Source organism: Prevotella aurantiaca (genome assembly GCF_015262605.1).
GTDB classification, from domain to species: Bacteria; Bacteroidota; Bacteroidia; order Bacteroidales; family Bacteroidaceae; genus Prevotella; species Prevotella aurantiaca.
Genome location: NZ_JABZSJ010000009.1, coordinates 1 through 57,633 on the forward strand (window position 1 = coordinate 1; position 57,633 = coordinate 57,633).

The following is a 57,633-nucleotide window of genomic DNA, read 5'->3' on the forward strand; positions in this document are numbered from 1 at the left end:
AGCTTGTCAATACAAGCTTTATGCTGAAATATTGTTTTTAAGGGAGGACTAGATAAAAAGTACATATGTTTTATCTAAAAAGTTCCATCATTTTACATAAAAAGTTCCATCATTTTACATAAAAAGTTCTATCTTTTTTCATAAAAAGTTCCATCGTTTTATTAAGAACATAATATCATTTTGTTCAAATTGAATAATAAAATAGCGTGGTTTGAAATGAAGAAAAAATATTTTAAGTTTTAGTTATATCATAAAATAGCATAAACTTCTTATAATCTAGATGAAATTATAGAGATAAAAAGGTTGTTTTAGACTTTTTAAAGAAGATTTTTTCAGTTGTTCTGTTAAATATCTATACCTTTGTCGCTAATAGCTCAGAAACTATTGAATAACAAATATAAAAATAATGAGAAAACTATCTAATTATGTGTGGCTCTTTGCAATAGCATTAAGTGCTGCATTTACAATGACAGCGTGTAGTGAGAAGAACGATGGTCCTACAGTGGACGATGAAAAGGGTAAAGTTGTCATAACACCAGCAAATGTCTTCGTTAATGGAGGGCCTAAATCAATCGGTAGTTATGAAATTAAGAAGAATTCAAAAGGTCAGGTAGTCTTCATTTCGAGCAAAGAAGAAAAAGAAGATATATCATTTGTTTACGAAAATAATGCCTTAGACAGCAAAGGTAATCCTAATATGGTGATGACAGTAAACGATGATGGCGATCAAACACAATATAAGCTATTCTTAAATCAAAACGGATTTGTAAAGCGTTGCGACGAAGTAGAGCACAAAAAGAATAATACTTCTAAAACAAAAGTATGGAACTTCGAATATAACTCTGATGGACAACTAACTACAGCTATACAATCTGAAGGTGGAAACAAAATTACATTTACCATAATTTATAAAGATGGAAATGCAGTAGAAACATCAACCATGTCGCAAAAAGAAGGCAAAGAGATAAAACATTACAAGATATTCTATACTTCGGAAAAAGTAACTTCTCCTATCTACAATAAAGGTTGCTTAACAGCTTATTATGAAGGTATAAACTTAGGCTTAGACGATTTAGATTGGGCATATTATGCCGGAGTCTTAGGAAAAGCCAGCAAGCATCTTCCAATATATAATGTAGATATCAACGAAAATACAACTACTTTTGATTGGACGATTAGTGGCAATGGCTTCCCATCTAGGGTTGTAATTCAGTATGAAGGAGGAAAGAAAGAAGATAAAAAAATAGTTTGGTAAGGAAACCAATATAGATAAAATAAACAAGAGCAACAAAACAAATGTTTTTGTTGCTCTTATTATTTTCTTATTTGTTAGCGACAGATAATCCCTCGTATATCTGTAATCCGAATTCGTTTACATATGCATAAACATGTTCAAGAATATCGGATATTTTATTTTCGAACTCTATGCCGTTTGTTGTGTTTAGGAAGAAAATAATTTCTATTGGAAGTCCATTTTGCGTAGCTTCCAACTGATGGACTAAAAGCGTTGCCGACTTATTTACATCTTCACGTTTCCTTAGGTAGGTTTCTATATAATGGCGGAAAAGTCCGATATTCACCACTTCGCCTTCCATATCTTTTTGCGAAACCATTTTTTTGTTAGTTAGGTTTTGTCTTGTTTCATCGGTAAGAAGTCGGATACTACGCACGTCGAAATATATCTTTTTTACTACTTGGCGCATGCCGCTTTCTTGCATTCCTTTCCAGTTCTTGAATGTACCATTAACTAAAGTAAGTGGCGATATGGTAGTATACGTCTTGTCGAATTGTTGTACCTTTACAGTTGTTAGTGAAATGTCCACTACATTTCCATCAACAGGTGTACCAGGAACGGTAATCCAGTCACCTAAGTGTACCATTTCATTGCTTGTAAGGCGTATACCTGCTACCAATCCTTCTATAGTATCTTTGAATACCAACATCAAAATTGCCGATGTCGCACCTAATCCTGCAAACAAACTCATGGGGTTTTTCTTGAAAAGTATACTTATCACGATAATGACTGCGATGAAGATAAAAATAATTTTCAGTACACCAAGGAACGAACGAATATATTGACTGCTTGAACTTCCTTCTTCTTTGCGAAGAAAACGAAGACGATCTGCGATTTGCAGAACAAGTCGTGTGGAATTAATGACAATATATACAGCTGTAAGACGTAGCAAAATACCTTCTACAAAGGGATATTGGAAGAACACTTTTGGAAGAAATCCCCATAAAACAACGGCTGGAACAATATTGCAAGCTGTATATAATACGGCACGATCGAAGAGGATTTCGTCCCATTCGATGCTTGTTTTTGAAGTCAGTCTAATAACCAAAGGAACTAAAGTCTTTCTGCAAATAAAGCCAGAAAGCCCTGATATAAGGAAGGTTATAATTACCATCAGTGCATGACGCACAACGAAAATGCTTGAGCCTTCGATTCCTATTGAACGAAGAAGGTTATCGATAAAATTGATAATAATTTCCATATTTTTTTCTTGTTTGTTTGAATTAATTTATTGGCTCAATGCCACACATATTTTATTTTGAAGACTTCTCATTGGACCTTGGGTCATTCCACCATTTACAATAATAGCGAAGCAAAGTCGGTGCCCATTCGACGCTGTAAGATAGCCAGCAAGAGAACTTACTCCAAATAATGTTCCTGTTTTTGCGCGTACATTTCCTTCGGCTGGGGTATTACGCATACGTTTTCTTAGTGTACCATCTACTCCTGCAATAGGAAGGGTACCCAAAAGCGTGTTGTAAATATCCGATTTTCCATAAGCATAACGGAGCAGTTGCACTTCAAGTTCAGCGCTGACATAATTGTAGAGTGAAAGCCCTGAACCATCAGCAATATTATAATTGGAGGGTGATAAACCAAGTTGTCGTATTAGTGAGTTCACTTCGTTGCGTGCATGTTTTGCAGAACTCCATTTGTTTCCATTCGCAGCAGCTAACTGATAGAACATTGATTCAGCAAAAAGGTTATCGCTTTTCTTCATCATATCGTGCATTACTTCACCTATGCTGTGAATTCGTGTTGAAATGAGAGTTGCGTTAGTGGGAAGTGAACGTTCGCCAGTAATTCCATTAGATTCGATGCCTTGTTCACGTAGTCGGCGAAGTAGTGTACCAATGAAGTTGTCTCCCTTTCCAAATAAAAGTGAAAGCAATTTTGGATTCTTGTCGTCCCAACACCAACCATCTCCAAATTCATCTTTATCTTTAAACGAAACATCAGCATAGATACTTCCGTTTATTTTACTAATACCTAAATCTTTAATAGCTTGTGCTATTGATGAAATATCGCTGTTAGAAATCATAGGATCCATACCACCGACGCAATAGATATCTCCATTCAACACCTCTGTAGAATCGTCAATGATTCCTGTATAGTAAATGCTTGTGCGATAGTTATAATTGCTACCCAATCGATTGAGTGCTGTTATAGCTGTTACACACTTCATCGTTGAAGCGGGGCGTAGATGTATTCGCTCGTTGAAATTATAAATTTGCTTGTCATCAGATAAGTCCCAAACCATAATACCTATCTGCATAGTGGATGTAATGTCACTTTTAAGAATACCATCTAAACGTGCTTTGATATTCTCTTGCCACGATAAGCTGTTATCATTCTGGAAAGGAAGAATTACTGCTTCACCTTCTTCATCATTTTCGACAGGTCGTTCTTCTTCTGTAGTAGCTTCTTTTAGTGGCTTTCCTTGAAGTATACGTGCTACTTCTGCACTATCTAAAGTTACTTGTGCGTGAACAGGGAAAGCCAATAACGCAGTAAATATTAGGAGTTGTAAATGTCGTAGTTTCATAATAATTTCTGAATTGTAGCAATGAAAGCTTTACTGTTATCGGGCTGAATACTTAGCACCTTACCATTTTTAAGTTCTATCAGCACATAGCTGCCAAGATGAAAGGCTAATGGAAGTTCTCGTGTACTAGCAATTTCTGCTATATCAATACATTTTGATTTTGCTATTCTGCCTTGCTTAAGAATAAGTTTTCCATTAGCAATGGTGTAACTTGAATGCAACGCACGATCTAAAGCAATGGTTGAAAGTATTAAAAATAATGTGCCAAGTACTACCAAAGCTACATTGTCTCTGTGCCAAAAACCATAAAGTGTACCCATTATGAAAAGCACAATGGCACACCCTTCTAATATCATGATACGATGATTGAAAGTTCTGTTCATTACTTTAATAAAAGCATTAGTTGCTATTTTATTAATCCTACTTCCTTTAGCACCATTTCAATAACTTGTGGGAAATGTTCCATTTCCAATATATGCTCCTTAGCGGCAATATCTTCTGGTGTATCTTCTGGTGTAATGGGAGTACGGAATTGTGCAATTATTTTGCCACCATCGCAAATATTGCTTACCCAATGAATAGTCATTCCTGTTTCTGTTTCATTGGCATTACGCACGGCTTCATGTACATGATGTCCATACATACCAATACCGCCAAACTTTGGAAGTAGGGCAGGATGGAGGTTTATCATACGATATTGGTAAGCAGTAATGAACCAATTGGGTATCATAAGTAGGAAACCGGCAAGTACAACAAAGTCAATGTGGTAGTCAGCCATAAGTTTTAAAACTTTTTCTTTGTTGTTGAATTCGACTTTCGGTAATACTAACGAAGGTACATTCAAGTTCTTTGCTCTTTTAAGCGCATACGCATCGGCACGATTACTTATAACTAAAGCAATATTTACTTGCTCGTTGGTTTCGAAATAACGTATAATATTCTCGCAGTTACTACCGCTGCCTGAAACGAAAATTGCTATATTCACCATATTAATAATGTGTTTATTTAGTCTTCCTCATCGTCAAAGTCATCGAAGCCAAAGAGTGTTGGGTCTACAAAAGCATCAAGTTGGCGACGGTCTTTCTTTGTTGGACGACCTGTACCACGTGCTCGGTCTACGAAACCGCTGATTCTACTCATTTCTAATAACTCGTATTGCTTCGCATCAGTAACGTTTTTATAGACTTCGGGTATCAGTTTTGCACCCACACGCTTCTCTATAGTTTGCAAAACTTCGAAAGAATAGGTAATAGGAGGCTTCTTTACGCTTATTATTTCGCCAACCTTTATAGTGTGTGAAGGCTTTACGTTGACACCTTTAATTGTAATACGACCATTTTTGCAAGCATCAGCAGCAATACTCCTTGTTTTGAATATGCGTGCTGCCCAAAGCCATTTATCTATTCTTGCTATATCTGCCATTATTTCTTTCCTAACTTGTTGTATTGGTTCATTGTAATATTGATACCAGCAAGTGCGAAACTTTTAATGATGTCCACAGCAAGGTCGATACTCGGTTGTAGAACTTTCATATCGTCTTCAGTATATTTTCCCAATACCCAATCAACCTGTCCACCCTTTGGATAATCGTTTCCAATACCCATACGAAGGCGTGCATAGTTTTGTCCTATAAGCTGTTGAATATGTCCCAAACCATTATGTCCACCATTGGAACCATTTGCTTTTAAACGGAAAGCACCCAATGGCAACGCTAATTCGTCGGAAATAACAAGCAAACGACTTTCATCTATTTTCTCGATGTTGAGCCAATAGCGTACAGCATTGCCCGATAAATTCATAAACGTAGTAGGTTTAAGCAATATAATTTTTCTTCCTTTAAGAGTGGTTTCTGCTACAAAACCATAACGTTTATCCTCAAAAACAATATTGGACGCCTTAGCAAAGGCGTCCAATACCATAAATCCTGTGTTGTGGCGAGTTCCCTCGTACTCACGCCCGGGGTTTCCCAAACCACATATTAGATATTTGTCCAATATTACTGTCTGTTTTTATCCGTCTTAGAAATATTTTTTATTCTGTTTCGAATAGTTTCTTTTTTTATAGTCGTTCAGACTATCTACAAGCTTATTCAGCTGCGCTATCTTCGTTTTCTTCGTCATCGCTTACTGCAGAAGCAACAGCGTTACGAGTATTCTTGATAGAGCAAACAACAACATCCTTTGATGTTACGAGTTCAAGACCTTCAAAGTTCAAATCGCCAACCTTGATGCTCTTTCCAATACGAAGTTTTGTAACGTCGATGTCAAGAGTTTCTGGAATTTGAGCGTAAGGTGCTCTAACGTTTATCTTACGGATTGATTTATTCATACGACCACCATCGCGAACACCCTGTGCAAGACCTACGTGCTTAACAGGAACACCCATTACGATAGGCTTAGTTTCGTTTACTTCATAGAAGTCAATATGGAGAACAGCGTCAGTTGTTGGGTGGAACTGAATTTCTTTCATAATAGCTGCGTGGTTTACACCATCGATATTCAACTCAACAAGATAAATGTGTGGAGTGTAAATTAACTTGCGAAGCTCTGACATAGGAGCTGTGAAAGAGAAAGCTACTGGCTTTCCGTCTGCTTTAACTTCACCATAGAGGTTACATGGAATTAATCCTTCTTTGCGGAGTTCCTTAGAGGCCTTTTTGCCTGTGTTCTCTCGCTTCTTACCTGAAATAAGAATCTGTTTCATTTTTTGTTTGTGTTACTCTAAATTAATATTTATTTAATTCGCCATCACACACTGATACTGCATCTATGAGAGGTTGATGACCTATCTGTTTGCTGTTCTCAATTTGCAAAAAGCTGTGCAAAGTTACGCCTTTTTACTGGAATGAGCAAATATAATGAGAAAAAACAAGAAAATAATGCTATTCTCTTGCAAGGAACAAGTATTTTTTCTACATTTGCAGAACGTAATAGATTCACACAAAACACAACTTTTTATACGGCAATGATAAATAGAGATTTAATAAGAATAAAGGTCGTCCAGTTAACCTACGCTTACTATCAAAACGGAGAACGTAATATTGATAAGGCTGAAAAAGAACTTCTTTTCAGTTTGTCAAAAGCGTACGGGCTTTACAACTACCTTTTGTCTCTCATTGTTTCTATCACGCAGGAGGAGCGCCGCCGCGTAGAAATATTAACCAATAGAGCGAAACGCGAAGGTACTGACATGCCTTCTGACCGCTTTGCTTATAATAAGTTTGCTGTACAACTTGAGGAAAATAAGCAGTTAAACTTATTTCTTGAAGGGCAACAATATCGTTGGGAAGATGATATGGAGGCTGTAAGAAAACTCTGTGATCAAATAGAAGAGAGTGTGATATACCAAGAGTATATGGCAAGCGATGATGATTCTTACGATGCAGATCGCGAAATGTGGCGAAAAATTTATCGTACACTTATCCAAGAAAACGAAGAATTAGATGCTATTCTTGAAGAAAAGAGCTTGTATTGGAACGATGACAAAGAAATTGTTGATACGTTTGTGATTAAAACTATCAAGCGTTTTGATCCTACGAATAAAGCTGGGCAGGAATTGTTACCTGAGTTCAAAGATGATGAAGATCGTGAGTTCGCAATAAAACTGTTCCGTTCGACCATATTGAATGCCGATACTTATCAGCGATATATGAGCGAAACAAGTAGAAACTGGGATTTCTCTCGCTTGGCTTACATGGATGTTGTTATAATGCAAATAGCTATTGCCGAGTTGCTAACCTTCCCAAATATTCCTATTTCGGTTTCTATCAACGAATATGTAGAACTTGCAAAACTTTATAGTACTCCACGTAGTGGCGGTTATATCAATGGAATGCTTGACGCGATTGCAAGATACCTTGTTGATACAGGCAAGATGTTTAAGCAAATGCCAGAGCGTAGACAACAACGTAATGGAAACGAACGTTGGAACAGAAACAATAATAATTCAAGAAACGAAGCCGTCTTGCAAAATGATAATCTTGAAGGAAACGTACCACAAGGTGAGATCGAAAGAAATACAAACGAAGAATTTTAAATAAATAAAATAAGAAAATGAATACAGCTATTTTACTTGCTGCACAAGCTGCAGGGCAATCTGGTGGCGCAATGCCTATGATTATTATGATGGTTGCTGTCTTTGCAATTATGTGGCTTTTTATGATTCGTCCACAACAAAAGAAGCAAAAACAAATTCGTGCTTTCCAAAATGCGCTTAAAGAAGGTGACTCTGTTGTTACGGGCGGTGGTATCTTTGGCACGGTGAAACGCATTGATATGACTTCTAACAAGATTGAAATTGAAGTAGCACGTGGTGTTGTTATCACTGTTGATAAGGGTTACGTGTTTGCTGATACAGAGGCTATGCGTATGAGCCAGAATAAGTAATCACTTACAAAAGCGTTGAAACTAATTTCATAAATGGTAGGTAGGAGACTGCAAATAATCGATATAATCAGAAACTTCTTGTCGAAACTAATCAACAAGGAGTTTCTGGTTTTTTTATTCTTTCTCCTGTTAAGTGGACTCTTTTGGCTTACAAATGTTCTTGATGATTCGTATGAAAAAGAGTTTGCAGTGCCCATTCGCTTGTCTGGTGTACCCAAAAATGTGATCTTAACAGGCGAAATAGATTCTGTTGTAAAGGTTGTTGTGCGCGACAAAGGATACGTTATAGGAAGCTATATCTTTGATGGTGGTTTTCGTTCGCTATGCTTTGATTTTGAAAATTGTAATCGTTCAGAAAATACTGGAGAGATTTTTATTGCTGATATACAGCGAATGCTTGCCCAACAGATGTATTCAAGTTCGAAAATAGTAAGTGTAAAAGCTAATAATCTTATTTATAGCTACAATCACGGAAGGAATAAAAAAGTTCCAGTGCGTTTACAAGGAAAGATAACTCCTGCTGAAGGTTATTATCTTGCACGGATTCAGTTCATACCTGATAGCGTAACCATCTATGCATCAAAGAAGTTATTGGACAGCATTCAGTATGTTTACACTGAACGAATGGAAGTATCTAACTTCAACGAAATTACGACTCAGAAAGTGCGGATAGCCAAAATAAAGAACGCTAAGGCGTTGCCTAATCAAGTGAAAGTGCAGTTCTATCCTGATATTCTCACTGAGGAAGATGTAGAAGTACCAATCCAAGCTATCAATGTGCCTGCCGATAAAAATATGAGAGTCTTCCCTGGGAAGATGAAAGTAAAGTTTGCTGTGGGTTCACAACGCCTACGTTCGATGCCTAAGAACATAGAAACGAGAGAACTTTTGCCCGATGGTTTTAAGCTAGTTGTAGACTACAAAGAAGTTGCTAATGGTAGTGCAGAGAAGTGTCACGTATATCTTCAGGCAGCACCAAATGGTATACGCAATGCCCATCCTGTTGTAAACGTAGTTGATTATCTTATTGAACAGAAATGAAAGTAGCTATAACGGGCGGTATTGGCAGTGGAAAATCGTTCGTTTGTGAACGATTGCACAAGTTCGGAATTACGGTTTACGATTGCGATGAGGCTGCAAAACGCCTGATGCGCACTTCTGTTGATATTCAAAAGCAACTATCTGATTTAATAGGAACGAACGTTTTCGTTGATGGAAAACTGCAAAAAGCAGCATTGGCAGCCTTTCTCTTGCATAGTAAAGATAATGCGCAAGCTATTAATGATATTGTTCACCCAGCTGTGGCTGCAGATTTTGAGCGTTCAGGTTACGACTATATGGAATGCGCCATACTTTTTGATAGTGGTTTTATCAATCGTGTACATATAGATAAGGTGGTTTGTGTAACGGCTCCTCGCGATGTTCGAGTGCAGCGTATAGTTCTACGTGATGACATAACACCAATAAAAGCACAAGAATGGATAGATCACCAACTATCGCAAAATGAGGTTTTAAAGCATAGTCATTATGAAATAGTGAATGATGGAAAGTGCAATATAGATGTACAAATCCAAAAAATTATAAACGAAATATCAAAAACGAATAAGTAATAAATTAAATAAAGAAACAATGGTACAGACAATTCTTTCTATTGCAGGTAAGCCAGGACTTTACAAATTGGTAAGCCGTGCTAAAATGAACCTAATAGTTGAAACTATCGATGAGAAGAAAAAGCGAATTCCAACATTCGCTACTGATCGTGTAACGAGTCTTTCAGACATCTCAATGTTTACAGAAGGCGACGATGTTCCTTTGTACGAAGTACTTGTAAAGGTTCGTGAGAAGGAAGATGGTAAGGCTACATCTTTAGACTGGCGTAAGGCTTCTCCAAAAGATTTGCAAGATTATTTTGCTGAAATACTACCAGATTTCGACCGCGACCGTGTACACAATAGTGATATAAAGAAGTTGTTGCAATGGTATGATATTTTGATTAAGGCTGGTATTTCGAACTTTGAAGAAGTATTGAAACCTGCAGGTGAGGAAGAAGTAGACGAGAGTCAAGAAAGCAACGAAGAAGAAAAGTAACGGCTAAACCGGGACAAGGTGCTTTTATTATATATCAAATTCCTATAAAAGAGGATTTGTATGTAAAGGAGTTATCGCTTTTTTCGGTATAGTTGATATTCGGACTGGTCAAATAGAAAATAAGAGTAAATTAAAGCCATTGATATATTTACATGGTATAATCGATGGTAAAGTTCTTTACTCTACAGATTACATTGAGTTATAAGAATAAATAAATTCTTTTAGAGTTGGTAGGCAATAACCTCCTACTATAATATGAATAACAACATCGCTTCTACAGGTTTCTTGTAGAAGCGATGTCTTTTAGGTAAAAAGTACAAGTTAGGAGCTAAACAATAACCTATCTTTTGTAATTGTAAAGAAAGTATATCACGAAAGTAAAAGTGGTTGTTTTACTTTGCAATAGTGCCTGTTTTGCAGCGCAAAATAGGCACTATTACTTCGCAAAACAGGCTCTTTTGAAAAGCATTGGTTGTAAGAAAGTTACGAAGTTATTATTCTTTGCGTTAATCTCAATGTTTTTAATGTTTATTTTTAGTTTATAGAATAAGAATATACAGAGTTATTTTTAGATGATTAAGAGATATTTTCTGAGAAGAAAATAATTCCGCTTTTACTAATTCTCGTAGAGTCTTTGCGGTTTTATAAAGTAGAATGCACAAAGGCATAGAATAGATGTAATGTTGTAAATTGAGACAAATTGACATGCACTTATGTCATAATGGCGTGAAATAACTACTGGTATAAGTATTGCAATGTACTTGATGTAAACAAAGAAACAAATAAACTAAATAGGAGGAATAAATTATGATTTACAAGAATTCATGGTTACCAGAAGTGTTCAACGACTTCTTTGACAACAACAATATGCCAAAAGCAAATGCAACTGCACCAGCTATTAATGTATTGGTAAATGATACTGAGTATACAGTAGAACTTGCTGCGCCAGGTTTAAGAAAGGAAGACTTCGACATTAGTCTTAACGCTGAAGGCGACTTAGTTATTAAAATGGAGAAGAAAGCTGAAGTGAAAGATGAGAATACACGTTATTTGCGCAGAGAATTTGCTTACAGCAAGTATGAGCAAACCCTAATTTTGCCAGATGATGTGAATAAAGATGAAGTTGGCGCACGAATGGCTGACGGAGTCTTAAACATTACTCTTCCGAAACTCAACAAGAGCATTCAGAAGGTAGCACGACAGATAGAAGTAGGCTAATTACGCTTTGTTACAGAGTGTAAGTTATTGTTTCATAAATTTAAAGATACGATTGATTGGTTTAGAATTAATAAATAGCTACGATAAAATATTAATTCATGATGTTATAAAGTATGATTGTTAGTAATAATGAAATCCCCGAATGCGTGAGCACTCGGGGATTTTAATTTGTTGTTTCTTCTCCGTTCAATCTTTCTTTTATTGATGGTTAGCAAAGCGAGTTTCAGCCATTTGCTCGTATTTTGTACCCGGTCTACCATAGTTTGCATATGGGTAGATACTGATTCCGCCACGTGGCGTGAAGATACCCGTAACCTCAATATATTTTGGGTCCATTAGTCTTATGAGGTCTTTCATAATCGTATTAACACAGTCTTCATGGAAATCGCCATGATTACGAAAGCTGAAGAGATAAAGTTTTAGACTTTTGCTTTCTACCATACGTACGTCAGGAACATACGAGATACGAATTTCTGCAAAGTCAGGTTGTCCTGTTATTGGACAAAGACTGGTAAATTCGGGGCAGTTGAAACGCACCCAATAATCGTTTTCTTGATGTTTGTTCTCAAACGACTCTAAAACTTCGGGTGCATAATCCATACTGTAAGTAGTTGCTGCCCCCAATTGTGTTAGTCCTTCGTTGTTTCTTTCCATTTCCTTAAATGTTCTTTTAGGGAAAATATAATCCCTTTTCTCATTTTTAATTCAAGCTGAAAATCTTCCAAATACTATAGTTTACGCCATTGTCGTAAACATCTTCTCCTTCGTGTTCCTTTAGTTTCTTTACCACACGAATAGTTATTGGCAGTGCAATAACCTCATAAAGAGTTTTCAGTATCACTTGCCAAATCATCAGTTTCAATAATTCGTTAGAAGGGATAACACCTCCAAGTGCCAATGGGAAGAAAATTACAGAATCGAAACTTTCACCTACAATAGTGCTAACTACAGCGCGGAGTGAAAAGCGTTTGCCACCATCGTGAATTTTCATCTTGCTCATAACGTAGGCATTAGCAAAGGAACCAACGATAAAAGCCATAAACGAAGCTGCAGCAATACGTGGTGCAAGACCGAAAATAGCATCGAATCCTTCCTGATTTGTCCAATAAGGAGCACCTGGAATCCAATTGCAAATTGCACCAACAGCTACGAAAAAGAAATTCATTGAAAAGCCAGTCCAGATGAGAAGTCTTGCTTTCTGAAATCCCCATACCTCACAAACACAATCGTTGATGATGTAAGAGATTGGAAAAACGATTAAACCACCTGTTAAGCTAATACCTAAAACTGAGATTTGCTTTGTCTCGAGAATGTTTGCCGCAATGAGGCAAACACAGAAGAGTATGCTGAATAACATGAACAGCACGCTCACTTGTTGTTTTGTTTTTGTCATTGTCTTGTTTTGTTAAAGGGGGTTTAGCAAGTACCCCTATTTGTAAAAAGTGCGGCAAAGGTACAAAAAAATATTAAAGAATGGTTGATTTATCAATACAATTCTTTACTTTTGCATCTAAATCGGACGAGAGTCCTATTAAATTTAGGTATAAATAGTAAACAATTAAACCGAAAAAATGATATGAAGAAAATGTTTTTAGCAGCATTTATGGCTGCACAGGCATTAACAAGTTTTGCACAATCGCAAGACTTTAAGCCTTATGAAGAAAAGATGAACAAAATCTACGCTGAATTTGCAACTTTGGATAAGGAATACGCAGCATTGCGTCAGAAAGATCCAAAAGCCATTACACCTGCTGATGAGAAACTATTTGAGAATATAATGGCCAAGAGCGATTCACTCTCAGAATTGCATACTGCGCTCACACTTGAGATAGTTAAGAACTTCAAGAATACAAAGTTTCCAGCAAAATATGTAGCTGATGCTTATTCTGGCTTTACCTACGACCAATTGAAAGAGGTTTTAGATCCAACAAGCGGTTATTATAAAGAAGAATCGTTGAAAGCTGCTAAAGAACATCTTGCATCGTTGGAGCTTCGTCGTCCAGGACTTATGTACACCGATTTGGTAATGAAAGACATGAACGACAAGGAAATTAAGTTGAGCCAATATGCTGGTAAGGGCAACTATGTATTTGTTGATTTTTGGGCAAGCTGGTGTGGACCATGTCGTGCTGAAATGCCAAATGTAGTCGAAGCTTACAATAAATACCACGCAAAAGGTTTGGAAATTGTTGGTGTTAGCTTCGACCAAAAGAAAGATGCATGGACTGCAATGGTGAAGAAACTTGGTATGGAATGGCCACAAATGTCAGATTTAAAAGGTTGGCAATGTGCTGCAGGTAAGATTTATGGCATCCGTTCTATTCCATCAAATATCTTGTTAGACCCACAAGGCAAAATTGTAGCAAGCGATTTGCGTGGCGAAGACTTGCAACAGAAATTGGCTGAAATATACAAATAAATTGTTATTAGTGTATAAAAAGAAACCTCATCAAGTAGCAAACTTGGTGAGGTTTCTTTCTTTTATCTAAATTATCTTTTCTTTCCTTATATATATATGTGAACAGAAGTTTAAAGCCCCCTTGCTTTGAAAATCTGTTCTTTTGCATTATTTATCTCTTGGAACTTCTTTTCTGCAGCTTTACGTACATCTTCGCCAAGCGTACCAACACGGTCAGGATGATATTTTAATGCCATCTTTCGATAGGTTGCTTTCACTTCTTCGTTTGTGGCGTTAGGAGATAAACCCAATATGCTGTAAGCTTTTTCAAGATCGTTTGGCGAATTATACGAACCTCCCATATTGAGCATAGAATCTACATCTTGTTCTGAAAGTCCAAGATATGATGCCATCTCTTTGAGAGCTGAAACCTCTTCGGAACTTACTTTGCCATCTGATTTCGATATAATAATAAGGTAATTGAGCAGTTGTAAACGTTGTCCGCTATTCATGTGCATGGAAATCTCAACACAACTCTTTCGTATTAACTCTTTGAACACTGCAGGTCCACGTTGTTTTTGCAGTTCAAAAAGTTTTAATAAGATAGCTTCTCCTTCTGATACCGACTGTTCGCCAAAGTTGTTTCGAAGGAAACTTCGGACACATTCCATTTCAGAATGCATGATTTTTCCATCGGCTTTTATAATGTAAGACGAAAGCACAAGCATTGAAAAGAGGAACGAATTACGCTCTTCTTCGAATGGATTGTGGTTAAATTGTGTATTAAAAGGCCCATTTTGGAATGGTCCTCTATAATTATTAAAATTATTTCCTTCGTTAGAAGCATTAAAACCATCGTCTAACAAAGTTCCAATACAATATCCTGCTATTGCGCCTAAAACGTTGCCGCCTGCTAGAATCCAGCCAAGTGCACCGCCAATCCATTTTCCTATTGCCATCTTTCTGTTCTATTGATTTGTATTTATACGTACTAAAATCGTACCAACTTGCTAAAAACCTATTGAGTTTTTAAGTTCAATGTACTTCTTAAACAGCCATAAATGACTGTCGTAAATAAAGTTTGTGAGTACTGAAAGTAGGTATAACCCAATGAATACAAGCAAGATGAAAGTAAAGCTACCTATGAAGAAAATCAATAAATCGCCATTCTTGTATTTCTCTTGAAATGCTTTTAATCTTGAACTCGATTTTGATATATATTCAGTAGTGGCAGCTGTGGTACTTGCTGCTAATACTGATACCTGTTGAGACTGATTATTCAGTTTTGTTTTTGCAGCTTGCAGCATTTCAGCAGTAGCCATTTTTAGGAATTTTACCTTTGCTGTTGGTCGAGTTTCTTCGGTTTTTGTATCCACTTCTCTAGCTTCTGAGAAGGGAATAACCGATCTGGCCTTTGTTCGGAAAGGCTTATCACCACCCAATTGGCAATTCAGCACACTACCACAATAGGGACAACGCACTTTTTGTAAGCCTTGACGTTCTGTTCTTGCTTTAAAAACATCGCCACATTTATTGCACCTTATTTTATATTCCATGATGGCGCAAAATTATAAAAAAACTTCCATTTGAAAAAGAAATCCTGTCATAAGGTTTGTAATATCTTATCGAATATGTTGCTTTGTTGTCCCTAAACTGATTTCATTTTACTTGTTTTTAATAATTTGAGAGAATGATTTTTTCTGCTTTAAGCCTTTAACTTCTTGTTCATTCGTATGTATTTATAATTGCAAAATGATAGTTTGATTAATTAAACAACTTTCGTTTATCTGCAACTTTTAAATAAATGTGTTCCTTTGGATAATAGGAAGTTATAAAAAGTGAGTGCTTGTAAATTATGGTAAGAGCAAAATAGCTTAGATATAGTTGTTTAATTGTAAGTAAATAAGTACCTTTGCACTCATAAAATAACACTTATGAATTGGTTAAAAGAATTATTTACTAATCAAGAAAGTGTAGCACACATTGTGTTACTCTATTCTTTAGTTATCTCGTTGGGTGTTTATCTTGGAAAAATAAAGATAGGTGGAATTTCCCTCGGTGTAACGTTTATTCTCTTTGTTGGTATTTTAGCAGGACATTTTGGGCTCACAGGACCAATATCAACGCTGACAATTTTGCAAGACTTTGGTCTTATTCTGTTTGTATTCATGATAGGTATGCAGGTAGGTCCAGGCTTTTTCGAAACTTTTGGAAAAGGCGGACTAAAGTTAAATATGCTTGCTTGTCTTACTATTTTGCTGAATATCGGAGTAATGTTTGCTTGTTACTACATCTTCTTCGATACCAGCGATCAGAAAAACCTGCCCATGATGGTAGGAACTATGTATGGAGCCGTAACAAATACTCCTGGTCTTGGTGCGGCTAAAGAAGCTGTACTTAATGTTTTTGCCGATAAACAGAACTTCGATATTGCTTCAGGTTATGCTTGTGCTTATCCGTTGGGAGTTGTGGGAATAATTGGCGCAACGTTGGCTATACGCTTTATTTGCAAAGTTGACATGGATAAAGAAAACGAGCAATTATCTGAAGCAGAAGCTGAAAATCCAAATGCAAAACCACACACAATGTATTTGCGCATTGAGAACTCAATTATCAGTGGACGTACTTTGGAGGAAATAATCAACTTCATAAATCGTGATGTTGTTTGTACGCGTTTAATGCACGAAGGTGTTATATCGCTTCCTTCAAACGATACAGTTTTGAGTCTTGGCGACGAAATAAGTGTTGTTTGTGCAGAGGCTGACGCTGAAGCTATTTCTGCATTTATAGGTCCACAAATTGAGGTAGATTGGCACGAAGAAAAGCAGCCACAACAAATGATCAGCCGTCGTATAATTGTTACAAATAGCTCTATGAGTGGTAAGACTTTGAGTAAGTTGCACTTCCGTTCAGTATATGGTGTAAATGTAACACGTATCAGTCGTCAAGGCATTGAATTGTTTGCAAGTAATAATCACCATTTCCAAGTAGGCGATAGAATTATGGTTGTAGGTTTTGAAGAGAATGTACAGCGTGTTGCAGAGTTAATGGGTAATTCAGAAAAACGTTTGTACGCACCAAATATTGCAACCATCTTTATCGGAATTGTGGTCGGTATCCTTTTCGGAAGTTTGCCAGTTGCAATTCCAGGTATGCCAGTTCCTTTGAAATTAGGATTGGCAGGTGGACCTTTAATTATAGCTATCTTTCTTGGACGTTTTGGTCATCACGTAAAACTTGTAACTTATACCACCACATCGGCTAATATGATGTTGCGCGAAATAGGTTTAGCATTATTCCTTGCATCAGTTGGAATCAAAGCAGGTGCAGGTTTCTGGGAAACTGTAGCAGAGGGCGATGGTTTGAAATACGTGTTAACAGGTTTCTTAATCACCATTATTCCAATCCTTATTGTGGGAACAATTGCACGCATGAAATATAAGTTCAATTATTTCACCATTATGGGTGCAGTCGCAGGTGCATATACCGACCCACCAGCATTAGCTTATGCAAACTCAGTTTGTAATACTGAAGCACCAGCGTTAGGTTATTCTACGGTTTATCCGTTGAGTATGTTCCTAAGAATACTTGCAGCGCAATTGATAATTCTATTCTGCTGCGGAGTTTAGTAAATAATTGCTTTTAAGCTTTATAATACATCTACAAAGGTGTGCCGAATTTCTTTTTCGGCACACCTTTTTTATATTCGAGCATTGAAAATAATAACTAAGTTGTGTTACAAGAAGGCTCTTTTTTATCTAACACATATCTTTACGTTAATAAGAAATAGTTTTTCTTCTTTGAGTTTCTCAAAATAGAAAGATAAGTTTTTAGATAATAAATAAAGGGTAGAAAATTTATAATTAAATTCCATCGAATTTATAATAATAATCCATCAAGTTTATTATTATAATTTTTAATTTTATAATTATAATTTCGATAGAATAAAATTACAATATTTGAATTCAAAATATTTACCGAGCAGCAATAGTTCTTTATGAATGATAATAACCATTGAGCACGATTCAAAAGTATAACAAAATCTATATTTTCTCTCACTATTCCATTGATAAACACTCCCCAAAACTAAATTCTATTCATGAAAGAAAATAAAATAACGTATAAGAAAACAGAAACTATACACAATAAACACTTTTTTTTCTTTCTTAGGGAAATAAAATATCATGTTGATTGCTTTCCTAAAAAATATATATATCTTTGCCTTATCTTTAGAGAAAATAAGTTGCATCATAGTATAAATTAAGCTAGAGTTTTAGATTATATATCAAGATTATAATATTATTAATGGAGTTATTAAAAGATATCTTCATAACACTGAAAGATTAGACAAATTTGATATCAAATAAGATTGTCAATTAAAATTATATATAGATTTTAATAAGTAGGAGGGGTAACTTTTCTCTACTATTAAAAATTAAGAAAGTATGGGTACATTTAATGAAATCTTGAACAACCCTTTCGTTAACAAAGGAACAGCCTTTAGTATGGCTGAGCGTGAGAAATTAAATCTCGTAGGATTACTCCCTCCGGTTGTGCAGACACTTGAGGAACAGATAGAAAGAACATATCTGGAATATCAGAAAAAGGTAAATAATCTAGAGAAACGTGTATATTTGATGACACTTTTCAATACCAACCGCACTCTGTTTTATGCACTTATGGCGCAACACATCGAGGAGTTCATGCCGATTGTTTATGATCCGGTTGTTGCAGATGCTATTCGACAATACGACGAATTATTCATGAAGCCACAGGATGCAGGATTCCTCTCTATTGACCATCCTGAAGATATTGAGAAATCATTGCGCAATGCTTCAGAAGGAAGAGATATAAAACTCATTGTGGTTACTGATGCCGAGGCCATATTAGGTATAGGAGACTGGGGTGTAAATGGTGTTGCTATTGCCATTGGAAAACTAATGGTTTATACTGCAGCGGCTGGTATTAACCCTAATGAGGTATTGCCATTAGTACTTGATGTGGGAACTGATAATAAACAGTTGCTCGACAATCCTCTTTATTTAGGCAATCGTCATGAACGCGTCCGTGGTAAAAAATATCATGAATTTGTAGACAAGTTTGTTGAAACAGCAGAACGTCTCTTTCCGAACTTATACCTTCATTGGGAGGATTTTGGTCGCCCTAATGCAGCTGCCATTCTCGAACGCTACCAAAATAAGATTACAACATTCAATGATGATATACAGGGAACAGGTATAGTTGCTTTGGCGGGTATTCTCGGCGCACTGAATATCTCAAAACAGAAATTTACTAACCAATGTGTGATGGTGTTTGGTGCAGGAACAGCAGGCGCAGGTATTGCACATCAGATTTACGAAGAGTTCATGCAACAAGGACTATCTTCTGATGAGGCAAAGCAACATATTTATTTAGTAGATAAGCAGGGATTACTCACTGATGACATGACTGATTTGACAGAAGGACAGCAGTTCTTTGCACGCTCGACAAGTGATTTACAGGTGCCTCAACCTACTTTACTTGCAGCAGTTCGTGCTATTCGGCCTACCATATTAATAGGAACTTCTACATGTCCAGGAGCATTTACAGAAGAAATTGTGAAGGAAATGGCTGCACATACAGAACGTCCTATTATCTTCCCACTATCAAATCCAACAGAACTTGCAGAAGCAAAGGCTTCTAATTTGATAGAATGGACCGACGGACGTGCGCTTGTCGCTACTGGTATACCAAGCTCACCTGTCAATTATAAAGGAGTAACTTACACTATCGGACAGGCAAATAACGCTCTAATGTATCCTGGCTTAGGACTAGGTGTGATAGCTTCTACTGCAAAATTAGTAGATCAATCACTATTATCAGCTGCAGCGCATGCATTAGGCGGAATTGTGAATGCATCACAACCTGGTGCAGCAGTACTCCCTCCTGTGAACAAAATAACTTCTTTTTCACAACATCTTGCGGAGGTGGTAGCACAATATGCTATTGATCATCAAAATACAAGAGAGAATATTACTGATGCACGTGCTGCTGTTGAGCGTATAAAATGGTATCCTAGTTATGAATAGTCGGGATATACAAGTGATATTATATTGCTAAATATTGCTGTCCGGTAAAACTTAAATTGAATAGAAATCCTTTCGGAATTGCCTTTTTTAGGTAATTCTGCATTTTTTGAAATTCAAGCTCCCCCCTAATTAGTCGTCCCTTGAAAACTATCTCGTTAGGAAATTCATGCTATTTGAATAGTTTTGGCAATAATGATAGTTTTATTTAAGGTGTCTATTTATCTTCTAAATAGTTATCTGATAATAATAAAAGCCCCGAAATATGTTTCGGGGCTTTTATTATATTTTTAAAAAACTATCTTTTTGCGTTAGCAGTCCATATTTTTCCATCCATAGTATAAAGAATGTTCAATGTAGAAGCGTTGATTCTAATAAATGTTACACCTTCTTTAAAATCAATGTTGACTAAAGTGTGATCACCTTCTTTTTTGAATTTAACTCCTTTAAGATTAGGAATTCCATCTGAGAATCTAAAATAGTAACTGCCTCCTGCTTTAACAACAGTTACAGAACCATTATCAGCAGCTTTATGTACGTTTCCATCTAAATAAGTGATTCTACCTTTGTATGTTCCTACAAAAATATCGTTATCTGCTGGGTCATCATTCTTACTACAAGAAACAAAAGAAATAGCTACTATGAATAGAGAAATTATAGTGACTAATTTGAGATTTCTTTTCATACTTTTAAAATTTAAAATGATTGATTAAATGTTTGGCTCTATTACTTTTTAGCCATTTTCTTCAAAGCTTCCAATTTTTTTTCTAATAAATCAATTAGGTCTTCAGATTTATCATCTGACTCTGATAAAAGCTTGTCTACCTTCTCTTCTAAAGAACTTTCAACTTCTAATGATTTATCACGCATATTTTTGGTAAGGTGTTCTAATTGTTCCTTTAATTCATCAACCTTATCGCTTATAGTATCTTTAATTTTTTTACGAGTGTTTTCTCCTTTATCAATGGCAAATAGAACACCTAATCCTATTCCTATTGTTGTTCCTACTGTTAATCCGCATAATGTGTTTGTTAATTTCGACATAATTTTCTGTTTTTATTTGTTTTTACTATATTATTTACAAAGATATAAAATAAAAATGAGAAAAGCAATTTTTTTGTCATTTTTTTTACAAACAAAAACGGAAATATTTTTATAAGATATACATTCAATGCTTTCTTATATCGAACTCTGGTTCTTTATAATATAATATGTTTAAACAGAACTTTTTTCCTACATTTCTTTTATTATTACTTTTTATGTAAAGTGATGTAAAAGGCGTATAGAGCGTTTCAACCATCGTAAATGTGTAATATGTGGGATATTATAAACTATACGACGATAAAAAATCAATCTTGTTCTGTTTGTTTGTTATATTTGATTTTATTATTTTCTGTTACTATAAGTTAGCCAATATTTGCAAAAAAATGGGCTATTATACCGCAGTGTGATATTTTTTTCCTAAATTTGCACACTGTAATGCCTATGCGCATTATGATTTTTTTGAACAAGAAAGAAGAAAGAAAAAGTATAGAAATGGCAAAGAAAATTCAGTTTAGTCTCATTTATAGAGATATGTGGCAGAGTTCTGGTAAGTTTCAGCCACGCAAGGACCAATTGGTTCGCATAGCTCCAGTATTCGTCGAGATGGGTTGTTTTGCTCGTGTAGAAACCAATGGTGGTGCATTCGAGCAAGTTAATCTGCTTGCAGGCGAAAATCCAAATGAGTCTGTTCGCGCATATACGAAAATATTACACGATGCAGGCATACAAACACACATGCTTGATCGTGGTTTGAACGCATTGCGTATGTATCCTGTTCCTGATGATGTACGTGCCTTAATGTATAAAGTAAAGCATGCACAGGGAGTAGATATTCCTCGTATCTTTGATGGTCTGAACGATATTCGTAATATTGCACCTTCTATAAAGTGGGCAAAAGAAGCTGGTATGATTCCACAAGCTGCGCTTTGTATAACTAATTCGCCTGTTCACACTTTGGAATACTATTGTGAACTTGCTGATAAAGAAATAGAAGCTGGTGCTGAAGAAATCTGTTTGAAAGATATGGCAGGTATCGGACAACCTGCCTTCCTTGGTCAACTTACAAAAATGATTAAGGATAAACACCCTGAAATCATTATCGAATACCACGGACATTCTGGTCCAGGTTTGTCAATGGCGTCAATGCTTGAAGTTGCAAAGAATGGTGCAGATATTCTTGATGTTGCGATTGAGCCATTATCATGGGGTATGGTACACCCAGACCTTATCTCTGTTCAGAGTATGCTGAAGAATGCAGGGTTTGATGTGCCTGAAATAAACATGGATGCTTACATGAAGGCACGTGCTATGACACAAGAATTCATCGATGAATGGTTGGGTTACTTCATCAATCCGAAGAACAAAATTAGCAGTTCTTTGCTCCTCGGTTGTGGTCTTCCAGGTGGTATGATGGGCTCTATGATGGCCGACCTCGGTGGTATTCACGCAACTATCAATAATCTTCGTAAGAAGAAAGGCAAAGCAGAACTTTCTTTGGACGATATGTTGGTGAAACTTTTCGACGAAGTTGCTTATGTTTGGCCACGTGTAGGTTATCCTCCATTGGTAACTCCATTCTCTCAATATACTAAGAATATAGCCTTGATGAACCTTCTTACTATCGAACAAGGTAAGGGTCGTTTCGTTATGATGGACGATTCTATGTGGGGTATGATTCTTGGAAAGAGCGGTAAGGTGCCAGGTAAGATTGCTGACGAAATTATTGCACTTGCTAAAGAAAAAGGTCTTGAATTTACAGAAGCAGATCCACATACTTTATTGCCTAATGCATTGGACGATTTCCGTAAGGAAATGGACGAAAATGGTTGGGAGTACGGACAAGACGATGAAGAACTCTTCGAACTTGCTATGCACCCAGAACAATATCGCAACTATAAGAGCGGTCAGGCTAAAAAGAACTTCTTGGCTGATTTACAGAAGGCGAAAGATGCTAAACTTGGTGATAAGGTTAGCATAGAAGAAGCTACAGCATTTAAACATGCAAAGGCTGATGCTATTGTTTCTCCTGTTAAGGGACAAATATTCTGGGAATTCCAAGGAGATGGAGAAGCTGCTCCTGCAGTTGAACCATTCATTGGTAAGGAATATAAAGAAGGAGAAAAGTTCTGCTATATCTTGGCTCCATGGGGCGAATTCGTAGAAATTCCTGCTGCATTGGGTGGTAAGTTAGTAGAAATAAATGCAAAGCAAGGCTCTAAAATCAATAAGGGTGATGTAATTGCATACATTCAACGCGACGAAAAATAAGAGTTTTAGCTGAATAAGATAACTACGATTCATTCACGAATTATAAAGCTTAAAAGCTTTCATGGTCTGTGAATGAATCGTTTTTTCTTTTATATGAGTTGGGAAATAGCATTGTTGACGGGAACAAACAGAGGCTTATAAAGAGCTAAGTTTTCTGCTTTTGTTGTTTTAGAGTATGGATTTACGCAGTCGGTTAGCAAAAAGAATATACAGAGAAGAGGTTAAACAGCTTGCTTCTATGGCTCAGTCTTCTTTCAACGACCGTGAGTTTGACGAGTTCTTTCAACTCTTATACGATGAAGAAACTAGAGTTTCAGAGAATGTTGCATGGATAATGAGTTGTTTTAATAAAGATGGACGGAAACGTTTGATTAATAAAAAGCATCTCATAATTGCAGAAGTAATGAACACTTCAAGTACTACAAAAGCACGTTTGTTACTTACAACTCTTTTAAGACAGCCCTTTTCGAAAGAAGAAATAACCACACCATTTCTGGATTTCTGTCTTGATAACATTACAAATATAGCTCAACCAGTAGCCATTAAGTCGCTTAGCATTTATGTTTCTTACCAGCAATGCAGGTTCTTCCCAGAGCTTTTGCAAGAGTTAGAAGCAATATTGCACACTTACGATGGTATTCCTCTTTCGCCAGGAATGAAATGTGCACGAACAAAAGTATTACAAGCGATAAAGAAAAGTAAGAAAAAATCAATACAACAATGAACTTTCAAGCCATTATAGATAAGTTTTATCCCGAAGAAAACGAACTTAAAAAGATATTGCTCGTACATAGTCGGAGTGTTGCGAATAAGGCTTTGGCAATAATAGACCAGCATTCAGAACTACAATTAGATAGACAATTTGTAGAAGAAGCGGCTATGCTTCACGACATTGGAATATTTCAGTGTAATGCTCAAGGTATTCAATGCTTTGGCAAAGCACCTTATGTTTGTCATGGAAGAATAGGAGCAGATTTATTAAGAGCTGAAGGTTATCCACAACATGCACGTGTTTGTGAACGTCATACTGGTGCTGGACTTACTAAAAAAGAGATAGTAGAACAAGGAATTCCTCTCCCAGAACAAGACTTTTTGCCCGAAACAGAAGAGGAAATACTGATTTGCTATGCAGACAAGTTCTTCTCTAAGACTCATTTAGATGTGGAAAAAACTTTCGAACAAGCTGTAAAGAGTTTGGAAAAATTTGGTAATGAAGGGGTAGAAAGGTTCTCTGCTTGGCACAATCGATTTGTTCCTATAAAACGTTAAAATCAAGAAATAACTCCAATTTATCCCAATATTTGCTTAATTTTGCGAGTTATTAAGGTAATGAAAGTAAAGTTTCTCATATTCGTTTTCTCGTTTGTCATCGCATTTGCAGTGGCAACTCCTTTCGTATCTTCTTTATTTTCACCTTTCATTAGTGTTGTTAGCAATGCTAATACGGCCTACGTACAACGAACAAAGCCTGTAAAAAACCATAAAGATACAGTGAAAACGGAAGTCGATACTACGCAGATGGACTCTTTGCAGCTTGCTATTTACAAGCACAATAAGGCCATCGACGATTCTATTCACATTGATAGTGTTATGAAATCAAGGTCGAATGGAATAGAATCTCCCGTAACTTATTCTGCTGAAGACTCACTTGTCTATGATGCAAAGACTCGTGTTGCTCATCTTTATGGCTCTGCAAAGATGAATTATCAGAACATGAAGCTGAGCAGTGATAAGGTTTACATGAACATAGATAGCAATCTTGTGCGTGCAAATGGAACTACCGACTCAACAGAAGAAAACGGAATTAAAGGTAAACCACAGTTTTCTCTTGGTGGACAAGAATACAGTAGTGACTCGATGGCATTCAATTTCAAATCGAAAAAGGGAATGATTAAGGGCATTTATACCCAACAAGAGGAAGGTTACATAACAGGAGAAAAAGCGAAACGTGATTCTTCGGGCGTTGTTTACTTGCAGCATGGCCGATATACAACTTGCGATAAGGCACATCCTGATTTCTATATTGCATTGTCGCGTGCAAAGGTTCGTCCCGGCAAAGATGTTGTTTTCGGACCTGCTTATCTTGTTGTTGCAGATGTTCCGCTACCATTAGCTATTCCTTATGGCTTCTTCCCATTTTCTAAAAAATATTCCAGCGGACTCATCATGCCAAGTTATGGTGAAGAAAGCGAACGTGGTTTCTATCTTCGAGATGGTGGTTATTACTTTGCCATTAACGATAAATGGGATTTAAAACTATTGGGAGAAATCTATACTCTTGGCTCTTGGGGAGTCAGTGCTGCAAGCAATTACCGCAAGCGTTATAGATATTCGGGTTCATTCCTCTTTAGTTTCCAGAAAACAAAGACGGGCGATAAGGGACTACCTGACTATGTTGCGGAAAAGAGTTTCAAGCTTCAATGGAATCATCAGCAGGACGCTAAGGCCAATCCAAATAGCACTTTGTCGGCCAGTGTAAACTTTGCCAGCTCAAGTTATGAACGCAATAACTTAAACAGTATGTATAATCCGCAGACTCTTACTCAGTCTACGCGTACATCATCTGTAAGCTGGTCAAGACAATTTCCAAGCATAGGACTTTCTATTAGTACAACTGTCAATCTTTCACAGAGTATGCGCGATTCAACTCTCAGTTTGACATTACCCGACCTTAATATTAGTCTTAGCCGTCTGTATCCGTTCAAACGCAAAAAAGCTGCGGGTAAAGAGCGTTGGTATGAGAAGATTTCTATGAGCTATACTGGTCAGTTGTCGAATTCAATTACATCAAATGAGAATCGCATTTTAAAGGCTAACTTTGCAAAAGAGTGGCGACATGGTTTCCAACACAATATTCCAGTGCAGGGTAATTTCACGCTGTTCAACTACATAAACCTTAATCCTTCGTTCAATTTTACAGACCGAATGTACACCAATAAGATTATGCGTAGTTGGGATAACGTTAAGTCTGAGGAACGACGCGATACCTTAACGGGCTTCTATAACATCTATAACTGGTCGCTAAACCTTAGTGCCAGCACGAAATTATATGGATTTTGGGTTCCAAATAAGAAGATATTTGGCAATAAGATACAAGCTATTCGCCACGTAATCACCCCGCAAGTAAACTTTTCTTACTCGCCTAACTTTGGAACAAAACGCTATGGATACTACGATAGTTATCAATATACCGACGCAAATGGCGACGTAAAGCTTGTACCATACTCTCCGTTCCAAGAAGGCATGTATGGTGTGCCTGGCAGTAGTAAGACGCAGATGATAACATGGGACGTTGGTAACAACATCGAAATGAAGATACGAAGCGACAAAGACTCTACGGGATATAAGAAACTCAGTATTATTGATGAGTTGGGAGCATCAATGTCGTACAATGCAGCTGCCGATTTCCACAAATGGAGCGACCTTAGTGTGCGTCTCAGATTGAAATGGTGGAAGAACTATACTTTCTCTATGAATGCACAATTTGCTACATACGCTTATGAATTAGATGCAAACGGAACCCCTTATGTTGGTAATCATACCGAGTGGGGATATGGTCGTTTGCCTCGCTTCCAAGGTATGTCGCAAAACTTCTCGTTCACTCTTACACCAGAAAAGATTAAGAAATGGTTTGGAGGAGGTAAGGAAAAAGAAGATAAAAATACTCAAACTGATGACGAAGGACCAGATCCAAATGTGGAATCGAATATGGACGACACGATGGAACGAGGCAAACACGCAGCTAAAAAGCGTGGAGGTAGTATCGCAGAAACCGACTCTGAAGGTTATATGCGCTTTAATATGCCATGGTCTTTAACCTTCGGTTATGGTATAACAATGCGCGAAAACCAACAAGGACGATTTAATAAGAAGACCATGCGCTATCCTTATAAGTTCTCGCAGACATTAAACGTAAGTGGTAATATCCGCATTAGCGATGGTTGGAATATTAACTTTGCAAGTGGATACGACTTTGATAATCATGCTTTAAGTATGACAACGGCAAGTCTTTCGCGCGATTTGCACTGCTTTAATATGAGTGCTTCTATCGTATTAGCACCTTACACATCGTACAACTTTACTTTCCGTTGTAATGCAGCAACACTTACCGATGCACTGAAATACGACAAACGAAGCGGCATAACGCAGGCTGTTCAGTGGTATTAATCTCTCTTTCCTTAACCCAAAACGTAGTTGTCTTAAAATAGATAATGGGGTAGGAAAGAACAATAAAATCACTCTTCTTTTGTAAAGAAAATATCAACAGAAAACGATAGAATTGCTTTCGTTTTGCAATAGTGCCTGTTTTGCATCGCAAAACAGGCACTATTGCGTTCTCAAACAGGCTCTTTTGCAATGCAAAAGTGCCTGTTTTGTAATGCGTTGAATATGAGGTTGTTATTCGATTGAACTAAGAATAATAAATTTTTACGTTTCTCTCTCCCATTATTAGTACGTTTACTAAGATTTATTGGTTTCTTTTTAAGGTAGCAGTAAAGACTTCTTGGTCTTATTATCGTTTAGTTTTCATTCTCTTTGTTTACTACTATACTTTTATAATAAAAGCCCCTACATCAACGATGCAGAGGCTTCTTATTATTGGTAAACTACTATTATATGCTGTTTACATGTGTCAAATATTCTTACACATTGCTGATAAGATAAGCAATATAGCCTACGTACGTAGCACTAAGAATCAGTCCTTCCCAACGTTGGATAACATATTTGGTGAACGAGAAGAACCAAATCATAATCATAGAGATTACCAACATCGACAAGTCGGTGATGGTAATGCCTTGCAGTTGCATAGGGCAAATAACACCAGTAACACCTAAGATGCCAAGAACATTGAATACATTAGAACCTAAAACGTTACCAATAGCAATACCACTATTGCCTTTTCGGGCTGAAACAACACTTGTAGCAAGTTCAGGAAGCGATGTTCCACCCGCTACAACAGTTAGACCAACGACAGCTTCGGATACTCCTAACGATGTTGCAAACTTTGAAGCGCCTTCAACAAACAGTGTACTGCCACCGATAAGGCATGCTAAACCAACAATAATCCATACCACAGACATGGTAGAACTCATCTTTGGAACAACTTCTAATGCCTTTTCTGCAAGCTCATTCTCCTTTTCTAACTCTTGCTTTTCTAATTTAGCACCTTTCAAAGTCATGTACATGAAGGTGATAAAGAGAAAGGTTAATATAACAGCATCGATGCGGCCAATCTTTCCATCAAAGCACATCATCATCAAAATAACCGATGCTACGAGGGCAAATGGAATATCTTTCATTACAGTAGAGCGCAAAATAGCCATTGGAGCAATGGTTGCGGCAGCACCAACAATCAGTAATGTGTTGAAGATATTCGAACCAACAACGTTTCCGACAGCCAAGTCGGGAGTACCTTTGAGTGCTGAAATCAAGCTAACACAAAACTCTGGCATACTGGTTCCCATAGCTACGATGGTGAGACCAATAACAATTTGTGGAATTTTCATGCGCTCTGCAACTGCTACCGAGCCTTCAGTGAGTCGGTCAGCACCCCATAATACGATGGCAATTCCTAAGATAATGAAAATAAGATTCAATAACATATATGTTTAATATTAATTTTATAATGTTTTAAAAACAATTTTTTGTTCTATTCGTTGGTGGCTTGTATTTGCTTAATATTCTCTTTTTCGCCTACTACCCATAGTATGTCGCCTATGGTTAAAGCATGCGAAGGATTGATGAGCGTAATATGTGTTTGCCCTTCATCTACACCTACTACCATGCAATCGTACTCGTCACGTATGCCACTATCCTTTAACGATTTCCCTATAAACGGACTCTTCTCCGATAAAACAATCTGTCGTAAAATCATTTCGCGCTTCTCTATATCGTTGTCTTCGGGACGAATTTCGCTTCGAATAGCTGCTGAGATAGCTGCCAACTGCTGGTCGTTACCAATGACTTGTATCTTGTCGCCAGGAAAAACAATGGTATTACCACGCGGAATATTCAGTCTTTGAGAGCCACGGAGAATGCTGCTGACGTGCGTACCGAAACGATTGCGAAGCTTTAGTTGGTATAATGTCTTACCAGTCCATTGCGAATCTTCTGGAATATCGAATTCACCGATGTGGATATCTCTATCTAATAGGTGTCCTTCAAACAGCGGTTTTCTGCTTCCGCGTACCTGTGCCGCTATCTCACGGCTACGAAGGTTCTGTATAAAGAGGCGTTCTAAGCGTATGCTACGTTGTTTCATGCCACGAGACATAATCATTAGCGTTAGGATACCAATTGCAATAACTATCATAAGCGCATTTGTGAAGCGTGTGAGATAGTTGCATATGTAGAAAATGAAGGCAAGTGCCACCACCATTCTTACGAGAATGGTAAATACAAGAGGCAGGCGATTCATGCGATTTCGCGTCCAAAGGGTTTTAAACTCTTCAGAATGGTTCTTCTTCATTACGAAAGCGCGTAGGAAAGGAGCTATAAACAAGATAGTAAGGAATCCGCATACCGCATTGCCTGCCCAGTGATTGCCTGTTAATTCTACCGAGAAGTTGCGCATAATAGGCAGAACAAGCGAGAACATAATAGCAATGGTGGCTGCAGAAAGAATTCCGTAGACGACAGTATTAGCCACTATCGCTTTGATAAGTGTGCGCCATAGGTTGTCAGACGATAGGTTTTGCGGCGTACCTACATCTATATGAGATACGCGACGTACCCATTGCTTGGGCATATGGCGTAGTAAAAAGTTGTACGTAGGCTCAGCACCACGTATCATATAGGGGGTAAGGAAGGTTGTTATTACCGAAACGGCAACTACAACAGGGTAGAGAAACTTACTAATAACGCCCAAAGACAATCCTAAAGTGGCGATAATGAAAGCAAATTCGCCCACTTGCGCCATTGAAAAGCCGCATCGAAGAGCATTTTTAAGCGACTGTCCGCCAAACATATAGCCCATTGTGCCAAACACAGCCTGACCTACAAGGATGGTAATAACAAGGATTAGGATTGGCACAGCATAGGTTACAAGAATCTTAGGGTCTACTAACATACCCACAGATACAAAGAATACGGCGCCAAAGAGGTTCTTTATGGGTTCTACAACCTTGATAATCTTCTCTGCTTCGATAGTTTCAGCCAATATACTGCCCATTACAAACGAGCCAAAAGCGGCACTGAAACCAACCTTTGTAGAAATAACTGCCATGAGAAAACAAAGTCCTAACGAAACAATCAAAAGGGTTTCGCTATTGAGTATACCACGTACCTTGCGCAAAAGCGATGGAATAGCAAACAAACCGATAACAAACCACAAGATAAGAAAGAAACCTATCATGAGCACACTCTCTATTAGCTGTCCGCCATCTGGACTGTTTCCGCTGGCAATGGCACTCAACATTACCATCATAACGATGGCGAGAATGTCTTCAAGAATAAGTACGCTCATCACAGTAGAGGCAAATGCCTGCTGAAGAAGGCCCATATCGGCAAATGCTTTATAGATAATTGCAGTTGAACTCATGGCTACCATACCTCCAAGGAATATGCAATCCATTTGTTTCCAGCCGAAAATGTTTCCTACAATAACGCCTAATGCCATCATAGAGAATACAATTGTGCAGGCGGCAATAATGGGGGAGGCTCCCATTTTCAATATTTTCTTGACCGAAAAGTCTAATCCTAATGAGAACAAAAGGAAGATAACACCAATATCTGCCCACGTTTTAATGTCTGTTTCATCAAGGACGCTCATAATGTAAGGCATGTGTGGTGAAACTAAAAAGCCTGCAACAATATAGCCGAGTACGAGCGGTTGTTTGAGTTTCTTAAATAATAAAGTAACGAAACCTGCCACCACAAGAATTAAGGCAAGGTCTTCTACAAGTACGGGGAGTTCTGACATAAGCAGCGTTATAAGTGTTTGAGTAGTTTTATTTTATGTGTTAGCATTAGTTGCAGCTGTGTTAATGTTCTTTTTAGCTACATATTTATATATTCAAAGCTGTCCTGACATGCTTTCGTAAATATGCTGAAACGTTTTTGCATCTATGCTAATATATTTTTATAGCTACGTTAAAATGTTTTCGCAGCTGCACTAATATAATTAAGGTGGAACGCATTCCCACTGTTGAAAATATGAACACCACAAACTGTTCTCTCCGTTTTTCGAGCTAATCGTAGCACCGAAATGTGGTGAGAGCAGACTTTGTAGTGTTCATCTTCGTATTTATGAACCGCCGAAAGTCGACAGACGAACTTCTAATTAGTCGTTATAACCAGCTGTAAGGCGACTTATGTTGATGATAACCTGCATAGCTTTTTCCATCACTTGGATAGATACAAACTCGTAAGGTCCGTGGAAATTCACACCACCAGCAAAGATATTAGGGCATGGAAGTCCTTTAAAGCTGAGCTGCGCACCATCGGTACCACCACGAATAGGCTGTACTAATGGTGTAACTTCGGCTTCTTGCATGGCTTTGACAACGAGGTCAATAACATGAATGTTTGGATCTATCTTCTCTTTCATGTTGTAATATTGGTCGTTCATCTTTATTTCAACCGTGCCTTCACCATACTTTTCGTTCATCGCTTTTACGCAATTCTCCATCACTTTCTTGCGATTTTCGAACTTATCTCGGTCGTGGTCGCGAATAATATAGTTAAGCTTAGCTTCTTCACAACGACTTTCAACACCGATTAAGTGGTAGAATCCTTCGTAACCTTCTGTTGTTTCAGGAGTCTCATTTTTAGGTAACATCGCATTAAACTCCATTGCCAAGAGGCTAGCATTTACCATTCTGTTTTTCGCATAGCCTGGGTGAACGCTCAACCCTTTGATATAAATCTTTGCACCAGCAGCATTAAAGTTCTCGTATTCCAGCTGTCCAATGTCGCCACCGTCCATGGTATACGCCCATTCGCAGCCGAATTTCTCTACGTCGAAGTGGTGAGCGCCTCGTCCAATCTCCTCATCTGGATTGAAACCTACACGGATTTTGCCGTGTTCAATCTCTGGATGGTCGCGCAAATAGCACATCGCCTGTACTATTTCTGCTATACCTGCCTTATCATCGGCACCAAGTAGGGTAGTGCCATCGGTAACAATAAGGTCCTCTCCTTTGTGTTCGAGAAGCTCAGGGAACTGCTTTGGTGATGATACCATATTTTCGTTGAGCTGAATATCGCTGCCATCGTAGTTCTTAACGATGCGCGCTTTGATGTTTGCACCGCTTGCATCGAGTGCAGTATCGTAGTGAGCGATGAATCCAATAGTAGGAACTTCTTTTGTTGTAGTAGCTGGAAGTGTGGCATAAATGTAGCCCTTTTCGTCCATTTCTACTTCTTTTAGTCCCTCGCGCTCAAGTTCTTCCTTTAAATACTTAGCGAAAACGAGTTGTTTCGCAGTACTGGGCACAGTCTCAGATTCGTCTGCTGACTGTGTGTCAAACTTGGTATAGTTAATAAATCTTTCTGCTATTTCCATGTTCTTATTTGTTTTTACTAATCTATTAGATGCAAAGATAGTTAAAAACAGAATGATATCAAAACTTGTAAGGTGGTTTTTTATGATTGTTATGTTTTTTCTATGTTTTGATAAATAAAAGATATTCTCATCATAAAAATGCGTAGAAAATAGTTCCAAATTAGAAAGAATTAAGTCTTGATACATTGTTGTTTAAGTTTAATTTCGTATCTTTGCAGTCTAAAAATTTATGCGTAGCGTGAAAATTAAGGAAGTTATTGATGCCCTTGAGAAGTTTGCGCCTCTGCCCTTACAGGAAAGTTACGATAATGCTGGCCTGCAAGTTGGATTGACAGGGGCGGAAGTGTCAGGGGCTTTATTGTGCCTTGACGTAACTGAAAAGATAGTGGACGAGGCTATAAAACTTGGCTGCAATCTGATAGTAGCGCACCATCCGCTTATCTTTGGTAAGCTTGCCCAAATATCAGACACAAACTATGTGCAACGAACTGTGATAAAAGCGATTAAGAATGATATCGTTGTTGTAGCTATGCATACTAATATAGATGCTGCAACGGGAGGTGTAAACTTCAAGATTGCCGAGCGAATGAGACTTCAAAATGTTCGTTTCTTTGGAAAGTTGCAGTCGGTCAGAACTGATGAAGGGGAAGTTTTTGGAGGTTCGGGAGTGCTTGGTGAGTTTGCAGAACCATTGGCAGCCGATGACTTTGTACTTCTTTTAAAGCGTCAGTTTGAGGTAGTATGTGTGCAAGCCAACCAACTTTTGCGTCGTCCTATAAAGCGAGTGGCACTCTGTGGAGGGGCTGGATCGTTTCTGTTGAAGGATGCAATAGATCAGGGAGCTGATGCTTTCGTTACAGGCGAAATGCACTATCACGACTTTTTCGGGTATGAACAGCAAATACAGATATGCTCAATTGGACACTATCAGAGTGAACAATTTACGACTGAAGTGTTCAAAGAAATTATTGAAAAGCAGTGCTCGGGCGTGAAATGTCACATTGCGCAAACAAATACAAACCCTATTATATATATATAATAAGGTGTAAAAAGAAACAAGAAAGAAAAATAAACGCAAAATAGAAATATAACAATGGCAAAGAAAGACCCTAAAGACTTATCAGTAGAAGACAAGTTGAAGCATCTTTATCAGTTGCAAACAACACTTTCGGCAATCGATGAAAAGCGTGCATTACGTGGCGAATTGCCACTCGAAGTGCGTGATTTGGAAGACGAGATTGCTGGTTTGAACACACGTATCGACAAGATACGATATGAAATTGACGATTTCCATCATGCCATCATACAACGCAAAGGAGATATTGAACGTGCAAAAGCAAGCTTGGAACGCTATAATCAACAGTTAGAACAAGTGGCTAACAACCGCGAATACGACATGTTGACTAAGGAAATAGAGTTCCAAACATTAGAAATAGAGCTTTGCAAGAAGAAGATGGACGAGGCGCAGGCTAAGATTCAGGAACGTCAAGACAATCTTGCTAATACAGAAGCGGTGTTGGATGATCGTCATAAGGCGCTTGAAGAGAAGCGTGCAGAGCTCGATGAAATCATGCAAGAAACACGAGACGAGGAAGATGATTTGAAGGAAAAGGCTGGAGAACTCGAAACAAAGATTGAAACAGGTTTGCTCCGCAGTTTCAAGCGTATTCGCAAAGGTGCGCGCAATGGTCTTGGTATCGTGTATGTACAACGTGATGCGTGTGGTGGTTGCTTTAATAAAATCCCACCTCAGCGTCAGTTAGATATTAAGATACACAAGAAAATCATCGTGTGTGAATATTGTGGACGTATTCTTATCGACCCTGAATTAGCTGGCGTGAAACTACAAGCATTAGAAGAAAAGCCTAAGAAAAAGCGTACAACTCGTAAGAAAAAAGAGGAAACGGCTGAATAAAAGTAGGTACACCTTATCTTATAATAACAAGAAAATAGCTCCATTGGTATTGTTGTTTTTACAATACTAATGGAGTTTTTTTATTCAACTGAATGTTTTGTTGCTTGTAGGTAGCATATTATACGTGTCTTATCTTGAACTATGAGCCTGATTTTAGCACTCACCTAACATTTGATTGATGGTAGTTGTGCATTTGAATAACATAATAAATAGTTCTTCTATGTCGCTGTTATATTATCTGTAAATTATATTTTGTACATGCAATATTTGCTGTATAGGAGCGATTTATTTATGCTTTTATCATGTGTTGAAGATGCAATAAGATGTGAAATATACAATAAGTTATGCTCAAAATTCAGGTATAGATAATGCATAAAAATGCTCTTGATTTATGCAGAAAAGGCTATTGAATAATAATACCTATGCTCTCACTTTGTAATAGTGCCTGTTTTGCATTGCAAAACAGGCACTATTACACGATAAAACAGCCTCTTTTGTAATGTAAAACAATGGGTTTTACAAAATGCTGGTAGTCAGCGTGTTATCTATTTGTCGTGTTGGTATGTTGTACTTGTATATTTTTACTATTTTATGCATATAATTATGTAGTACTAAAAAGGGAAAATACGTCAATTAAGGGGGTAGGTTATAGTTCTTTGTAATTGGGAATTGATGGAATAAAAGTGTATGTTTGGTGTTCATAATCCATCTTGCAGATGTAAGTATCTAAGCCGTTCGACACGATGAGATAATCAACGTGGAGTAGGAGATTATAAACTGATATTTGGTCGAAAACCTTCTGTGTGAGCTGAATATGTGGCGCCTTGTATTCTATTATCATTCGTGGGCGCAGATAGTTGTCATATAAAACGCTGTCTGCACGGATAACTTTGTCGCCAACCGAAAGCGATATCTCATTGGCAAGTAAGCTCATTGGATAATCTTTGTGGTTAATAAGGTAATTAATAAAGTGCTGCCTAACCCACTCTTCGGGTGTTATTACAAGATATTTTCGTCGCAAAATATCAAAGATTTTGCGGCGCCCATTCTCTTCTTTCACCTTTATATTATAGGGTGGGAGGTTTAATTGTAGCATTGTTGTCTGTCTTTTTTCTGATTTGAGAGAACATTTAAAGCCCTGCAATATTTTGTTTTCTCTTTTTTATCAACTAACTTTGCAGGCGAAAGTATATTGCTTCGAAGTTACCTATGGGAACTATTTGAGTGCAAATTCAATACAAATATAGATAAATTTTCTGAGAGTGCGAGCCTAATTATATGGAAATTAGGGGATGAACACAGCAGAAATAACAATAAAGTAATAGATGTCAGCAAAACAAGGAACAACATTTCAGGACATAATGAAAGACCTGAAAGCACGGAAGTTCTCTCCTATTTATATATTGATGGGCGAGGAATCTTATTATATCGACCAAATAACAAATTACATTGCAGAGAATGTGCTGACGCCTGCAGAACAGGATTTTAATCTGAATGTGTGCTTTGGATCAGATGTTTCTGCAGTGCAGGTTACTGATATGGCTAAGCGTTTCCCGATGATGGCAGAATATCAAGTTGTAATTGTAAAGGAAGCGCAAAACATTCGCTCGCTCGATGCATTGGAGAAATATTTAAAAAATCCAGCCAAGACCACGATTCTTGTTTGGTGTCATAAGAACGGAAAGATTGACGCAAGAAAGAAAGTGATAGCTATGGCAGACTCTATTGGAGTGGTATTCGAAAGTAAAAAAATAAGAGAATACCAACTTGCAGGTTTTATGCAAAATTATTTGGCAACGAAAAAAATCATGATTGAGCCAAAAGCAGCCCAGATGATAGCTGACCATATCGGAACTGATCTAAATCGTCTGACATCGGAACTCGATAAGGTCACACTATCATTGCCTGAAAACGATAAAAGAATTACACCGGAAATTGTTGAGAAAGAGGTTGGAGTAAGTAAGGATTTTAACACTTTCGAATTGCGCGATTCTATCGTAAACCGCAATGTTTTTAAGGCGAATCAAATTGTAAATTATTTTGATAAGAATCCGAAGGCTGGTTCGCTCTATTCTTTCTTGCCTTTACTCTTCTCTTATTTTCAGAATCTAATGATAGTTTTCTATTCGCCAAACAATAAAACAGAAAATGATATAGTTCAGGTATTGGAATTAAGAAGCAGCTGGGGAGCGAAAGAATACTATACTGGAATGAGAAATTACACAGCTCGAAAGACGATGGATATCATTGCTAAGATCAGAGAAGTAGATGCTAAAAGCAAAGGATTAGATAACCCAAGCACTGGGGCAGGGGATTTAATGAAAGAACTAATCTTTTTCATTTTGCATTAAAAAGACATATATTTGGTGCTAAAAATAGAACTAAATGCGTCCATTTTAGGGGATATAAGACCTTAAAATGGACGTTTTCAGTAGAAATAATGCCTGAAAATGTCTCTTTTTCATACTTTTTAGAGCTAGAATGAATAACTTATTTTATCTGCTTTTTTCGCGTAATAGCTTGGTAAAACGTTATTTACGTGTTTTTAACTCCTCTGTAGTTGGCTTATTTAAAAACAACCTTAACTTCGCTTCGAAATATGTAAATTACGCTAATTTTGGCCCTTTTTTAAAACCAAAGATTTATAATTAGATTTTATTAACGTTTAGATTGTTGAATAGTATATTTACTTTTAAAAACTAAACACGTATTATTTGTATTTTAATACTGATTGTTTTTAGATATAAAAGTGCACATATTGTTTTACATTTGTAATTATAAAACTAAATCATAGCATTTCATTTTGTAAACGTTTAAATATTCATGGCACAGCAAACGAACTAAAACGACAGATAATCAGTTATTTATAAGATTGCATTAACATAAGTGCGACAAAAAAAGGAGATTTCTATTGCAAATCAAATAATTTTCTGTATAAAAGCAGTAAGGTGACTATAAGGACATGTTAAAAGCCAGTATTATAAGGCAAAATGCTATTTTAAAGCTTAAAGTTTAAGTATTATCGTTTATTTATATTTCTAAATGTAAATTGCTATTGCACGTGCTTTAAGTCTTTTGGTTTGTGTTTTTAAATATCAAAACACGAAATTTAAAAAGCAAAACTCCTTGTTATTTATTTGGTTTTATGAATTATTTGTTTTACCTTTGTAAAATCATTAAAAACTGGTCTAAGAGCCATTAAATAGCACAAACAGGTTATGAAAGATAGAATAAAACGCTTAATGGAGAGTCAACACATGACCCAACAAACATTTGCAGACTTCATCGGAATTTCGTCTGCTTCGCTTAGTAGTATCTTTAATGGGAGAACAAAACCGACATTAAATACAGTTGAAGCTATAAAAGGAAAATTTCCGACTCTTAGTCTCGATTGGATCATGTATGGAGTAGAGCCAATGTTCAAAGAGAAGGTATCTGAATTACAAAATCCAGATGTATCAAACGTATTACCTCCTAATTTAAATCTCTTCGATGAAGTACCATCTGCTCCCCTCACTTTTACGGTAGATGAACGCAGAATTGATGAAAATTCAGCATTAACACCCAAGGATATAGTTAAAACGGAGGTGAAATATATTGACAAACCACAGCGTAATATTACTGAAATTCGTATTTTTTTTGATGACCAAACTTGGGAGACATTTGTCCCTAAAAAATGATTTTTCTCCCAAAAAATTAACATTTTATTTTTGTATAATATAGTAAGATCGATATCCTTTAGTCTCCATGCTGATTTTAAAATCTCTTGGAGACTTCTTTATTTCCATTGTATTAAGATGGTCTTATCACTATATGGTAATTAGCGTAATATGCCTTATCAGTCTATTTCATATCCTCCTCACTTGTGAATAAATATCTATTTTAATACGTATAATAATACAGCAGCACGTGTTTGAACTTCTTTTTCTTTTAACTTATTATATAGTAACAGTTCATTTCCTTTATGCGAATATTCTTCTTTTATTTTGTGAACCTCGTTTCTTATATGTTTTAAAGTAGTTCTTTTTATATGATGGTGGTCCATTTTTCTATCTATGAGTTCTTGTTTTTAAGTAAAATAATTGCGAATCTCAATTTTTAGTTTTGTTTTCTTCCATCTATTCTTTATTTACAGAATTTAATTTGTTTGCTAAAAGCGAGATTGATTGTGCTTCGCTGCAATATTTTTTGTGTATCTTTGCAGTAATATTTTCTATTATATCATCATGAAACAGAAGTTTATACTCGACCTAAAGGTTGTATCTGCAGAACGTTTGAATGCGAAAAATGTGTTGATTAAACTCACTCACGATAATAAACTGCCTGCTATGTTGCCCGGTCAGTTTGTTGAAATTAAGGTTGATGGTTCATCTACAACCTATTTACGTCGCCCTATTTCTATAAACTTTGTTGATAAGGAACGTAATGAATTGTGGTTACTTGTTGCAGAAGTGGGTGATGGTACACGTACTATAGCAGCTGTAAAACCAGGTGATGTGCTTAACTGTGTATTTCCCTTGGGTAATAGCTTCACCTATCCAGCTTCGTCTTCCGATAGTCTTTTGCTTATAGGTGGTGGCGTTGGAGTTGCTCCTTTGCTATATTTTGGTATGCTTTGCAAAGAACGTGGCATTTCAGTAACCTTCTTATTAGGTGCGCGTACAGCTTCCGATTTATTGGAATTAGATGAGTTTAAGAAATATGGTGAAGTCTTTATTACTACCGAAGATGGCTCTATGGGCGAGCAAGGATACGTTACGAATCATTCCATATTGCAAAAATGCCGTTTTGAACAGATTTCTACCTGTGGTCCTAAGCCTATGATGGTGTCAGTTGCAAAGTATGCGCAGGCTGCTAATATTCGCTGCGAGGCTTCTTTAGAGAATCTTATGGCATGCGGATTAGGTGCCTGTCTTTGTTGTGTTGAGAAGACTACAGAAGGTAATCTATGCGTTTGTACTGAGGGACCAGTGTTCGATATTAAACAGTTACTATGGTAATTATTGGTCCTGATGGCATTTGATGATGTTCAAATATAATGTAATAGTGAATTAAAAAAACAATCAAAAGCGATGGCAGATTTAAGTGTTAAGATAAGCAACCTACAACTAAAGAATCCTGTAATGACCGCTAGTGGAACCTTTGGTTATGGTATTGAGTTTCAAGATTTCGTTCCGTTAGATCAGATTGGTGGTATTATCGTGAAGGGAACTACCCTAAAACCTCGTGAGGGAAACGACTATCCCCGTATGGTGGAGACGCCTATGGGTATGCTTAATTGCGTGGGACTTCAAAATAAAGGTGTGGATTATTTCATAGAACACATTTATCCAGAAGTTAGTAAGATAGATACGAACATCATAGTGAACGTCAGTGGTGACTCTCCTGAGACCTATGCAGAAGCCGCAGAGAGACTAAATGATCTTGAATATATTCCAGCTATTGAGCTGAATATATCTTGTCCTAATGTGAAAAAGGGAGGAATGGCGTTTGGTGTAACCTGTTCCGGAGCTTCAACTGTGGTTCGCGAAGTACGTAAACATTACCATAAGACTCTTATTGTTAAGCTTTCGCCTAACGTAACCGATGTTGCAAGCATTGCTCGTTCGTGCGAAGACGAAGGTGCTGATGCAGTTTCGCTCATCAACACACTTATGGGTATGTCTATTGATATTGAGAAACGCGCTCATCGCCTATGTATTCGCACTGGCGGACTCAGTGGCCCAGCAGTTAAACCAGTAGCTCTTCGCATGGTTTACGATGTTGCTCATGCTGTTAAAATACCTGTTATAGGACTTGGCGGTATATCTACGGCTGCTGATGCCATAGAGTTTTTGATGGCAGGTGCAACTGCAATACAGATTGGTACTGCTAATTTCGTTGACCCACAAGTTACGTTGAAGGTGCGCAATGGTATAAACGAATGGTTGGATAGCCATGGTTGCAAGTCGATAAATGAAATCATTGGATGTGTAGAATAGCCCTTGCTTCCTCTTAAAACTTTTGGTATTTAGAAAAGAATGATATCTTATTCGGGCAAAAATGATGTCATTTTCAAGTAAATATGACGTCATATTTTGGTGAATATGACGTCATATTTTTTATTCAGTCCAATCATATTGGTACTTCAAGCATATTAAAATGCCTTCATGGATTGGACTCATTATTGTTGCATAGCGAGCAATTAATCCTTAGCTTCAATTAAGTTTTCAACAAATTCGCTATAGTTTGGTGCTAAATATTCAATGCAATCTTCTGTAAATTCCCCTAAATCCATCAATAGCAACACAACCTCTTCTGTTTTTAAATCTATTGCAAAGTAGTTTCCTCCCCAATCAACTGCGAAAGGTAAGTAGTGCAATGGAACGTTTACTGAAGTCAATTTCGCATAGCTTTTCTCTATTTTCATTTCTCCTAAGTCATCGCTATAATACTTTACGGGGAGGTAAAAACTAATCTCATAACCATCTTCTTCATCCTCTGCGTCGCAGAAAAGCGCCTTGTCAGGTACTCCTCCGTTGAAGGTTAAGTATTGAGAAGCAAATTCTTTGGGTAATTTGTGCCCCGTTATACGTTCAAGATTAGCTATATCTTCTTGTACTATTGCTTGTGCTGTCTTTATAAACATAGTCTTTATATGTTCTATTTTGGTTGTATATAAATATTGTTTAATGTTGCTTCCTGCTTCAAAACAAACAGTTGTTATTACAATTCAAGTGTTTGCTCAAGATAATCCAAGCCTGTCATCTTAGCTTTTTTCATGTAATTGATAAGCCTTTCCGAGAAGAATAAGCCCACTGCGCGAACTTTCAAGATATCAAAATCGTATTTTTCTACAAGGGAAATGTGGCTTATTTCCGTAAATTTCTGTTCACGATTTTTATATTCTACGAACGAATTAAACTTTAAACGTTCCCTCGAAAAGGAATCTATAATGATGCTTTTCGTGTAATCTATCTGCTCAAGAGGAATGCAAGGGAATGCTAAAAGATAATAGTTTTTTGTTGTGGAGAACTCTGGAATGCTCACTTGAATTTCGGAATGTAAGTGCAATTTGAATTGTTCAAGCATTTTCTTTGTCTTTTCTGAAACTATAAAATCGAGCATTCCGAAGGAGTTGTCCGTCATGTTCGATATGAAATCAGTTTCTTTTACCCGCTTTTTAGTTTTATAATAAACTATCTGTCCCAACTTGGAAACGTCAATTATAGGAAAGTCTTCTATGCCAATGAACATTTTACCTTCCCACAAACACCTACAATACTCCATTAGATAATCCTTCTCTTCCACATTAGCAAAGGAATATTGCTGTTTCTTGAGTCGTATTTCTACTTGATTGGTAACACCATCTGATATTCCTGTTACAGAACTTTCTATTGATGGACGTACTCTGAAATATCTTTTGTTCTCTTCCATTTATCTACTATTGGCTTTACAGTTGTTGCTTAAAATAAAGGTTATGAATTCAGTGCTTGAGGACTAATATAGTATAAGATGCTATTCATTGGAATTGCATCAGTTAATGATCTCGTCCCAATAATGCGGACTATAAATTGTTACAGTCCTTTCCCCTTCATCTTCTTGAAATCCACTGAGGGCAATACCGATGCTATCGAATATAGTAAAACCATATTTCTGTATGCACGAAAAACTATCCTTTAGCTTATCAATTATATTTTCGTAGCAGAATAAATTGTAATCGTTGTAATACAATTCAACTTCTTTTTTTTCGATTACAGATATTTCCACCAATCTATTATATTCGAAAACTAAAGACAAATCGTCTGAATACAATTTTATAAGAAGACCTTTATCAACTTTCTCAAAGCCATTCTCTGCTTTACTCAAAATTTCTTCAAGAGAGCTTCCAAACTTGTATTCGCTCATTCCCTCGTAAGGTTTTATTACGTATTTCATCTTTCTTTATTCTCAAAACGTGGTAAAATCTATATCAGGATGCAAATATACTTAATGTTTTTTGTAAAACTATTATTTTGCTGTTTTATATTGTTTTTATTCCTAAAATAAAGGTTTGGTTTCAAAAGAAATACCATTTCTTTTTCTTCGCAGATATGCTGTATATGCTTGTTTTAGAAGTTTTACCTTATATAAAAAATTTGAGAGCGTTCAATCGAACGCTCTCAACCAACACAAAAACTAAACTAGACTTAACTAAAAGTTTTTCGCACTATTTTCACAAACGGCTACGAAATATGTTACAAATGTACGATTAAATAATTACAAAATAATACATTGTATGCAGAAAAATTACGTTTTGCCGTAAAATATCATACTCTTTTGGAGTTATTGACCAATAAAGCGTCTAATAATATCATTGCTGTCATTGATTCAACAATAGGTACTGCCCGTGGAAGAACACAAGGGTCGTGCCTTCCGCGTGGGTCTATTGTATGTTCGTTGCCTGCAATGTCAACTGTCTTTTGCTCCATCAGTAAAGTTGCTACTGGCTTAAAGGCAACTCTGAAGTATATATCTTCACCATTACTTATTCCGCCTTGTATACCTCCACTGTGGTTTGTTTGTATTGCAATATAGTCGTTTTCGTTTTCTTTTATTGTTGCAAAACCATCGTTTTGCTGGCTTCCTCTCCATGTACTTCCGTCAAAACCTTCACCGTACTCAAAGCCTTTTGCTGCATTTATGCTTAGCATTGCTGCGCCAAGTTGTGCATGTAGTTTGCCAAATTCGGGCTCTCCTAATCCTACTGGGCACCCTTTTACAACACAAGTGATAACTCCTCCGATGGTATCACCTTCACTCTTCACCTTCGCAATCAAGCTTTCCATTTCTTTTGCCTTTGCTTCGTCAGGACATCTCACAGCGTTTTTCTCTGTCAAAGACAGGTCGTATCTTCTGTAATCCCTTTCTAATGCAATGTTGCCTATCTGCGATGTATAGGCTTGAATGCTTATATTGTATTTCCGTAATACAAGTTTTGCCAATGCACCTGCTACAACTCTGGCCAGCGTAATGCGTGCTGAAGCTCGTCCTCCCCCTCGATAATCGCGTATGCCGTACTTTTTATAATAGGTGTAATCGGCATGCGATGGTCTGAAAAGGTCGCGAATCGCATCGTAATCCTTTGTCTGTTGGTTCTTGTTTTTAACGATAAAGCCAATCGGTGCACCTGTTGATTTGCCTTCAAATACACCGCTCAGCAATTCAACCTCGTCGGTTTCTTTTCTATCAGTGGTGATTTTGCTCTGCCCTGGTCGGCGTCTGTTCAGTTCGTTTTGAATGAATTCAAGGTCGATATCTATACCTGGTGGCATTCCATCTACTATACCGCCTATCGCAACACCATGGCTTTCGCCAAAGGTAGTCAATGTATACAGTGTGCCAATTATATTCGGCATATTGTTTTCCTTTCCTTATTCTTCTGTTACAGACGCCTTTGAGAGCGTATAGTTTTTAGAGATTAGTTATGGCAGCAGCAGCCTTCTCCACCGCCTTCTCCGTCACCATGGCAGCCACATTGGCCGTTTCCATTACCTTCTCCATCGCCGTGGCAACCGCAATTTCCACCACAATGATGGCTGTTAAGCTTTTCAAAGAACTCTTTAACCTCTTCTTCGCTTGCCTCACGGTTTTCAATAACGTGTCCTTTAAACCTTAGTTCCTTTCCTGCCAATGGGTGGTTAAGGTCCACTTTTACCTTGTCTTCCGTTATATCAATAACGCGAGCCATGAATCGTTGGCCTTCTTGGTTCTGCAAAGGAATCATTGCTCCGACGTAAACGTTACTGCTATCAAACTCTCCTTCTTGTGAGAAAACAGCCTTATCAAGGTCTAAAACGTTTTCCTCCATATAGTCGCCGTAAGCTTGTCCCTTTGCTAAATCAAAAGCAAAATCGTTACCTGCAACTGTTTCCATTGCTATTTTTTCAAACTCTGGCAGCGCCATATCACAGCCAGTGTAGAAAGTTAGGGGTCTGTTTTCTTCTGTTTTCTCTATTAATACTTCGTTTCCGTACTCAATACTATATAATTCGTAGCTTGCAGAAATGAATTTATGTGTTTTATTTTCCATTATTTTTATTTTGTAAATTTTGTTCCTTTGCAAAGATACTATTTATTTATGAGAAACTATCTAACTGCTTGTTGTTTTTTGATTGTACTATCTTTCTCACAGAAAAGAAGCTGTTGGATTGCTCATTAGTCTCACTTCTGGTTCTTATTGCATATACGAAAAGTAGGGTATTATTATGTAAATGTTTTTCAAATGCGCCTCGATGGCTTAACTGAATAGTTATCAACGTGTTATAATACCCATTGTTTTGCGTTACAAAAGAACCTGTTTTACACGGCAATAGTGCCTGTTTTGCGACGTAAAACAGGCACTATTGCAATACAAAACAATAATCATCGTTTTCTGTTTATGTTTTTCTTTACAAAAAGAAGCGGTTGAATAAGCAAATCATACTCATATTTTGATGTACAATTCTTTCACGTGTTTCATATTGCTTACTACGATAATATACTACTGAACCACTTTTATAATGAAGCTAAACAAAAAAAGGTCGCACCCTAAAGAGTGCGACCTTTACTATTTTAATATCAACTTTGATTATCCAAAGAAGTGCCACTCGCCCAAAAGGAACAATACTAAGTAGCTCAATACGATAGATATGATACCGCAAGTAAGACCTGCTTTCAACATATCTTTCTGCTCAATCAAACCTGTTGAGTAAGCAATAGCATTAGGAGGAGTAGAGATTGGCAAGCACATAGCGGTAGAAGCAGCAACTGCTATACCAATAAGCACGGTGCTGGTACCACCAATAATCTCAAGCTTATCGCCCATTGCACGGCAAACCACAGCCAAAATAGGCATCAAGAGGGCTGCTGTAGCAGTGTTTGAGATGAAGTTTGACAAGAAGTAACAAATAAGACCAGACACAAGGAGAATGATAATAGGACTCCAAGTGCCGAATGGGATGCTTTCAATGGCAACATCTGCCAAGCCAGAACCATTCATACCAAGACCCAAAGCAAAACCTCCGGCTACCATCCAGATAACACTCCAGTCGATTTGTTGTAGGTCTTTCGCTGTAATAACGCCTGTAATGGCGAAGATTCCCATTGGTATCATAGACACGGTGTTAGTGTTTATACCTGTTACCTCCTTTGGAATGATCCAAAGCAAGATGGTTACAATGAAGGTAGCAATTACTACATACATGCGCCAACCACGGTGTACTTCACCCGTAATCTGCAATTCAATAGTCTTATTAGTGAATGGGAAGAAGTAAAGAATTACCTTCCAGCAGATAAGAAGCAAGATAATTACAAGCGGAGCCATAACAAGCATCCATTGACCGAAGCTAATACCCAAGTTCAAACCTTCTGGGTCGTTCAAGAACTTCATGGCAATCATGTTAGGAGGTGTACCAATAGGTGTACCCATACCGCCTAAGTTGGCAGCCAATGGAATAGCCATGGTAAGTCCGATACGGCCTTTTCCATTTGCAGGAAGCGATGCAAACACTGGTGTTAAGAAGGTTAACATAAGCGCAGCAGTCGCTGTATTTGAGATAAACATAGAGAAAGTACCTGTTATGAAAAGGAAACCTAACAGCACATTCTCGCTCTTTTTACCGAAAGGACGTATCATATTCTTAGCTAACAGCGTGTCAAGGCCTGACTTTGAAGCTGCTATCGCAAGGATAAAGCCTGCCAAGAACAACATGATAATAGGGTCAGCGAACGAAGCCATAATATCTTTAGACTTCAATAGTTCACCTATTCCATCGCCTTTGAATGGTAAAAACGAGTTCTCTGATACTGTTACACACATGATTGTCATTATTGCTAATGACGTAGCCCAAGCTGGAATGCACTCAGTTAACCAAGAAAGCGTTGCAAAAACGAAGATAGCGATAATTCTTTGCTGAACAACAGTTAAACCTTCTATACCAAATACTGAGGTGGGAAGGTTCCAAACAATGGCTGTAACCAGCACAATTCCTAATAGCTGCCACACCTTCTTCCTCTCAATGTGCGTAGACAGCGTGTTTAAATTACTCTCTGACATGGTAAAATTTTACTTAATTAATTTTGATTGTTTATTATAGTTGTTTTAAATTGGGGACGAAATTACGAAAAAGTTTCTGTTCTTACAAAAATTCAAACATTTTTTGTAATTTTGCAGGAAATATTCTTTTGCTATGCGTAAATTTCAGGTTCTATACCTCTTATTATTAAGTCTGTGTTTCAGTTGTAGTAACAATCAGGTTAAAGAAGCAAAGACTAACGACCCAATAGACAGCACATTAGTGTTTAAGTATGCCGAGAACATCAAAATGGAACGTACTGATGACGGTATAAAAGTAATCCTTGCGAACCCTTGGAAAAAGGGTGAGACATTGCATACCTACTATTTAGTGGAAGATGCGGAGAAGGTAGAGAAGCCTGAGAATGGTACTCTTGTGCAAGTTCCGATTAGGAGAGGCGTGTTCTTTACGACTGCACACGCTAACTTAATGGAGATGTTAGGTGCACAAAAAGCTATTGCGGGTGTTGCTGATGGGAAGTATATGCTGATACCTGACGTGCAAAAACGCCTGAAGAGCAAAGAGATTGTTGATTGCGGAGATGGTATGAAGCCTAACATAGAGAAAATAATTGACCTTAAAACCGATGGTTTGCTGGTATCACCATTTGAAAATAGCGGTGGATATGGCAAGTTAGATGAAATAAAAATCCCTATTATTGAATGTGCAGAATATATGGAAACCTCTGCATTGGGACGTGCCGAATGGATGAAATTCTATGGTATTCTCTTCGGTTGTCAGCAGACTGCCGACTCATTATTTAAGGTTGTAGAGAAAGAATACCTTGCTTTGAAAGCCAAAGCAAAGACCGCTAAGCAAACACTTTCGGTTCTACCAGACCGCAAGACAGGCAGTGTGTGGTATATGCCAGGCGGCGAAAGCAGTGTAGGATTGCTTTATAAAGATGCAAATGGCAAGTATGCATTTGCTAATAATAAGAAAAGTGGAAGCCTGGCGCTACCTTTTGAGACTGTTTTAGATAAGGTAGGGCAAGCTGATTTCTGGATTTTTGGCTATTACGGCAACTTTAACAAGCAGCAACTCTTGGCCGAATACCCAGGTTACGCAGCACTGAAACCTTTCAAGACTGACGAGATTTACGGCTGTCAAATAGATAGAACGCCTTATTTCGAGGAGGTTAGCTGGCGTCCAGACTGGCTTTTGGCAGACTTAGTACAACTCTTTCACCCTGACTTGAGAACTACTTCGTTGCGTTATTATCATCGTTTATAAAACTGCAGCAACCTTTCTGACAATGAAAAAGAATACTTTCGCATTTGTCTTACTGCCTCTTGGCATTCTCTTTCTTTTCTTACTGAACCTCTATATTGGTTCGGTACGCATTCCGTTTAATGATGTTTTAGATATCTGCTTAGGTCGTTTTGATGGCAAAGAGAGTTGGCGCTTCATTGTTTTAGAGAACCGTTTGCCGCAAGCAATAACCGCAATGTTCTGCGGTGGAGCACTTGCTGTGAGCGGTTTAATGTTGCAAACCGCCTTCAGAAATCCATTAGCAGGGCCTGATGTCTTTGGTATCAACGCTGGGGCTGGCTTGGGTGTAGCCCTTGTTATGCTGCTTTTAGGTGGCAACGTGTCCACGGTTTTATTCTCCGTGTCGGGCTTTATGGCTGTTTTAGTTGCAGCTTTTACTGGTGCAATGGCAGTAACAGCATTGATTTTCTTTTTTTCTCTTCTTATCAGAAATAGTGTTTTACTACTCATTATAGGCATTATGGTGGGCTATATGTCGTCGTCTGTTGTGTCGCTACTCAATTTCTTTGCTACCGAAGAAGGCGTAAAAAGTTACATGATATGGGGCATGGGCAATTTCGGAGGAGTATCTATGGAGCACATTCCTATATTTGTTGGAATTGTGTGCTCAGGCATTTTCTGTTCCTTATTGCTGATGAAACCACTAAATGCTCTATTGCTTGGTCCGCAATATGCTGAAAGTTTGGGAATCAATACACGTAAAGTGCGCAACTATCTGCTTATTGTAACAGGACTATTGTCGGCTATAACCACTGCATTTTGTGGTCCTATTGGTTTCATTGGTCTGGCTGTTCCCCACATAGCGCGTTTATTATTGACCACCGACAACCATCGTTTATTGTTACCAGCTACTATTCTTAGCGGTGCACTGATAGCCCTTGTATGCAATCTTATTTGCTATTTGCCAGGCGAAGGTGGCATTATTCCGCTCAATGCCGTAACACCTTTAATAGGTGCACCCGTAGTAATCTATGTGCTTATAAAGTCGAAAGGTTAAGAAAACCCGTACAAAAAATAATCCAATTGCTTTTAGCAGTTGGATTATTTTTTGTAGCTTTGCAGCTAAAATCCATAGCGATAGCTATGCGGTTAATCTAATTTAATAAGAAATGAACACAACTAACTTATCACCATTCAAACGAACCATCGTAGGCGTACAGTTTCTTTTTGTGGCTTTTGGCGCTACTGTGCTTGTCCCGTTGCTCGTTGGGCTCGACCCTGCCACAGCTCTTTTCACGGCAGGTATCGGTACTTTCATCTTCCATTTTATTACTAAAGGCAAGGTACCTATCTTTCTTGGATCGTCGTTTGCCTTTATTGCGCCTATCATTATGGCTTCACAAAGATGGGGAATGCCAGGTACCTTGGCAGGTATTATTGGCGTTTCGCTGGTCTATTTCGTAATGTCTTTGCTGATTCGATTGCAAGGAAGAAAGTTCTTAAATAGACTTTTTCCACCTGTTGTGATAGGTCCTGTCATTATCTTAATTGGACTTTCTCTTTCTAGTTCGGCTGTTGATATGGCTAAAGATAATTGGCTTTTAGCTGGCGTATCGCTTGCTGTGGCTATCTTAGTGCTTACTTTGGGCAAAGGACTCATTAAGCTTGTGCCTGTGGTATGTGGCATTATAGCGGGCTATATCGTTGCTGTTTGCATAGGGAAAGTTGATTTTAAGGATGTAATAGCGGCACCTTGGTTTGCATTACCCCCTGCATTGTCCGACTTCCACATGCCGCAATTCGAGTTAAAGCCCTTCCTTTTCATGATACCTGTAGCCATTGCGCCCGTTATTGAGCATATTGGCGATGTTTATGTGGTAGGTGCTGTAGCACAAAAAGACTTTGTTAAGGATCCAGGACTGCACCGAACAATGCTTGGCGATGGTTTGGCTTGTCTTGTAGCGAGCCTATTTGGTGGTCCTCCCGTAACTACTTACAGCGAAGTTACAGGCGCTATGAGCATTACAAAAATCACTCAACCACAGGTAATTCGTATTTCTGCAGCTACAGCAATAGTCTTTTCGGTTATCGGAAAACTTAGCGCTCTGTTGCAAAGTATACCTACTGCCGTGCTCGGTGGTATTATGTTGCTGCTCTTTGGTACCATTGCTTCGGTTGGAATACAGAACCTTGTACAAAACAAAGTGAACCTAAACCACACCCGAAACACCATTATTATTTCGGTAACACTTACTATTGGTATTGGCGGAGCAGTCTTTAGCTATAAAGATTTTGCCATGAGCGGTATCGGTTTGGCGGCAATTGTAGGTGTTTTACTTAACTTAGTGCTTCCACATCCAAAGGAAGAAGAAACTGAAAAATAGTGCTTTTTAAAGCATTAGTTACTACCATTAAATACTAGACCGCGGGGACAACAGTGCTTTTATGCCGTTGTCCCCGTTTTTTGTTGGCTAAATGAGCAAGCCAAAATGTAAGTATTTCATCGTTTTACCAGTATTTCTGATTTTCCTTGAAATACTAAAAAATCTCATAGAAGGCTACTTTCATTTGTAAAGAAAAGCACAAGTTAATACTAATATGAATGGTTTTGCACTGCAATAGTGCCTGTTTTGCATCGCAAAATAGGCACTATTGCAGTGCAAAATAGGCTCTTTTGGAACGCAAAACAATGGGTGTTGCAAGGCGTTGATAGCAAGTTGGATAGATGATATGTGTGCTTATGAAAAATGTTTACACAATTCTTACCTCTTTTCGGTTTGTGAAAGAGAACGTGTTGGTGTGTTTTCTATTTTATCAGACAGTAGCTATTTACTTTTGTTTGGGATACATTGCCACCACATTTGCTCCCCTTATATGACGCTCAAAGTGTGAGATGAGTGCTTCTGAATACTGTTTATGCTTCACGTCTATAGGTTCTTCGTCCAACATGACAGCATCAATGCTCATATATTTTTTCATAAAGTCGGCAGCAGAACGCTGACTTATATAATTGGATTCTTCGATTGTAATAGGCACAACTTGATGGAACTGAATGGTGCGACCGCCTATATTGGCAAACATTTCGTTAGGAACATCGGGCAGCGGACACAGCATCAAGGCAGCAAAGAAGTCTGTGGAAGCATCGAACGACAGTTCTTCGCCGTCACTATCATTGTAGCTTAGTGTGTCGCCCAGTTGAAATTGGAAGTTATAATAGGTGTATTGCACTACATCGCGCAGTAGGCGTAGATACCAATAGTTGCTGTCTTTGCTTAAATCGGCATCGGTTACGTTCCAGTCGGGCGGCAAATACATAACATATTCGAAGTGTTCTATCACAAAGCCGTCGGTGTATTTGGTTTCGTCGAAAGTTATTTCTCCATTGTCCAACTGCTTATAATATTCTTGGTTGGGCACACGAATGGCTCCTGCACCCACTGTGCAAAGCGTCCAATACTTGCGTTGCTTGGTTGGTGGAATGCTAACAATGTCGATGGGAAAGCCTTCGCCATCGGTATCGTGTAGTACTGCGTCTATCTTACCGAAGCGTTCTTGCACGAAGTTTCTTAGGTCTGCGCGTTCCTCTGCGCTATAATAAGGTATTGGTTTATCCTCTTTGGCTTTCTTTTCCAACTGCATATACGATACGATATTGCCCAAAATGCGTTCTGGTTCGTCTGAAAAGAGGTAGACAACGCCAATATCTGTCTTGTCTTCCGTTTCAATATAAATGTAGTTTTGAGCCAACCATATATCCTTAATCAGAGAGAACGGCGTGGTAAGATAGCGTGCCCAAATGCCATCGACTGTGGTTATCGACACCGATATACCATCTTCATCAATGCGATAAGTATTCTCTCTTAATGCTTTGTATAGCTTTCTGTAGAAATAAAAATAATAAGCAAGAATACAGAAGAATACAAAAGGTATGCCTATTATGGCAAATCCTATGCTTTTCTGCACATAAATTAAAGGTAACATAAGCAGATAAAGCCATGACACTATCATTTTGAGTGGATGCTGAATCCATAGTCCGCCAACGGCACGAGTTATGAACCACCACATAGACTTGTCGCAATGACTCGCAACTGGTTCGGGATTATTGCGCACCAATAGTTTTAAAGCTTCATCTCTTGTGATATGCCTCATCGTGAAAACAACAAAAATAAGCTTGTTTCTAAACGTATAAAAGAACGCCTTCGATGTGAAAACGTTCTTTTACTATGCTGTTATTTAATTTTTAATGGGGGGATATTTCCTGAACCAACCGTCTATTCTTAAACGCATCACACCAAAGAAGGCTTCGGAAAATATACCTCCGCTCATCTTACTTGTGCCTTCTCGGCGATTTACAAAGATAACGGGCACTTCCTTAATCTTAAATCCTATCTTGTACGCCGTGTACTTCATTTCTATTTGGAAGGCATAGCCTTTGAAGCGAACTTCATCGAGTGGAATGGTTTCGAGCACCTTTCGACGATAGCAAACAAAGCCTGCCGTGGTGTCGTGAACATGGAAGCCTGTTACAAAACGTACATACTTACTGGCAAAATAGCTCATCAGGACACGTCCGATGGGCCAGTTTACCACATTCACTCCGCTTACATAACGTGAACCGACAGCAATATCGAAGCCCTCGTCGTGCGTAGCTGCATACAGTCGGGGCAGGTCGTTAGGGTCGTGACTGAAGTCTGCGTCCATCTCAAATATATAGTCATAGCCATGCTTCAATGCCCATTTGAAGCCACAAATATAAGCTGTTCCAAGTCCTAACTTGCCTGAACGTTCGATAATAAACAGACGGTCGGCAAACTCTTCTTTTATGAGCCGGTGTACAATCTGTGCGGTTCCGTCAGGACTTCCGTCGTCAATTACTAAGATATGAAAACACTTCTCCAAACCGAAAACAGCTCGGATAATATTCTCCATATTCTCTTTTTCGTTATATGTAGGGATGATTACTATACTATCGCTTGTCATACGCAAATATATTCTATAATGCAAAAGTAAGATAAATATCCGAATATCCCAAATGTTACAATCGGTTTGCTTATAAAAAGGTTGTTAAAAGGGAAAGCGTAAGCCCATTGTACGGGGAAAGACATCGCGGGGTTTTCTGACTCTGTTTTCAGACTTCTTGGCGGGTATGATGTCATGTTTAAACCGATATGATATCATCTTCTGAGAAATATGACGTCATATTTTTCACCACATCATATCATATTGAAACACAGAATATTACAGATGCGCTTTTTCTACTTGGAATATAGCCTGACAATGGCGTTGAGACTGGTGTGAAATTACCCTTAAAAACGAAGAGCCGACACGCTGTACGGCATGTCGGCTCTTGCTCTTTTTATGTGTTTTGCAAATGCAAAAATGTTCTTTTTTCTATTCGTCTTCGTCCTTAACTTCTGCTTCGTGTTCAGCAATGAGGGTCTGCTGGACTTCGTTAGGCACGAGTTCGTAGCTTGAGAACTTGGTGGTAAAACTTGCACGGCCACCTGTCAGCGAACTCAGAGAGATGCTGTAGCTTGCCAATTCCTTCAACGGAATCTTGGCTTGCAGCTTCTGGTAGCCCGCTTCGCTGTCCATTCCCAATATCATAGCACGGCGTCCTTGCAAGTCGCTCATTACGTCGCCCATATAATCGCCAGGCACATACACTTCCAAATCGTAGATAGGCTCAAGAATTTTAGGCCCCGCAATCTTGAAAGCATCAGAGAATGCGTGGCGCGCAGCAAGTGTAAACGAAAGTTCGTTAGAGTCTACTGGGTGCATCTTACCGTCGTAAACAACCACGCGCACGTCGCGGGCGTAGCTTCCGGTCAATGGTCCACGCTCCATACAGTCCATGATACCTTTCAGAATGGCTGGCATAAAGCGTGTGTCAATGGCTCCACCAACAACTGAATTGATGAATACGAGCTTACCGCCCCAAGGCAATGTCTTTTCTTCCTTACCCTTAATGTTCATCTTAAATTCTTGTCCGTTGAACTTATACATTGTTGGGTCTGGCATACCTTCAGCGTATGGTTCTACAATAAGGTGCACTTCACCGAACTGTCCTGCGCCACCGCTCTGCTTCTTGTGGCGATATTCAGCCTTTGCCTGCTTGGTAATGGTTTCACGGTAAGGTATGCGTGCTTCCTTGAATACGGTTTGAAGTTTCTCGTTGTTCTCCAAACGCCACTTCAAAGTGCGCAAGTGGAACTCGCCTTGTCCCTTTACAATGGTCTGACGCAACTCTTTGCTTTGTTCTACAAGCCATGTTGGATCTTCTTGACGCATCTTCAATAACGCTGCCATAAGCTTTTCAGTTTCTTGAGAATTAACTGATTCGATGGCACGCATGTACTTTGGATTTGGATATTTAATAAAGTCGAAGTGCTGTTCTACGCCCTTACCATTCAATGTATTGCCCGTCTTAACGTCTTTCAACTTCACTGTACAGCCAATATCGCCCGCATTAAGTTGGTCTACAGGAATACGGTTTGCGCCTGCACAAGCAAATAACTGGCCAATGCGTTCCTTTGAGCCTCTGTCTGCGTTGGTCAAGTCATCGCCCACTTTAATCGAACCACTCATAACTTTGAAGTAGCTTACTTCACCGATATGAGGCTCAACAGCGGTCTTAAAGAAATAAACTGATTCAGGACCATTAGAGTCTGGTGACACCTCTTCCCCACGTGTGTTATGTATCTTGTCCATTTCACTAACGAAAGGAACAACGTTACCTAAGAACTCCATTAAGCGGCGCACGCCCATATCTTTTCCTGCACAAACGCAGAATACTGGAAAAATGCTGCGAGCAACAAGGCCCTTACGAATACCTTCGCGCATTTCGTCTTCGGTAAGAGTTTCTGTCTCAAAGAACTTCTCCATCAATGTTTCGTCGTTCTCTGCGGCTGCTTCAACCAAAGTTTTGTGCAGTTCCATCGCCTTATCCATTTCCTCAGCAGGTATATCTTCAATGATAGGAGAACCTCCTTCTGCCTTCCAACTATACTTCTTCATCAATAGAACATCAATAATACTATTGAATCCAGCACCTGTCTTAGTTGGATATTGTATCTGAATGCACTTTGAACCATAGATTTCTTTCATGCTATTCATCACATTATCGAAGTCGCATTTATCAGAATCTAATTGATTGACTAAGAAGATTACAGGTTTCTTCAACTTTTCTGTATAACGGAAGTTGTTTTGTGTTCCTACTTCAGGGCCGTATTGTCCATTTATAAGGATTACGGCTTGGTCGGTAACATTCAATGCTGTTATCGCACCACCTACGAAGTCGTCGCTTCCTGGACAATCAATTATGTTTAACTTCTTATTGTTCCACTCAACATGAAAGACTGTAGAAAATACTGAGTAGCCATATTCTTGTTCTACTGGAAAGTAGTCGCAAACTGTGTTTTTAGCTTCCACTGTGCCGCGGCGCTTAATAATACCGGCACCAAATAACATACTTTCGGCAAGAGTAGTCTTGCCGCTACCCGCACTGCCAAGCAATGCAATGTTCTTAATTTCGTTTGTCTGATATACTCTCATAACCACAAAAGATTTAAAAAAAGGTTGTTCTAAAAGTCTACATACAGGCAGTAATCTGTTAGAAGTCCACCTTTAGGTTGTTAGTATTATTTTCTATGCTGAGCAATAAGCTGTGCCTACTACTACTGCCGTCTAAGTTAGACATTTTATTTTATACCTCCAAACAATTTGCAACAATTTATGAAAGTATTAAAAGAAATTACTACTTTTGCAAAGAAATAATTCTTCTTTAAGTTTACTACATTATATAATAGATGGCAGGACTTTACTTCCATATTCCTTTTTGCGCAAGCCGCTGTATTTATTGCGGCTTTTATTCCACTTTAACACCACGTGCAGAGAAAGCAACAACGATGGATTTGTATGTGGATGCGTTGTGTAAAGAAGTTGTAATGGAAAAGAAATATATCTTTGATGATAAGTCTGACGCTGCTGATCGACTTGAAACGATTTACTTTGGGGGAGGTACACCATCGCAATTAAATGCTTTCCATATTGAGAAGATATTCAGTTGTATTGCTGAAAACTATGCTGATAGAATAGCAAACTATGACGAAATGGAGATAACGTTTGAGTGTAATCCCGATGATGTAACCTCCGAATTTGCCGAAAATCTTAAACATTTGCCCATCAATCGCATATCTATGGGTGCTCAGACTTTCTCAGACGAGCGTTTAAAGTTTCTTCGTAGGCGTCATAAAGCTGCTGATGTGAAAACTGCTATAAGTCGTTTGCGTAACGCTGGGATAGAGAATATCTCCATAGACTTGATGTTTGGTTTCCCGAACGAAAGCTTAGATGAATGGAAACTTGATATAGATAAAGCCATTGCCTTAGATGTTGAACATCTTTCGGCTTACAGTTTAATGTATGAAGAAGGTACTCCTCTTTACCAACTCTTGCTAAAAGGTAAAGCGAAAGATATGGACGAGGAACTTTATCGTACGATGTACGACACGCTTATCGACCGCCTTGCTCTCGCCAACTACGAGCAATATGAAATCAGCAACTTTGCCAAGCTCGCCCATACCGCCATTTCTCCTTTCCGTTCGCGCCACAACAGTGCCTATTGGGCAAACAAACGCTATCTCGGCATAGGCGCATCGGCACACAGCTACAACCTTTCCACACGCCGTTGGAACATAGACAACCTGCAAGAATACATCAATGGCATTACAAACAACCGCCCCATCTACGAGGTGGAAACCATCGACGCCGACACACACTACGACGATATGGTAACAACAGCCCTGCGCACGAAGAGCGGTATCGACCTTACCGCATTGCCGTCGCCTTACAAAGAACACATAACAAAAGCCTCTGCTCCACTTATCTCACAAGGTCTGCTCGCCATAACCGACAACCATCTGCACCTTACACGCAACGGAATTTACGTCAGCGATTTCGTTATGAGCGAATTAATGTACGTTTAAAACCGCAGCAAACCATTTTTTTCATTACCTTTGCACATAGAACAAACAGAAACTTACATTTATGACAGAACAGGAATTTGAACAACTTTGGCAAGCCAACCGCCAACAACTGCTCGCAAACGACGAAGAATACCAACGCATAAGCAAAAGCTACACATCGTCGAGTTGGCTCGATTACCTTGTGTCTATTGGCGGATTCGTTATCTGCGAAAAGTTTATACAGGGCTTTAACCTTGGCAACGTATGGACATTCCTCCTTGCAGCACTCGGAATGGTCATCGTCTGGTACGGCTTCCGACTCATAAAAAGCAGACTAAGCAGCAACAAAACCCTCGAAGAAGTGGAACAACGCATAAAAGAACAATACAAATCTACTTTGCATTAGTGTCACTAAAATATTTTAAAACAAGCTTAAGGCAGGTTCTAAAAATCCAATAAAGATGGTTTTTAGAACCTGCCTTAATTATATTTTCAGATGTTTATAGGAGCCGCCAAATATCTTATCAACCTTTTAATTCTCTATGCAGACACTCAAAATTGTCTTATAAGACTTTTTTAATTCTCTTATAGGACAATTTTAATTCTCTTATAGGACAATTTTAATTCTCTTATAGGACAATTTTAATTCTCTTATA

51 protein-coding genes are annotated in these 57,633 nt (G+C 38.1%); 25 read left to right on the forward strand and 26 right to left on the reverse strand.

Annotated elements, in window-relative coordinates; all coding sequences use genetic code 11:
• Positions 1-406 precede the first annotated feature (406 nt).
• Positions 407-1,255, forward strand: coding sequence for a DUF4595 domain-containing protein (locus HXN26_RS02915; protein ID WP_273158549.1), 849 nt, complete (start codon positions 407-409; stop codon positions 1,253-1,255).
• A gap of 67 nt (positions 1,256-1,322) precedes the next feature.
• Here HXN26_RS02915 and HXN26_RS02920 read toward each other — a convergent pair whose 3' ends face one another.
• The 7 genes from HXN26_RS02920 to HXN26_RS02950 all read right to left on the reverse strand — a co-directional run bounded on the left by HXN26_RS02920 (position 1,323) and on the right by HXN26_RS02950 (position 6,542).
• Positions 1,323-2,495, reverse strand: a complete 1,173-nt coding sequence (locus tag HXN26_RS02920; RefSeq protein ID WP_273158551.1) for a mechanosensitive ion channel family protein — start codon at positions 2,493-2,495, stop codon at positions 1,323-1,325.
• A gap of 27 nt (positions 2,496-2,522) precedes the next feature.
• Positions 2,523-3,839, reverse strand: coding sequence for a D-alanyl-D-alanine carboxypeptidase/D-alanyl-D-alanine endopeptidase (gene dacB, locus HXN26_RS02925; protein WP_273158553.1), 1,317 nt, complete (start codon positions 3,837-3,839; stop codon positions 2,523-2,525).
• A complete protein-coding gene (locus HXN26_RS02930; RefSeq protein WP_273158554.1) occupies positions 3,836-4,222 on the reverse strand; it encodes a PH domain-containing protein in 387 nt (128 codons plus the stop codon). Before HXN26_RS02930 ends, dacB begins: the two co-directional genes overlap by 4 nt.
• Positions 4,223-4,245: 23 nt before the next feature.
• Positions 4,246-4,827, reverse strand: a complete 582-nt coding sequence (gene purN, locus HXN26_RS02935) for a phosphoribosylglycinamide formyltransferase (protein WP_273158556.1) — start codon at positions 4,825-4,827, stop codon at positions 4,246-4,248.
• A gap of 17 nt (positions 4,828-4,844) precedes the next feature.
• Complete coding sequence (locus tag HXN26_RS02940; RefSeq protein WP_273158557.1) at positions 4,845-5,261, reverse strand: RNA-binding S4 domain-containing protein; 417 nt, start codon at positions 5,259-5,261, stop codon at positions 4,845-4,847.
• Positions 5,261-5,833 (reverse strand): aminoacyl-tRNA hydrolase, encoded by a 573-nt coding sequence (gene pth / locus HXN26_RS02945; protein WP_273158559.1) that lies wholly within the window; start codon positions 5,831-5,833, stop codon positions 5,261-5,263. Before pth ends, HXN26_RS02940 begins: the two co-directional genes overlap by 1 nt.
• Before the next feature lie 91 nt (positions 5,834-5,924).
• Positions 5,925-6,542, reverse strand: a complete 618-nt coding sequence (locus tag HXN26_RS02950; protein WP_025000737.1) for a 50S ribosomal protein L25/general stress protein Ctc — start codon at positions 6,540-6,542, stop codon at positions 5,925-5,927.
• A 261-nt stretch (positions 6,543-6,803) separates the two neighbouring features.
• Between HXN26_RS02950 and nusB the strand changes: the two genes are divergently transcribed.
• From nusB to HXN26_RS02980, 6 genes are all read left to right on the forward strand, one after another.
• Positions 6,804-7,874, forward strand: a complete 1,071-nt coding sequence (nusB, locus tag HXN26_RS02955) for a transcription antitermination factor NusB (protein WP_025000736.1) — start codon at positions 6,804-6,806, stop codon at positions 7,872-7,874.
• A gap of 17 nt (positions 7,875-7,891) precedes the next feature.
• Positions 7,892-8,224 carry a preprotein translocase subunit YajC gene (yajC, locus tag HXN26_RS02960; protein ID WP_025000735.1) on the forward strand — a complete coding sequence of 111 codons (333 nt, stop codon included), beginning with the start codon at positions 7,892-7,894 and terminating at the stop codon, positions 8,222-8,224.
• Between the two features lie 33 nt (positions 8,225-8,257).
• Positions 8,258-9,265, forward strand: a complete 1,008-nt coding sequence (locus HXN26_RS02965; RefSeq protein ID WP_273158562.1) for a YbbR-like domain-containing protein — start codon at positions 8,258-8,260, stop codon at positions 9,263-9,265.
• Complete coding sequence (gene coaE / locus HXN26_RS02970) at positions 9,262-9,834, forward strand: dephospho-CoA kinase (protein WP_273158564.1); 573 nt, start codon at positions 9,262-9,264, stop codon at positions 9,832-9,834. The genes HXN26_RS02965 and coaE overlap by 4 nt, the downstream gene beginning before the upstream one ends.
• 19 nt (positions 9,835-9,853) lie before the next feature.
• Positions 9,854-10,312, forward strand: coding sequence for a DUF5606 family protein (locus HXN26_RS02975; RefSeq protein WP_025000732.1), 459 nt, complete (start codon positions 9,854-9,856; stop codon positions 10,310-10,312).
• A gap of 810 nt (positions 10,313-11,122) precedes the next feature.
• A complete protein-coding gene (locus HXN26_RS02980; protein ID WP_025000731.1) occupies positions 11,123-11,530 on the forward strand; it encodes an Hsp20/alpha crystallin family protein in 408 nt (135 codons plus the stop codon).
• Positions 11,531-11,728: 198 nt separating this feature from the next.
• Here the strand turns inward: HXN26_RS02980 and queF are convergent, their stop codons facing one another.
• Both queF and HXN26_RS02990 read right to left on the reverse strand, forming a co-directional pair.
• Positions 11,729-12,184, reverse strand: a complete 456-nt coding sequence (gene queF / locus HXN26_RS02985; RefSeq protein WP_025000730.1) for a preQ(1) synthase — start codon at positions 12,182-12,184, stop codon at positions 11,729-11,731.
• 46 nt (positions 12,185-12,230) lie between these two features.
• Entirely contained in the window at positions 12,231-12,923 is a 693-nt protein-coding gene (locus tag HXN26_RS02990; protein ID WP_273158568.1) for a queuosine precursor transporter, read from the reverse strand.
• A gap of 183 nt (positions 12,924-13,106) precedes the next feature.
• Here HXN26_RS02990 and HXN26_RS02995 point away from each other — a divergent pair, with 183 nt between their 5' ends.
• On the forward strand, positions 13,107-13,949 hold the full coding sequence (locus tag HXN26_RS02995) for a TlpA family protein disulfide reductase (RefSeq protein WP_025000728.1): 843 nt from the start codon (positions 13,107-13,109) through the stop codon (positions 13,947-13,949).
• Positions 13,950-14,059: 110 nt separating this feature from the next.
• On the opposite strand, the gene HXN26_RS03000 is transcribed toward HXN26_RS02995, so the two are convergent.
• Positions 14,060-14,887: a DnaJ domain-containing protein gene (locus HXN26_RS03000; protein ID WP_025000727.1), complete on the reverse strand. Its 828-nt coding sequence runs from the start codon at positions 14,885-14,887 to the stop codon at positions 14,060-14,062.
• Positions 14,888-14,938: 51 nt separating this feature from the next.
• Positions 14,939-15,484: a hypothetical protein gene (locus HXN26_RS03005; RefSeq protein ID WP_273158572.1), complete on the reverse strand. Its 546-nt coding sequence runs from the start codon at positions 15,482-15,484 to the stop codon at positions 14,939-14,941.
• Between the two features lie 378 nt (positions 15,485-15,862).
• Here HXN26_RS03005 and HXN26_RS03010 point away from each other — a divergent pair, with 378 nt between their 5' ends.
• Both HXN26_RS03010 and HXN26_RS03015 read left to right on the forward strand, forming a co-directional pair.
• On the forward strand, positions 15,863-17,557 hold the full coding sequence (locus HXN26_RS03010) for a putative transporter (protein ID WP_025000725.1): 1,695 nt from the start codon (positions 15,863-15,865) through the stop codon (positions 17,555-17,557).
• 816 nt (positions 17,558-18,373) lie between these two features.
• On the forward strand, positions 18,374-19,996 hold the full coding sequence (locus HXN26_RS03015; RefSeq protein ID WP_273158575.1) for a malolactic enzyme: 1,623 nt from the start codon (positions 18,374-18,376) through the stop codon (positions 19,994-19,996).
• Between the two features lie 295 nt (positions 19,997-20,291).
• On the opposite strand, the gene HXN26_RS03020 is transcribed toward HXN26_RS03015, so the two are convergent.
• Positions 20,292-20,678 (reverse strand): hypothetical protein, encoded by a 387-nt coding sequence (locus HXN26_RS03020; RefSeq protein WP_006045585.1) that lies wholly within the window; start codon positions 20,676-20,678, stop codon positions 20,292-20,294.
• Between the two features lie 41 nt (positions 20,679-20,719).
• Positions 20,720-21,037: a YtxH domain-containing protein gene (locus HXN26_RS03025; protein WP_112316919.1), complete on the reverse strand. Its 318-nt coding sequence runs from the start codon at positions 21,035-21,037 to the stop codon at positions 20,720-20,722.
• 492 nt (positions 21,038-21,529) lie between these two features.
• Between HXN26_RS03025 and HXN26_RS03030 the strand changes: the two genes are divergently transcribed.
• From HXN26_RS03030 to HXN26_RS03045, 4 genes are all read left to right on the forward strand, one after another.
• The gene (locus HXN26_RS03030) at positions 21,530-23,305 is read left to right on the forward strand and encodes a biotin/lipoyl-binding protein (protein WP_273158580.1); all 1,776 of its coding nucleotides are present in this window, start codon (positions 21,530-21,532) and stop codon (positions 23,303-23,305) included.
• 175 nt (positions 23,306-23,480) lie between these two features.
• The gene (locus HXN26_RS03035; RefSeq protein WP_273158582.1) at positions 23,481-24,029 is read left to right on the forward strand and encodes a hypothetical protein; all 549 of its coding nucleotides are present in this window, start codon (positions 23,481-23,483) and stop codon (positions 24,027-24,029) included.
• Positions 24,026-24,574, forward strand: a complete 549-nt coding sequence (locus HXN26_RS03040; protein WP_273158585.1) for an HDIG domain-containing metalloprotein — start codon at positions 24,026-24,028, stop codon at positions 24,572-24,574. The genes HXN26_RS03035 and HXN26_RS03040 overlap by 4 nt, the downstream gene beginning before the upstream one ends.
• Before the next feature lie 60 nt (positions 24,575-24,634).
• The gene (locus HXN26_RS03045) at positions 24,635-27,472 is read left to right on the forward strand and encodes a putative LPS assembly protein LptD (RefSeq protein WP_273158587.1); all 2,838 of its coding nucleotides are present in this window, start codon (positions 24,635-24,637) and stop codon (positions 27,470-27,472) included.
• Positions 27,473-27,948: 476 nt separating this feature from the next.
• Here HXN26_RS03045 and HXN26_RS03050 read toward each other — a convergent pair whose 3' ends face one another.
• From HXN26_RS03050 to pepT, 3 genes are all read right to left on the reverse strand, one after another.
• Positions 27,949-28,908, reverse strand: a complete 960-nt coding sequence (locus HXN26_RS03050; RefSeq protein WP_273158589.1) for a calcium/sodium antiporter — start codon at positions 28,906-28,908, stop codon at positions 27,949-27,951.
• A gap of 47 nt (positions 28,909-28,955) precedes the next feature.
• Positions 28,956-31,226: a cation:proton antiporter gene (locus tag HXN26_RS03055; RefSeq protein WP_273158591.1), complete on the reverse strand. Its 2,271-nt coding sequence runs from the start codon at positions 31,224-31,226 to the stop codon at positions 28,956-28,958.
• Positions 31,227-31,586: 360 nt separating this feature from the next.
• A complete protein-coding gene (gene pepT, locus HXN26_RS03060) occupies positions 31,587-32,810 on the reverse strand; it encodes a peptidase T (protein ID WP_273158593.1) in 1,224 nt (407 codons plus the stop codon).
• A 229-nt stretch (positions 32,811-33,039) separates the two neighbouring features.
• Here pepT and HXN26_RS03065 point away from each other — a divergent pair, with 229 nt between their 5' ends.
• The gene (locus tag HXN26_RS03065; RefSeq protein ID WP_025000717.1) at positions 33,040-33,849 is read left to right on the forward strand and encodes a Nif3-like dinuclear metal center hexameric protein; all 810 of its coding nucleotides are present in this window, start codon (positions 33,040-33,042) and stop codon (positions 33,847-33,849) included.
• A 54-nt stretch (positions 33,850-33,903) separates the two neighbouring features.
• A complete protein-coding gene (locus HXN26_RS03070) occupies positions 33,904-34,725 on the forward strand; it encodes a zinc ribbon domain-containing protein (protein WP_273158596.1) in 822 nt (273 codons plus the stop codon).
• Positions 34,726-35,371: 646 nt separating this feature from the next.
• Here HXN26_RS03070 and HXN26_RS03075 read toward each other — a convergent pair.
• Positions 35,372-35,821: a type I restriction enzyme HsdR N-terminal domain-containing protein gene (locus tag HXN26_RS03075; protein ID WP_025000637.1), complete on the reverse strand. Its 450-nt coding sequence runs from the start codon at positions 35,819-35,821 to the stop codon at positions 35,372-35,374.
• A 229-nt stretch (positions 35,822-36,050) separates the two neighbouring features.
• On the opposite strand from HXN26_RS03075, the gene holA reads away from it, so the two are divergent.
• The 4 genes from holA to HXN26_RS03095 all read left to right on the forward strand — a co-directional run bounded on the left by holA (position 36,051) and on the right by HXN26_RS03095 (position 40,706).
• Positions 36,051-37,076 carry a DNA polymerase III subunit delta gene (holA, locus tag HXN26_RS03080; RefSeq protein WP_273158599.1) on the forward strand — a complete coding sequence of 342 codons (1,026 nt, stop codon included), beginning with the start codon at positions 36,051-36,053 and terminating at the stop codon, positions 37,074-37,076.
• Positions 37,077-37,943: 867 nt separating this feature from the next.
• Positions 37,944-38,405: a helix-turn-helix domain-containing protein gene (locus tag HXN26_RS03085; RefSeq protein WP_025000639.1), complete on the forward strand. Its 462-nt coding sequence runs from the start codon at positions 37,944-37,946 to the stop codon at positions 38,403-38,405.
• Positions 38,406-38,951: 546 nt separating this feature from the next.
• Positions 38,952-39,725, forward strand: coding sequence for a dihydroorotate dehydrogenase electron transfer subunit (locus tag HXN26_RS03090; protein ID WP_273158602.1), 774 nt, complete (start codon positions 38,952-38,954; stop codon positions 39,723-39,725).
• A 72-nt stretch (positions 39,726-39,797) separates the two neighbouring features.
• Positions 39,798-40,706, forward strand: a complete 909-nt coding sequence (locus tag HXN26_RS03095; protein WP_273158604.1) for a dihydroorotate dehydrogenase — start codon at positions 39,798-39,800, stop codon at positions 40,704-40,706.
• 203 nt (positions 40,707-40,909) lie between these two features.
• On the opposite strand, the gene HXN26_RS03100 is transcribed toward HXN26_RS03095, so the two are convergent.
• From HXN26_RS03100 to HXN26_RS03125, 6 genes are all read right to left on the reverse strand, one after another.
• On the reverse strand, positions 40,910-41,353 hold the full coding sequence (locus HXN26_RS03100; RefSeq protein ID WP_273158606.1) for an SMI1/KNR4 family protein: 444 nt from the start codon (positions 41,351-41,353) through the stop codon (positions 40,910-40,912).
• Positions 41,354-41,430: 77 nt separating this feature from the next.
• A complete protein-coding gene (locus tag HXN26_RS03105) occupies positions 41,431-42,141 on the reverse strand; it encodes a hypothetical protein (RefSeq protein ID WP_273158608.1) in 711 nt (236 codons plus the stop codon).
• Between the two features lie 99 nt (positions 42,142-42,240).
• Positions 42,241-42,642 (reverse strand): thymidylate kinase, encoded by a 402-nt coding sequence (locus tag HXN26_RS03110; protein ID WP_273158610.1) that lies wholly within the window; start codon positions 42,640-42,642, stop codon positions 42,241-42,243.
• A gap of 371 nt (positions 42,643-43,013) precedes the next feature.
• A complete protein-coding gene (gene aroC / locus HXN26_RS03115) occupies positions 43,014-44,102 on the reverse strand; it encodes a chorismate synthase (RefSeq protein ID WP_273158612.1) in 1,089 nt (362 codons plus the stop codon).
• 62 nt (positions 44,103-44,164) lie between these two features.
• Positions 44,165-44,776 (reverse strand): FKBP-type peptidyl-prolyl cis-trans isomerase, encoded by a 612-nt coding sequence (locus HXN26_RS03120; RefSeq protein ID WP_273158614.1) that lies wholly within the window; start codon positions 44,774-44,776, stop codon positions 44,165-44,167.
• A gap of 537 nt (positions 44,777-45,313) precedes the next feature.
• Positions 45,314-46,780: an SLC13 family permease gene (locus tag HXN26_RS03125; protein ID WP_273158616.1), complete on the reverse strand. Its 1,467-nt coding sequence runs from the start codon at positions 46,778-46,780 to the stop codon at positions 45,314-45,316.
• Positions 46,781-46,913: 133 nt separating this feature from the next.
• Between HXN26_RS03125 and HXN26_RS03130 the strand changes: the two genes are divergently transcribed.
• From HXN26_RS03130 to HXN26_RS03140, 3 genes are all read left to right on the forward strand, one after another.
• Entirely contained in the window at positions 46,914-48,032 is a 1,119-nt protein-coding gene (locus tag HXN26_RS03130) for an ABC transporter substrate-binding protein (RefSeq protein WP_273158618.1), read from the forward strand.
• Positions 48,033-48,054: 22 nt separating this feature from the next.
• A complete protein-coding gene (locus HXN26_RS03135; RefSeq protein ID WP_273158620.1) occupies positions 48,055-49,068 on the forward strand; it encodes an iron ABC transporter permease in 1,014 nt (337 codons plus the stop codon).
• A gap of 112 nt (positions 49,069-49,180) precedes the next feature.
• Entirely contained in the window at positions 49,181-50,395 is a 1,215-nt protein-coding gene (locus HXN26_RS03140) for a uracil-xanthine permease family protein (protein WP_273158621.1), read from the forward strand.
• A gap of 445 nt (positions 50,396-50,840) precedes the next feature.
• On the opposite strand, the gene HXN26_RS03145 is transcribed toward HXN26_RS03140, so the two are convergent.
• The 3 genes from HXN26_RS03145 to HXN26_RS03155 all read right to left on the reverse strand — a co-directional run bounded on the left by HXN26_RS03145 (position 50,841) and on the right by HXN26_RS03155 (position 55,565).
• Positions 50,841-52,160 carry a suppressor of fused domain protein gene (locus tag HXN26_RS03145; RefSeq protein ID WP_273158623.1) on the reverse strand — a complete coding sequence of 440 codons (1,320 nt, stop codon included), beginning with the start codon at positions 52,158-52,160 and terminating at the stop codon, positions 50,841-50,843.
• Positions 52,161-52,244: 84 nt separating this feature from the next.
• Positions 52,245-52,991, reverse strand: coding sequence for a polyprenol monophosphomannose synthase (locus HXN26_RS03150; RefSeq protein ID WP_273158625.1), 747 nt, complete (start codon positions 52,989-52,991; stop codon positions 52,245-52,247).
• 411 nt (positions 52,992-53,402) lie between these two features.
• Positions 53,403-55,565, reverse strand: a complete 2,163-nt coding sequence (locus HXN26_RS03155; RefSeq protein WP_273158627.1) for an elongation factor G — start codon at positions 55,563-55,565, stop codon at positions 53,403-53,405.
• A gap of 254 nt (positions 55,566-55,819) precedes the next feature.
• On the opposite strand from HXN26_RS03155, the gene hemW reads away from it, so the two are divergent.
• Positions 55,820-56,998, forward strand: a complete 1,179-nt coding sequence (gene hemW, locus HXN26_RS03160; RefSeq protein ID WP_273158629.1) for a radical SAM family heme chaperone HemW — start codon at positions 55,820-55,822, stop codon at positions 56,996-56,998.
• Between the two features lie 61 nt (positions 56,999-57,059).
• Positions 57,060-57,383, forward strand: coding sequence for a positive regulator of sigma(E), RseC/MucC domain protein (locus HXN26_RS03165; protein ID WP_025000651.1), 324 nt, complete (start codon positions 57,060-57,062; stop codon positions 57,381-57,383).
• Positions 57,384-57,633: the final 250 nt, after the last annotated feature.

What these genes read in the sequence shown, in the direction of transcription:
- HXN26_RS02915 (WP_273158549.1), top strand. Translation starts at nt 407, where the DNA reads ATGAGAAAACTATCTAATTATGTGTGGCTCTTTGCAATAGCATTAAGT.
- HXN26_RS02920 (WP_273158551.1), bottom strand. Translation starts at nt 2,495, where the DNA reads ATGGAAATTATTATCAATTTTATCGATAACCTTCTTCGTTCAATAGGA.
- dacB (WP_273158553.1), bottom strand. Translation starts at nt 3,839, where the DNA reads ATGAAACTACGACATTTACAACTCCTAATATTTACTGCGTTATTGGCT.
- HXN26_RS02930 (WP_273158554.1), bottom strand. Translation starts at nt 4,222, where the DNA reads ATGAACAGAACTTTCAATCATCGTATCATGATATTAGAAGGGTGTGCC.
- purN (WP_273158556.1), bottom strand. Translation starts at nt 4,827, where the DNA reads ATGGTGAATATAGCAATTTTCGTTTCAGGCAGCGGTAGTAACTGCGAG.
- HXN26_RS02940 (WP_273158557.1), bottom strand. Translation starts at nt 5,261, where the DNA reads ATGGCAGATATAGCAAGAATAGATAAATGGCTTTGGGCAGCACGCATA.
- HXN26_RS02950 (WP_025000737.1), bottom strand. Translation starts at nt 6,542, where the DNA reads ATGAAACAGATTCTTATTTCAGGTAAGAAGCGAGAGAACACAGGCAAA.
- nusB (WP_025000736.1), top strand. Translation starts at nt 6,804, where the DNA reads ATGATAAATAGAGATTTAATAAGAATAAAGGTCGTCCAGTTAACCTAC.
- yajC (WP_025000735.1), top strand. Translation starts at nt 7,892, where the DNA reads ATGAATACAGCTATTTTACTTGCTGCACAAGCTGCAGGGCAATCTGGT.
- HXN26_RS02965 (WP_273158562.1), top strand. Translation starts at nt 8,258, where the DNA reads ATGGTAGGTAGGAGACTGCAAATAATCGATATAATCAGAAACTTCTTG.
- coaE (WP_273158564.1), top strand. Translation starts at nt 9,262, where the DNA reads ATGAAAGTAGCTATAACGGGCGGTATTGGCAGTGGAAAATCGTTCGTT.
- HXN26_RS02975 (WP_025000732.1), top strand. Translation starts at nt 9,854, where the DNA reads ATGGTACAGACAATTCTTTCTATTGCAGGTAAGCCAGGACTTTACAAA.
- queF (WP_025000730.1), bottom strand. Translation starts at nt 12,184, where the DNA reads ATGGAAAGAAACAACGAAGGACTAACACAATTGGGGGCAGCAACTACT.
- HXN26_RS02990 (WP_273158568.1), bottom strand. Translation starts at nt 12,923, where the DNA reads ATGACAAAAACAAAACAACAAGTGAGCGTGCTGTTCATGTTATTCAGC.
- HXN26_RS02995 (WP_025000728.1), top strand. Translation starts at nt 13,107, where the DNA reads ATGAAGAAAATGTTTTTAGCAGCATTTATGGCTGCACAGGCATTAACA.
- HXN26_RS03000 (WP_025000727.1), bottom strand. Translation starts at nt 14,887, where the DNA reads ATGGCAATAGGAAAATGGATTGGCGGTGCACTTGGCTGGATTCTAGCA.
- HXN26_RS03005 (WP_273158572.1), bottom strand. Translation starts at nt 15,484, where the DNA reads ATGGAATATAAAATAAGGTGCAATAAATGTGGCGATGTTTTTAAAGCA.
- HXN26_RS03010 (WP_025000725.1), top strand. Translation starts at nt 15,863, where the DNA reads ATGAATTGGTTAAAAGAATTATTTACTAATCAAGAAAGTGTAGCACAC.
- HXN26_RS03015 (WP_273158575.1), top strand. Translation starts at nt 18,374, where the DNA reads ATGGGTACATTTAATGAAATCTTGAACAACCCTTTCGTTAACAAAGGA.
- HXN26_RS03020 (WP_006045585.1), bottom strand. Translation starts at nt 20,678, where the DNA reads ATGAAAAGAAATCTCAAATTAGTCACTATAATTTCTCTATTCATAGTA.
- HXN26_RS03025 (WP_112316919.1), bottom strand. Translation starts at nt 21,037, where the DNA reads ATGTCGAAATTAACAAACACATTATGCGGATTAACAGTAGGAACAACA.
- HXN26_RS03030 (WP_273158580.1), top strand. Translation starts at nt 21,530, where the DNA reads ATGGCAAAGAAAATTCAGTTTAGTCTCATTTATAGAGATATGTGGCAG.
- HXN26_RS03035 (WP_273158582.1), top strand. Translation starts at nt 23,481, where the DNA reads ATGGATTTACGCAGTCGGTTAGCAAAAAGAATATACAGAGAAGAGGTT.
- HXN26_RS03040 (WP_273158585.1), top strand. Translation starts at nt 24,026, where the DNA reads ATGAACTTTCAAGCCATTATAGATAAGTTTTATCCCGAAGAAAACGAA.
- HXN26_RS03045 (WP_273158587.1), top strand. Translation starts at nt 24,635, where the DNA reads ATGAAAGTAAAGTTTCTCATATTCGTTTTCTCGTTTGTCATCGCATTT.
- HXN26_RS03050 (WP_273158589.1), bottom strand. Translation starts at nt 28,908, where the DNA reads ATGTTATTGAATCTTATTTTCATTATCTTAGGAATTGCCATCGTATTA.
- HXN26_RS03055 (WP_273158591.1), bottom strand. Translation starts at nt 31,226, where the DNA reads ATGTCAGAACTCCCCGTACTTGTAGAAGACCTTGCCTTAATTCTTGTG.
- pepT (WP_273158593.1), bottom strand. Translation starts at nt 32,810, where the DNA reads ATGGAAATAGCAGAAAGATTTATTAACTATACCAAGTTTGACACACAG.
- HXN26_RS03065 (WP_025000717.1), top strand. Translation starts at nt 33,040, where the DNA reads ATGCGTAGCGTGAAAATTAAGGAAGTTATTGATGCCCTTGAGAAGTTT.
- HXN26_RS03070 (WP_273158596.1), top strand. Translation starts at nt 33,904, where the DNA reads ATGGCAAAGAAAGACCCTAAAGACTTATCAGTAGAAGACAAGTTGAAG.
- HXN26_RS03075 (WP_025000637.1), bottom strand. Translation starts at nt 35,821, where the DNA reads ATGCTACAATTAAACCTCCCACCCTATAATATAAAGGTGAAAGAAGAG.
- holA (WP_273158599.1), top strand. Translation starts at nt 36,051, where the DNA reads ATGTCAGCAAAACAAGGAACAACATTTCAGGACATAATGAAAGACCTG.
- HXN26_RS03085 (WP_025000639.1), top strand. Translation starts at nt 37,944, where the DNA reads ATGAAAGATAGAATAAAACGCTTAATGGAGAGTCAACACATGACCCAA.
- HXN26_RS03090 (WP_273158602.1), top strand. Translation starts at nt 38,952, where the DNA reads ATGAAACAGAAGTTTATACTCGACCTAAAGGTTGTATCTGCAGAACGT.
- HXN26_RS03095 (WP_273158604.1), top strand. Translation starts at nt 39,798, where the DNA reads ATGGCAGATTTAAGTGTTAAGATAAGCAACCTACAACTAAAGAATCCT.
- HXN26_RS03100 (WP_273158606.1), bottom strand. Translation starts at nt 41,353, where the DNA reads ATGTTTATAAAGACAGCACAAGCAATAGTACAAGAAGATATAGCTAAT.
- HXN26_RS03105 (WP_273158608.1), bottom strand. Translation starts at nt 42,141, where the DNA reads ATGGAAGAGAACAAAAGATATTTCAGAGTACGTCCATCAATAGAAAGT.
- HXN26_RS03110 (WP_273158610.1), bottom strand. Translation starts at nt 42,642, where the DNA reads ATGAAATACGTAATAAAACCTTACGAGGGAATGAGCGAATACAAGTTT.
- aroC (WP_273158612.1), bottom strand. Translation starts at nt 44,102, where the DNA reads ATGCCGAATATAATTGGCACACTGTATACATTGACTACCTTTGGCGAA.
- HXN26_RS03120 (WP_273158614.1), bottom strand. Translation starts at nt 44,776, where the DNA reads ATGGAAAATAAAACACATAAATTCATTTCTGCAAGCTACGAATTATAT.
- HXN26_RS03125 (WP_273158616.1), bottom strand. Translation starts at nt 46,780, where the DNA reads ATGTCAGAGAGTAATTTAAACACGCTGTCTACGCACATTGAGAGGAAG.
- HXN26_RS03130 (WP_273158618.1), top strand. Translation starts at nt 46,914, where the DNA reads ATGCGTAAATTTCAGGTTCTATACCTCTTATTATTAAGTCTGTGTTTC.
- HXN26_RS03135 (WP_273158620.1), top strand. Translation starts at nt 48,055, where the DNA reads ATGAAAAAGAATACTTTCGCATTTGTCTTACTGCCTCTTGGCATTCTC.
- HXN26_RS03140 (WP_273158621.1), top strand. Translation starts at nt 49,181, where the DNA reads ATGAACACAACTAACTTATCACCATTCAAACGAACCATCGTAGGCGTA.
- HXN26_RS03145 (WP_273158623.1), bottom strand. Translation starts at nt 52,160, where the DNA reads ATGAGGCATATCACAAGAGATGAAGCTTTAAAACTATTGGTGCGCAAT.
- HXN26_RS03150 (WP_273158625.1), bottom strand. Translation starts at nt 52,991, where the DNA reads ATGACAAGCGATAGTATAGTAATCATCCCTACATATAACGAAAAAGAG.
- HXN26_RS03155 (WP_273158627.1), bottom strand. Translation starts at nt 55,565, where the DNA reads ATGAGAGTATATCAGACAAACGAAATTAAGAACATTGCATTGCTTGGC.
- hemW (WP_273158629.1), top strand. Translation starts at nt 55,820, where the DNA reads ATGGCAGGACTTTACTTCCATATTCCTTTTTGCGCAAGCCGCTGTATT.
- HXN26_RS03165 (WP_025000651.1), top strand. Translation starts at nt 57,060, where the DNA reads ATGACAGAACAGGAATTTGAACAACTTTGGCAAGCCAACCGCCAACAA.